At 47.7% G+C, this 57,671-nt stretch carries 51 protein-coding genes and 1 riboswitch (2 of these 52 only partly in view); of the genes, 15 read left to right on the forward strand and 36 right to left on the reverse strand.

All coding sequences use genetic code 11. The features are described from left to right. Both HP548_RS09050 and HP548_RS09055 read right to left on the reverse strand, forming a co-directional pair. Positions 1–423, reverse strand: the 5' end (the start) of a protein-coding gene (locus HP548_RS09050; RefSeq protein WP_076287516.1) for a tubulin-like doman-containing protein. The gene continues 2,967 nt to the left of window position 1, outside the view; only the first 423 of its 3,390 coding nucleotides appear in the window; it begins with the start codon at positions 421–423; the stop codon falls past the left edge of the window. Between the two features lie 18 nt (positions 424–441). Then, the gene (locus tag HP548_RS09055; RefSeq protein WP_175381456.1) at positions 442–2,235 is read right to left on the reverse strand and encodes a vWA domain-containing protein; all 1,794 of its coding nucleotides are present in this window, start codon (positions 2,233–2,235) and stop codon (positions 442–444) included. Positions 2,236–2,858: 623 nt separating this feature from the next. Here HP548_RS09055 and HP548_RS09060 point away from each other — a divergent pair. Continuing rightward, on the forward strand, positions 2,859–3,791 hold the full coding sequence (locus HP548_RS09060; protein ID WP_099857405.1) for a hypothetical protein: 933 nt from the start codon (positions 2,859–2,861) through the stop codon (positions 3,789–3,791). 236 nt (positions 3,792–4,027) lie between these two features. Here HP548_RS09060 and HP548_RS09065 read toward each other — a convergent pair whose 3' ends face one another. From HP548_RS09065 to HP548_RS09175, 23 genes are all read right to left on the reverse strand, one after another. Beyond that, positions 4,028–5,584 (reverse strand): DEAD/DEAH box helicase, encoded by a 1,557-nt coding sequence (locus HP548_RS09065; protein ID WP_163758185.1) that lies wholly within the window; start codon positions 5,582–5,584, stop codon positions 4,028–4,030. A 566-nt stretch (positions 5,585–6,150) separates the two neighbouring features. Continuing rightward, positions 6,151–7,602, reverse strand: a complete 1,452-nt coding sequence (locus HP548_RS09070; RefSeq protein WP_076287512.1) for a SulP family inorganic anion transporter — start codon at positions 7,600–7,602, stop codon at positions 6,151–6,153. 749 nt (positions 7,603–8,351) lie between these two features. Then, positions 8,352–10,022 (reverse strand): ABC1 kinase family protein, encoded by a 1,671-nt coding sequence (locus HP548_RS09075; protein WP_076287511.1) that lies wholly within the window; start codon positions 10,020–10,022, stop codon positions 8,352–8,354. Continuing rightward, positions 10,023–10,400, reverse strand: a complete 378-nt coding sequence (locus HP548_RS09080; protein WP_053782782.1) for a phasin family protein — start codon at positions 10,398–10,400, stop codon at positions 10,023–10,025. Positions 10,401–10,472: 72 nt separating this feature from the next. Continuing rightward, positions 10,473–11,111, reverse strand: a complete 639-nt coding sequence (locus HP548_RS09085; RefSeq protein ID WP_076287510.1) for a ThuA domain-containing protein — start codon at positions 11,109–11,111, stop codon at positions 10,473–10,475. A 35-nt stretch (positions 11,112–11,146) separates the two neighbouring features. Continuing rightward, positions 11,147–11,866 carry an SDR family oxidoreductase gene (locus HP548_RS09090; protein ID WP_175381457.1) on the reverse strand — a complete coding sequence of 240 codons (720 nt, stop codon included), beginning with the start codon at positions 11,864–11,866 and terminating at the stop codon, positions 11,147–11,149. A gap of 277 nt (positions 11,867–12,143) precedes the next feature. Next, positions 12,144–12,980, reverse strand: a complete 837-nt coding sequence (locus HP548_RS09095; protein ID WP_175381458.1) for a uroporphyrinogen-III synthase — start codon at positions 12,978–12,980, stop codon at positions 12,144–12,146. A gap of 129 nt (positions 12,981–13,109) precedes the next feature. Beyond that, positions 13,110–14,315: a GerAB/ArcD/ProY family transporter gene (locus tag HP548_RS09100; RefSeq protein ID WP_076287508.1), complete on the reverse strand. Its 1,206-nt coding sequence runs from the start codon at positions 14,313–14,315 to the stop codon at positions 13,110–13,112. 45 nt (positions 14,316–14,360) lie between these two features. Next, on the reverse strand, positions 14,361–14,582 hold the full coding sequence (locus HP548_RS09105) for a hypothetical protein (protein WP_076287507.1): 222 nt from the start codon (positions 14,580–14,582) through the stop codon (positions 14,361–14,363). Further along, positions 14,575–15,822 (reverse strand): Ger(x)C family spore germination protein, encoded by a 1,248-nt coding sequence (locus tag HP548_RS09110; protein ID WP_083678742.1) that lies wholly within the window; start codon positions 15,820–15,822, stop codon positions 14,575–14,577. Before HP548_RS09110 ends, HP548_RS09105 begins: the two co-directional genes overlap by 8 nt. Then, positions 15,779–17,239: a spore germination protein gene (locus HP548_RS09115; protein WP_409347648.1), complete on the reverse strand. Its 1,461-nt coding sequence runs from the start codon at positions 17,237–17,239 to the stop codon at positions 15,779–15,781. Before HP548_RS09115 ends, HP548_RS09110 begins: the two co-directional genes overlap by 44 nt. A gap of 302 nt (positions 17,240–17,541) precedes the next feature. Beyond that, positions 17,542–18,528: a siderophore ABC transporter substrate-binding protein gene (locus tag HP548_RS09120; protein ID WP_175381460.1), complete on the reverse strand. Its 987-nt coding sequence runs from the start codon at positions 18,526–18,528 to the stop codon at positions 17,542–17,544. Positions 18,529–18,566: 38 nt separating this feature from the next. Beyond that, positions 18,567–19,325: an ATP-binding cassette domain-containing protein gene (locus HP548_RS09125; protein WP_175381461.1), complete on the reverse strand. Its 759-nt coding sequence runs from the start codon at positions 19,323–19,325 to the stop codon at positions 18,567–18,569. Beyond that, positions 19,319–20,281 carry an iron chelate uptake ABC transporter family permease subunit gene (locus HP548_RS09130; RefSeq protein ID WP_175381530.1) on the reverse strand — a complete coding sequence of 321 codons (963 nt, stop codon included), beginning with the start codon at positions 20,279–20,281 and terminating at the stop codon, positions 19,319–19,321. Before HP548_RS09130 ends, HP548_RS09125 begins: the two co-directional genes overlap by 7 nt. Before the next feature lie 2 nt (positions 20,282–20,283). Next, complete coding sequence (locus tag HP548_RS09135; RefSeq protein ID WP_175381462.1) at positions 20,284–21,237, reverse strand: ABC transporter permease; 954 nt, start codon at positions 21,235–21,237, stop codon at positions 20,284–20,286. Between the two features lie 241 nt (positions 21,238–21,478). After that, positions 21,479–21,814: a hypothetical protein gene (locus HP548_RS09140; RefSeq protein WP_076287501.1), complete on the reverse strand. Its 336-nt coding sequence runs from the start codon at positions 21,812–21,814 to the stop codon at positions 21,479–21,481. 48 nt (positions 21,815–21,862) lie between these two features. Continuing rightward, the gene (locus HP548_RS09145; protein ID WP_175381463.1) at positions 21,863–22,564 is read right to left on the reverse strand and encodes a pirin family protein; all 702 of its coding nucleotides are present in this window, start codon (positions 22,562–22,564) and stop codon (positions 21,863–21,865) included. Between the two features lie 225 nt (positions 22,565–22,789). Further along, a complete protein-coding gene (locus HP548_RS09150; RefSeq protein ID WP_099857390.1) occupies positions 22,790–23,200 on the reverse strand; it encodes a DoxX family protein in 411 nt (136 codons plus the stop codon). A 40-nt stretch (positions 23,201–23,240) separates the two neighbouring features. After that, on the reverse strand, positions 23,241–24,101 hold the full coding sequence (locus HP548_RS09155; RefSeq protein ID WP_175381464.1) for a M56 family metallopeptidase: 861 nt from the start codon (positions 24,099–24,101) through the stop codon (positions 23,241–23,243). 1 nt (position 24,102) lies between these two features. Then, the gene (locus tag HP548_RS09160) at positions 24,103–24,519 is read right to left on the reverse strand and encodes a BlaI/MecI/CopY family transcriptional regulator (RefSeq protein WP_076287498.1); all 417 of its coding nucleotides are present in this window, start codon (positions 24,517–24,519) and stop codon (positions 24,103–24,105) included. Positions 24,520–24,762: 243 nt separating this feature from the next. Then, positions 24,763–26,226, reverse strand: coding sequence for a catalase (locus HP548_RS09165; protein WP_113052987.1), 1,464 nt, complete (start codon positions 26,224–26,226; stop codon positions 24,763–24,765). A 314-nt stretch (positions 26,227–26,540) separates the two neighbouring features. Then, the gene (locus HP548_RS09170) at positions 26,541–27,347 is read right to left on the reverse strand and encodes a winged helix-turn-helix transcriptional regulator (protein WP_099857384.1); all 807 of its coding nucleotides are present in this window, start codon (positions 27,345–27,347) and stop codon (positions 26,541–26,543) included. Then, on the reverse strand, positions 27,323–27,718 hold the full coding sequence (locus HP548_RS09175; protein WP_076287495.1) for a Fur family transcriptional regulator: 396 nt from the start codon (positions 27,716–27,718) through the stop codon (positions 27,323–27,325). The genes HP548_RS09170 and HP548_RS09175 overlap by 25 nt, the downstream gene beginning before the upstream one ends. 276 nt (positions 27,719–27,994) lie before the next feature. On the opposite strand from HP548_RS09175, the gene HP548_RS09180 reads away from it, so the two are divergent. Further along, positions 27,995–29,122: a GGDEF domain-containing protein gene (locus tag HP548_RS09180; RefSeq protein WP_076287494.1), complete on the forward strand. Its 1,128-nt coding sequence runs from the start codon at positions 27,995–27,997 to the stop codon at positions 29,120–29,122. A 131-nt stretch (positions 29,123–29,253) separates the two neighbouring features. Here the strand turns inward: HP548_RS09180 and HP548_RS09185 are convergent, their stop codons facing one another. Beyond that, the gene (locus tag HP548_RS09185) at positions 29,254–30,192 is read right to left on the reverse strand and encodes an aldo/keto reductase family protein (protein ID WP_063567219.1); all 939 of its coding nucleotides are present in this window, start codon (positions 30,190–30,192) and stop codon (positions 29,254–29,256) included. A 205-nt stretch (positions 30,193–30,397) separates the two neighbouring features. Continuing rightward, positions 30,398–32,044 (reverse strand): cellulase family glycosylhydrolase, encoded by a 1,647-nt coding sequence (locus HP548_RS09190; RefSeq protein WP_175381465.1) that lies wholly within the window; start codon positions 32,042–32,044, stop codon positions 30,398–30,400. Positions 32,045–32,347: 303 nt separating this feature from the next. Between HP548_RS09190 and HP548_RS09195 the strand changes: the two genes are divergently transcribed. Next, entirely contained in the window at positions 32,348–33,361 is a 1,014-nt protein-coding gene (locus HP548_RS09195; protein WP_076287493.1) for a LacI family DNA-binding transcriptional regulator, read from the forward strand. Positions 33,362–33,410: 49 nt separating this feature from the next. Here the strand turns inward: HP548_RS09195 and HP548_RS09200 are convergent, their stop codons facing one another. Continuing rightward, a complete protein-coding gene (locus HP548_RS09200) occupies positions 33,411–35,051 on the reverse strand; it encodes a hybrid sensor histidine kinase/response regulator (protein WP_175381466.1) in 1,641 nt (546 codons plus the stop codon). A gap of 373 nt (positions 35,052–35,424) precedes the next feature. Between HP548_RS09200 and HP548_RS09205 the strand changes: the two genes are divergently transcribed. From HP548_RS09205 to metE, 3 genes are all read left to right on the forward strand, one after another. Next, entirely contained in the window at positions 35,425–37,386 is a 1,962-nt protein-coding gene (locus tag HP548_RS09205; protein ID WP_099857379.1) for an anaerobic ribonucleoside triphosphate reductase, read from the forward strand. Next, positions 37,383–37,892: an anaerobic ribonucleoside-triphosphate reductase activating protein gene (nrdG, locus tag HP548_RS09210; RefSeq protein ID WP_099857377.1), complete on the forward strand. Its 510-nt coding sequence runs from the start codon at positions 37,383–37,385 to the stop codon at positions 37,890–37,892. The genes HP548_RS09205 and nrdG overlap by 4 nt, the downstream gene beginning before the upstream one ends. A gap of 254 nt (positions 37,893–38,146) precedes the next feature. Then, a riboswitch (cobalamin riboswitch) is annotated at positions 38,147–38,344 on the forward strand. Positions 38,345–38,564: 220 nt separating this feature from the next. Beyond that, a complete protein-coding gene (gene metE, locus HP548_RS09215; protein WP_175381467.1) occupies positions 38,565–40,913 on the forward strand; it encodes a 5-methyltetrahydropteroyltriglutamate--homocysteine S-methyltransferase in 2,349 nt (782 codons plus the stop codon). 102 nt (positions 40,914–41,015) lie between these two features. Here the strand turns inward: metE and HP548_RS09220 are convergent, their stop codons facing one another. Beyond that, entirely contained in the window at positions 41,016–43,835 is a 2,820-nt protein-coding gene (locus tag HP548_RS09220; protein WP_175381468.1) for a glycoside hydrolase family 3 C-terminal domain-containing protein, read from the reverse strand. A gap of 381 nt (positions 43,836–44,216) precedes the next feature. On the opposite strand from HP548_RS09220, the gene HP548_RS09225 reads away from it, so the two are divergent. From HP548_RS09225 to HP548_RS09245, 5 genes are all read left to right on the forward strand, one after another. Further along, positions 44,217–45,761: an FAD-dependent oxidoreductase gene (locus HP548_RS09225; protein ID WP_175381469.1), complete on the forward strand. Its 1,545-nt coding sequence runs from the start codon at positions 44,217–44,219 to the stop codon at positions 45,759–45,761. A gap of 274 nt (positions 45,762–46,035) precedes the next feature. After that, positions 46,036–46,365, forward strand: coding sequence for a PadR family transcriptional regulator (locus HP548_RS09230; protein WP_076287486.1), 330 nt, complete (start codon positions 46,036–46,038; stop codon positions 46,363–46,365). Beyond that, complete coding sequence (locus HP548_RS09235) at positions 46,358–46,948, forward strand: HAAS signaling domain-containing protein (RefSeq protein ID WP_076287485.1); 591 nt, start codon at positions 46,358–46,360, stop codon at positions 46,946–46,948. The genes HP548_RS09230 and HP548_RS09235 overlap by 8 nt, the downstream gene beginning before the upstream one ends. A 2-nt stretch (positions 46,949–46,950) precedes the next feature. After that, complete coding sequence (locus HP548_RS09240; protein ID WP_175381470.1) at positions 46,951–47,856, forward strand: DUF4097 family beta strand repeat-containing protein; 906 nt, start codon at positions 46,951–46,953, stop codon at positions 47,854–47,856. An 81-nt stretch (positions 47,857–47,937) separates the two neighbouring features. Beyond that, a complete protein-coding gene (locus HP548_RS09245) occupies positions 47,938–48,657 on the forward strand; it encodes a 3-ketoacyl-ACP reductase (protein ID WP_064641804.1) in 720 nt (239 codons plus the stop codon). A gap of 69 nt (positions 48,658–48,726) precedes the next feature. Here HP548_RS09245 and HP548_RS33705 read toward each other — a convergent pair whose 3' ends face one another. The 3 genes from HP548_RS33705 to HP548_RS09255 are packed head-to-tail and all read right to left on the reverse strand — an operon-like array spanning position 48,727 to position 49,847. Further along, positions 48,727–48,861, reverse strand: coding sequence for a hypothetical protein (locus tag HP548_RS33705; RefSeq protein WP_281364824.1), 135 nt, complete (start codon positions 48,859–48,861; stop codon positions 48,727–48,729). Positions 48,862–48,876: 15 nt separating this feature from the next. Next, positions 48,877–49,425: a helix-turn-helix domain-containing protein gene (locus HP548_RS09250; RefSeq protein ID WP_064641803.1), complete on the reverse strand. Its 549-nt coding sequence runs from the start codon at positions 49,423–49,425 to the stop codon at positions 48,877–48,879. A 56-nt stretch (positions 49,426–49,481) separates the two neighbouring features. Beyond that, positions 49,482–49,847, reverse strand: coding sequence for a glyoxalase superfamily protein (locus HP548_RS09255; RefSeq protein WP_175381471.1), 366 nt, complete (start codon positions 49,845–49,847; stop codon positions 49,482–49,484). 224 nt (positions 49,848–50,071) lie between these two features. Here HP548_RS09255 and HP548_RS09260 point away from each other — a divergent pair, with 224 nt between their 5' ends. The 4 genes from HP548_RS09260 to HP548_RS09275 all read left to right on the forward strand — a co-directional run bounded on the left by HP548_RS09260 (position 50,072) and on the right by HP548_RS09275 (position 53,622). Then, on the forward strand, positions 50,072–50,746 hold the full coding sequence (locus HP548_RS09260) for an alpha/beta hydrolase (protein WP_175381472.1): 675 nt from the start codon (positions 50,072–50,074) through the stop codon (positions 50,744–50,746). Continuing rightward, positions 50,746–51,516 (forward strand): DODA-type extradiol aromatic ring-opening family dioxygenase, encoded by a 771-nt coding sequence (locus HP548_RS09265; protein WP_175381473.1) that lies wholly within the window; start codon positions 50,746–50,748, stop codon positions 51,514–51,516. Before HP548_RS09260 ends, HP548_RS09265 begins: the two co-directional genes overlap by 1 nt. A 199-nt stretch (positions 51,517–51,715) precedes the next feature. Next, positions 51,716–52,717 (forward strand): cation diffusion facilitator family transporter, encoded by a 1,002-nt coding sequence (locus tag HP548_RS09270; RefSeq protein ID WP_175381474.1) that lies wholly within the window; start codon positions 51,716–51,718, stop codon positions 52,715–52,717. A gap of 404 nt (positions 52,718–53,121) precedes the next feature. Then, positions 53,122–53,622, forward strand: a complete 501-nt coding sequence (locus HP548_RS09275) for an NfeD family protein (protein ID WP_076287481.1) — start codon at positions 53,122–53,124, stop codon at positions 53,620–53,622. Between the two features lie 397 nt (positions 53,623–54,019). On the opposite strand, the gene HP548_RS09280 is transcribed toward HP548_RS09275, so the two are convergent. The 4 genes in view from HP548_RS09280 to HP548_RS09295 are tightly spaced (each overlapping or abutting the next) and all read right to left on the reverse strand, a layout consistent with a single transcriptional unit that may run on beyond the window. Then, positions 54,020–55,093, reverse strand: coding sequence for an ABC transporter substrate-binding protein (locus tag HP548_RS09280; protein ID WP_175381475.1), 1,074 nt, complete (start codon positions 55,091–55,093; stop codon positions 54,020–54,022). Further along, positions 55,090–55,896, reverse strand: coding sequence for an ABC transporter permease (locus HP548_RS09285; protein WP_064641797.1), 807 nt, complete (start codon positions 55,894–55,896; stop codon positions 55,090–55,092). Before HP548_RS09285 ends, HP548_RS09280 begins: the two co-directional genes overlap by 4 nt. Then, a complete protein-coding gene (locus HP548_RS09290) occupies positions 55,871–56,704 on the reverse strand; it encodes an ABC transporter permease (RefSeq protein WP_024632841.1) in 834 nt (277 codons plus the stop codon). The genes HP548_RS09285 and HP548_RS09290 overlap by 26 nt, the downstream gene beginning before the upstream one ends. Beyond that, a protein-coding gene (locus HP548_RS09295) for an ABC transporter ATP-binding protein (protein ID WP_079695543.1) crosses the window boundary here: on the reverse strand, positions 56,694–57,671 show its 3' portion. 132 nt of this gene lie beyond the right edge of the window; only the last 978 of its 1,110 coding nucleotides appear in the window; the start codon falls outside the window, past its right edge — the gene reads right to left on this strand; the stop codon is at positions 56,694–56,696. Before HP548_RS09295 ends, HP548_RS09290 begins: the two co-directional genes overlap by 11 nt.

Here is a 57,671-nt window from a genome sequence, read left to right on the forward strand (position 1 = left end):
GCCGTTCATGCCATCGGTGATGCTCAGCTCCGGAGACAGCCAGTCCGTAATATACGGCTCCAATACGCTGCGGTTCTGAAGCAATCCACCAATCTCGGCATTGGACAGAAGTACGAATTCATTAATTGGATCGAGTCCGATGCCTTTATACTTTTTGGCGCGATCCTGTTCGTTCGTTTCAAAAGCAAGAAACTCCACGTTGGACGGTTTGTCCATTTTCTTCTTGGATACCGGGTCCTGTGGCAACTTGAAACGTCGGTTAATCTGGTATTTAAGACGCAAAAGCGCATCAATACCTGTTCCTCCAAGACCGATAATCAGAATCGGGTTATCAATCGTATCGACTCTGATCTTCTCACTGACAATACCTCCGCCAAGCGATACATCCAGTTGCTGAATATGTTCTCTAACAATCGGTTTCATTCGTTGTCCTCCTTTGGATTACACCAAATACTCGATCAAAATCGTTTTGTCCGCCTGTTGCAGCGGGATGCTCAGTCGGTCACCGTTCTTCAGTTCAACGCCTGAGCTTGCATCAACAGCACGGCCGGATTTCTCCAGCGTTCCGCCTGCGGTGTTGCGGATTATAATTCGATCCCCATTGCTGGGCGTAAATACATACTTCTCGGTTTCCTTCAATTCAGGGTCCAGCTGTAACAGCTGGTGCAGATGGAATCTGCCCCGGAAAGATGCCAACTTTTTATATTGCGGGTACGACTTGTCCCCGGTATTTTCATCGCGAATTTCGACAACCATCTGTCCGACAAATCCACGGTTTTTGCGTTTCAACCAGCCTAGCAGGAACCATACACCCACAGCTACCACGATCAAGGCGATCACGCCCAAAATAACAGGCATCCATGGAAACGGCTTGTCCTGATCGCCCGCAGGAGTCGTTGGCTGAGTTCCGCTACCGGCTGCTCCGCCCGCATTGATCGTAATTGGAGCACTTTCCCGGTAGAAGCTGTCTTCTTCTGCACGGATAACAAGCTCGTAGTTATGGTTGTCCGGCACTTCGAACGTTCCGGCGAACCCGGAGCCCGTGTTTTCGAGCGGCTGCTCCGTGCTTTTGCCTGTATCCTGATCGTTTACGACCAATGTCGCCTTCATATCGGCATACAGATCATTATCCTGTAGAGGCTGTCCTCCATTCTCTAGCTTGGCGGTCAGATCCACTTTGTCGCCCTTCGTATAGGACTTGGTCTTAATTGGGTCCACAACGAGCTGGAGATCATAGTTGAACAACAGGTTGATATCGATGCTGTCTTTCGGAGCCCCTTTTACCCGAAGTTTCCAGTCGCCTTCCTGAGGCTTGAGCAGCTTCACCAAGGAATAACTCTTCGAAGTCGAGAGCTTGGCTGCGTCAGAGTTGAGATCTACGGCCTTGCCAGAAGGATCGGTCAATTCAATCTGGACTTGTTTTGAAGACATAATTGAGATGTTGGCTTCAAGTACACTGTCGTTCGGTACGTTCACGGTAACTTCCTGATAACTGCCGTTTCCTGTAATGGAGGGCAGCTTCACGACATTCAGTTTGGCATGATCAGCGAAAATCTCACTCAGAATCTGGGGTAGATCATCCGGTGTATCTGTGATAAAAGACTTGCCTCCGGTCTGCTGAGCCAGATCTGCAAGTGCGTCCTTGTTCAGTTTGCCGTCTGCGTTCAGTCCAATCGTATAGACGGGAATCCCCTGATCCTGTGCTTCCTTGACGGCTTTTGCCAGATCCGCATCGGATTGAGACTGGGTGCGACCTTTCGTTTTGTTAAAATCGTTGTTGCCGTCAGCCAGCAGCACGATCATTGGTGAGTGAGATGCGTCTGCCCCATGGTTCAGCACATTCACTGCTTCAGCCACTCCGACAGAGATATCGGTATATGGCCCTCGGCCGAGCTGATCAATAAAATCTTTCAGGCTGCTCTTGTCCGCATCGGACTGAATCTCCAGCAATGCCTTTTCCCGCTCCACCTGATCGGTGTAAGCGACAATCCCTACCTTGTCCCCCTGGACCGGCAGCATATCAATAAACATTTTCATGGCTTCATTGCTGATCTTGTCACGGTCACTTGTATTCATTGAATTACTTACATCGGCTACAAGTACCGCATCGATTCCGCTTGTCTGTGCCTGAGCCGCTGCAGCATGTGGCAGCAACGCTTGAGGTAGCAGCAGCGTTAGAAATGCCAGCAGAACCAGAGTTCCGCTGAGCCAGCGTATTTTGCTTGTCCGCAGCATTGGGTGTACTCCTTCACGTTTGAGATTAAAATGGGAATAGTTTATTATAGGCGTCAAGCCTTAAGGAAATCTTAACAGTCTACTAATAAATTCTGAAAAGCACCCCTATCTTCAGTTACAGTTTTGTAATGACTGACAAAAATCGACGAATTCACGTCATTAACTGGCATGAAAGTTCCAACTATGGAAATATGATATAGTTATTGCCAGCAAACTGCAATATAACGACGCTTGATCAGATTATCGTTTATAAGATGAATATAAGAATCACACGCTAACGGAGAGGGCAGAAAGAACCTGAAGAAGCGAAGCGGTCGCCTTTATCACCGGATTTCTCCCTTTAGCAAAAGGGAATCAAGGAAATCTGGGGATAACAGCGATCGGAAGGTTGTTCTGCCATCGAAGTGACTTGGGTGTGCAAACAATAGTTCATCTTATAATAAAGCAAAATGATCAAGCCATAGAAAGGAACGGATTATGGTTACATACGGATGCCTCGCCATATTGTTTCTTTTTGTCATTATAAAGGTGATTGCGTTCCTGCTTCATCGGCGCAAACCCGTTTCCCGGGAAGATGCCGATCGAACCCTCTACACTATTCTGAATGGCGAGCGTGATTGAGCATGAGCACTAAACAAGTTGTATCCATCAGACCTTTTATAAGAACAACGCATGCGTTTCAAAAGTTGCGTGTCTGCAAGCGGTGCGGCCAGTATACCTGCCTGTGGGAGGATCACTGTACTGCCTGTGGGCGCGGCACCCTTGCTACAGTGGAAGAACGCGCCTCTTCCCGCGTGAAACGCCGGATCGCACGCGACCTGTTCATCACAGTAATTCTTGGTGCGGTTGCTACCTATTTTGGTGAAACCATAGACCAAACGATGGCGGCGGCCAGCGTCTCCCTGCTGCTTCTGGCTGGATTGATCTTCATGCAAAAGCGATCCTTCCAAGTCGAACAGCAGCGTGAACTTAAACGCATGCTGCGTCAGGATGAGGAAGCGATTCGCCAAGGCATTAACCGGAATTGGGCTCTTGTCGCAGAAGCGCGCAAGCAGGATGAAGCGCTCGCCTATGAAATGCTCAGGGAAATCGGTTCACTCGTCTATAACGACCGGATTCGTCTGCAGCAGGTTGCGCTGCTGCAATCCTTTGTACTGCGCAGTGATATGGATCTGCAGCTCAAACCTCTGCTGCTGCGCAGCTTCGAGCGGCTGCTCGCTGAATATATCGGTGAAATCGCACGGCTGAAGCCCGAATTGGTCCGTGAAGATGCGATCAGGTATATCGCCACGTACGAAGTGAATATTTTGCAGTTGCACAACGGGATTCAGATTCTGACAGCTGTAGCTGCCGCTGCTGTACGGAAAAGTAAATATATTGAGTTGTTCCCAAGTCTTATTACCCGCTACGCGCGCTTTATGCCCAAAGATCGGTTTATGCGGCTCTATCGAACTCTGGAGCTGTATCCTGGTAAGGCACGCGGTGGTCTGGCGGAGTCGGTTGGTCGGGTCTATAACGAGAAATATCGGGATTCGTACGCAGATGTTCGTGTGTAGAACTGTAGTAAATGGTCTCGAAATGTAAATTAGTGCAAACTCAATCCCTGTTATATAGACGAACCAAAATTCATTTACCCCTGCATGCGTATTGGATTCACGCGTGACATTGTATAGTTTTTATCATATAAGCTTCGACGAAAAAACACCCCATCCTTAGGTCTAGGATGAGGTGTTTTGATATTTGGAAAATATATGGCGTCCTTCCAGACTACTTGCCATGGGTTTTATCGTTTTTACCGCCCGCGACGAGAATCGCGGCGGTCACTCTTGGCCGGCCCGCGCCCTGCGGAGTCCGGTCGGCGTGAACCTTCACTGCGCCCGGAGCTGCGCTTGTCGGCGCTACGGCCGCCCCAGCCGCTGCTGCGCTCATCGCCGCTGCGACCTGCACCACGTCCGCCTTGACCCGCTGCACCGCGACTGCTGTCGCTGCTGCGCGCGGAACCACGGCCTGCGCTGCGCTCGTCGCCACTGCGGCCGCCACTACGACCACCGCTGCGTCCACCTTCGCCGCCACGGGAACCACCACGACCACCACGTCCGCCTTCGCTGCGGCCGGTACGACCTGCGCCGCGACGGGCACTGCCTGTCCCAGCGGAGCGTCCGCCAGAACGTTCTTCATCACCCTGACTGTTGATGGAACGTCTATTGGCTCCAGTTGATGCTACCGGACCTTCACTTGTCCATTGGATACGGGACAGCTTCTGGTTGGTGCCTTCCTCAATACGAGCAAGCTCCGGTCTGTCGTGTTGTGTTGCAAATGTCACGGCAAGGCCCGTGCCGCCTGCACGACCCGTACGGCCGATCCGGTGGATATAGCTTTCCGCATCATGCGGCATATCGTAGTTAAATACATGCGTTACGCCTTCAACATCCAGTCCGCGTGCAGCAACATCCGTAGCAACGAGGATCTGCAATTTCGCGTCACGGAATGCTTTCATTACATTCTCACGCTTGGATTGGGACAGGTCCCCATGAAGTTCATCGCTCGCATAACCTGCTTCACGCAAATCTTCATTCAGCTTGGAGGCACGGCGTTTGGTCCGACAGAAAACAATCGCCAGGTACGGGCGATACGTATCAATCATGCCGCGAAGTGCCTCAAGTTTGCCACGATCCGTGCACTCCAGCACCTGCTGGCGAATCTGATTGATCGGAATTACGGACTTGGAGGATACCTTCACATCTTCCGGGTCTTTCATATAGTTCTTCGCCAGGATGCGAATGCCTTTTGGCATCGTTGCCGAGAACAGCATTGTCTGACGTTTATGTGGCAGTTCACGAAGAATGGTCTCCACATCATCCAGGAAGCCCATGTGCAGCATTTGGTCGGCTTCATCCAACACCAGTTTTTTCACATTATCCAGCTTCAACGTGCCACGACGCAGATGGTCCAGGAGACGTCCCGGCGTACCAATCACGATCTGTGTACCGTTTTGCAGTTTGCGGAGCTGTTTGTCCACATCTTGTCCGCCGTATACTGCGAGAACATGTAGCTTATCGTCGTTTGCAGTCAGCTTCTTCGCTTCTTCCGTAATTTGCAGCGCCAGTTCCCGCGTAGGGGCAATAATCAGTGCTTGCGGCGAGCGGTCGGATACATTAATTTTCTGTATAATCGGCAGCAAAAAAGCCAGCGTTTTCCCTGTTCCCGTCTGCGCCTCAGCAATAATATCGCGCCCACCCAGCAATACCGGAATCGAACGCTCCTGTACCGGAGTCGGCACGGCGATACCCTGATGTTTCAGGATCTCGCACCATTCCGGGCGAATGCCCAGTTGTTCAAAGTTTGCCAATCGTTACACCTCTGTATATTCATTTAGATAAGTCCATTTCATAATTGCTTTCACTTGGCTTCAATCAAGACTAGTTTTCCGTATATCAATCATGATTATGAAATGAATTTTTTAAAAAGCAATCGGTCCGTTGCTCTTCTTCTCCATACCCTGTAGTTTACACGTTAGTCAAGCAAAACAAAAGGGGATCGGGCGTTACTTTCCTGCATTTGTCCACAAATGTCCCGGATCGTTGTGTTTAAAGCGTTAACGAATCATACAGACCTTATACCGCAATCATGACACTCTAAGGAATTGTAACGAACTTCAGCCCTGCTATTCCGGCTAGATTTAGCGAAAAAATACAGATAGCGGGCATATAAATCGCCTACGGTTCGTTAGAATATCGGAAGCTTGAAATTACAGGCAATAGGACTTGTAGGGGTCCTTAGACCTCAACTAATTAAGCATTTTGCTACCCTATAACAAAAAAGGGCCATCCCTGTCATGATCCATCATGACTTGCAGGACAGCACCTTTTATCATCTATCAATGTTACTCATTTGGATTCAGCTATAGCTATTAAATTACGAACTGTGCCCTTGCACCGTGGCAAATCCACTTTTTTCAAGCAAACGAGAGCTTTCCTCGTTCAGTCCGCGCAGATGTACCGTTTTGCCTAGCTTGGCATATTTGAATTTAACTTTACCAATGGCAACAACCGCCGTGTTATCCCAAATATGTGAGCCACCAAAATCAATTGTGATTTCCTGCGGATCAGCCTCAGCATTGAACTCATCGACGAAGCGGGAAGATGAACCAAAGAAGAATGGTCCGTGGACACGGTACACCTTCTGCCCCTGCTCCTCATTTGCCTGCACACGAATCTTGGTCTGTTTCCAACCAAAATGAAGCACACTAAGCACAACGCCGACCATTACACCAATAGACAGATCGTGGGTATACACTACAATAGCAACTGTGACTACCATAACAAAGGCTTCCGCACGTGGCACACGCGCAATGTTCTTGATGGAACTCCAGTCAAACGTACCGATGCACACCATAAACATCACACCTACGAGCGCGCCCATTGGCACCTCTTTCACCACACCGCTAAGCAATAACAACAATATGGCCAGAAAAGCGCCAGCCGTAAATGTGGATAATCGACCTCGACCACCAGATTTCACATTAATAACCGACTGTCCAATCATCGCGCAGCCACCCATGCCGCCGAAAAGGCCATTAACAAAGTTGGCAATCCCCTGACCACGTACTTCACGGTTTTTGCTGCTCTTGGTCTCGGTCATTTCATCCACAATCGTTGCAGTCAGCAAAGATTCCAGCAAACCTACCAGAGCCATCGTGAACGAATAAGGCAGAAGGATCATTAGCGTATTGAGAGACCAGTCGATATTCGGCAGATGGAACATAGGCAGGGTACTCGTGAGATTCCCCATATCCCCTACCGTTTTGACATCCAGATGTAATAGCGCCGTAATGATCGTCATGATTACAATAGCAATCAGTGGAGCCGGAACGCTTTTGAAAAAACGTGGCAAAATATAAATGATCGCCAGCGTACCCGCTACCATCGCATACATAATCCAGTTCGCGCCCGTAAAATGGGTAAGCTGAGCCATAAAGATGAGAATCGCCAGTGCGTTCACAAACCCGGTCAATACGGAATGAGGCACAAATGTAATAAACCGACCCACCTTGAAAATCCCCAGAATAAACTGAATAATACCTGTCAGAATTGTAGCGGCAAACAGATATTCCACGCCATAATCCTTGACGAGTCCCACCATCAGTACCGCCATAGCACCCGTTGCTGCCGAAATCATGCCCGGTCTTCCGCCTGCAATCGAGATCACGATGGCAATCGTAATTGAAGCGTACAATCCGACCATCGGATCGACACCTGCAATGATCGAGAAGGCAATGGCTTCCGGAATAAGCGCCAGCGCTACCGTAATACCTGCCAGCACATCTCCGCGAATGTTACCAAACCATTGTTGTTTTAAAGTATTCATATCGTCCTTTGCCGGTCCTCCTACGTATTTAAACTCAAATTTGTCTTATCACCTGAACGGCAATGGAATGGTTCGTCACTGACCAACTACAACAGACAACACAAAACAGCGGAATACCCTCCGCAAAAATTCGTCTATATAAGTTAAATTACATGTTGGATTAACCATGATATTGGATAAGGCATCCGATATCATGTCCGTACATGTCTCGTCCGTTCCAGTGTGTACCTCTTATTTCCACTCCAACATTCAGGTATCTTGCTTTTGAGAAATCGTGAATCAATCATGATGTCTCTAGGTTTTCCCCTCTCAGAAAAACCGGGTCCGTTAATGTACTGACCTATTATTATAGTCATAGTAAGCGATATGTACTAATACAAATAAACTGAAAAAACAGAAGCATATCTCGTATTATCTTAATATTGCGTTATTTTCCTCCAACATACTCTCTTCTTAAACAAACTATACTCATAAAAATCTGTTGCGACTCTATCCTTTAGCCCGACCGTTTTTATTTAATAAATATCTTACCAGATAAAACATAGCCAAAATTCCTGTAATTGCTAGACAAACAAATATGGCATTCATGGTTATGGTCCGAGCAATTACGTAATATGTAAAAATTCCAGTTAAAAACGATGAAATCAAGTTACTGATCATCTTTTTCAAACAAGCCTCTCCCTTTCACAAATAAAAATAACCCGCAAAGATCCTTTTAAAAAAGTCTCTTTACGGGTCTTGTTGTTATACTAAAATCTCCCCGATTTAAATATCGAATAGAGTAGGAAGGCCACCATCAGAATAGCTACCAGAAAACCGATCTCAATGACCGGAATATCCCACAGCATGGTTGACTGGTGACTAATCGAAGAACCGATGATCAATCCAACCATAATGATACAAAATGCGAGCAGTACAATACTGAAAGACAGCCGATTACTGATCTGGTCCATTCTGCGCATGAGCGCGTCCAGTTCAGGGACACTGATCTCCAGTCTCAGCTTACCTTTGCTAATAATGGAAGACAATTGCCTTAACTGCCCAGGCAGACCCATGACACTTTCGGCCATATCCGCAGCACTGCGGAACAGACGATTCTTAATCCTCCCAGGATTGAAACGTTCCTTGATCAGCTTTCGACCAAAGGGTTCTGCCATATCCACGATACTCAAGGAAGGATCAAGATGTTCGATAACACCTTCCATCGTGAGCAGTGATTTCCCTAACAGCAGAATATCGGCAGGCATCACAACCCGATGACGCTGAGCCACGCCGAACAGATCATTCAATGCTTGACCCACGCTGATTTTGGAAAAGGGAATATCGTAGTATTTGCTGCGCAGCTTGTCCAGATCGCTATGAAGCCCTCGCAGATCCATATCATCCGGCATCATGCCCAGCTTCTCAATCGCCCGGATCATGCTATCCGTATCTTTGCGCATCAAACCAATAATCAGCGAAGCCAGATGCTGTTTCATCTCATCACTCAGACTGCCTACCATGCCAAAATCGATAAAGGCAAGCCTGCCATCCTTCAGAACCATCAGATTGCCCGGGTGTGGATCGGCATGAAAGAACCCATGAATGAAAATCTGATTCAACAACGAATCTACCAGTCGCTGTGCGATGTTATTTAGATCATGCCCACGTTTAATCAACTCGTCACGGTCATTGAGCTTGATGCCTTCGATGTACTCCATCGTGAGCACACGAGAAGAAGTTTGATCCCAATAGATCACTGGTATTTTCACTTTGTTTTCCTGCTGATATTGCTGTGCAATCTTTTCCGTATTACGGCCCTCGACGGTATAATCCAGCTCGGCCATCAGTGCCTGTGCGTACTCTTCTACCATTTGCGGGATCTGATATTGCTTCACCCAATCCCAGCGTTTCTCCGCCATCGCTGTCAATTCTCGTAAAATATCCAGATCACGCTGAACGATACGCGATATGCCGGGCCGCTGAATCTTAATAGCTACGGCCTCACCGCTTCGGAGTTTACCCAGATGCACCTGTCCAATACTAGCCGCAGCCACAGGGGTATCCTCGAACCGGGAAAAGATCTCCTCCAGCGGTGTATCCAATTCCTGTTCCAAAATACCCCGTGCCGTCTCCGAGGAAAACGGCGGGACCTGATCCTGCAGCTTCACCAATTCCCGGATCACAGACTCAGGCAACAAGTCTGCCCTTGTGCTTGCCAATTGCCCCAGCTTAACGAAAGCCGGCCCCAGCTCCTGCAGCACGAGTCGAATGCGTTCACTTAATGTCTTGGTGGTGTGGGCTTCACGCGACATCCACCGCCGGGGTATGGCCAGCAACTGGAACAAACCCAGCTCCTCGACCATATAACCGAAGCCATGACGCACCAGCGCCATGGCAATTTCCCGGTATCTGCCGACATGTTTGATTCGCACAGCCATCTACTCGATCTCGTTTCCTTTGAGAGGAGGAACTTCAAGTGGAGCTGGGGATACATCAGGTTGAAGCTGTGGTGTGTGACCCAGTTCCGCAAGCTTTTTCTCAAGCACGGCAACACGCTGTTCCAAACTGGTTACATCACTCTCGGATGGAACGCCCACTTCCTGAAGGACGCGCTTGACCTGTTCGTGAATCATTCTTTTGAACTGGCCCTGCTCTTCATCGCCCCGTTCCATCAGGCGTTCAACCAATGCTTTGGATTCACCAGGCGCCAGTTCCCCGCGCTTGACCAGATCATCCACGGTTTTCTCAATTTTCTCCTTGCTTACAACAGTAAGACCGAGCCCTAACGAGATTGCCTTTTTGAACAAATCGCTCATTCTTGTCATCCTCCTCTTCGTTGATCTCTATAGTATAACCCTAATCAGCTGCTCACAAAAGAAACGGTCCGGCTATACGTAACGCGCAGCCCATTTTCCTGCCTGCAGAATCAACTGACGATAGGTTTCATGGGCAAAAGATGGTACATGATGTCCTGGCATAAGGTAAACAATGCGTCCAAGACCATATCTATGCGCCCATGCTGCAGGTTTCGGTCCTTCTTCGGATTGATACTCCAGCAGAACTTTCGTTTCTGCAAATGAACCGAACTCGAACTGATAAGGCTCTTCCTCCATTGTAAATCCCGAAATGCCTTCCGTCACTGGATGGCTCTCTGCCGTTACTGTGAACTCCAACGGGGCATAAGGTGGATGATGCAGGAATTTGGCACCGATCATCTGCTTCAGCTCATAACGATTTTGGAGCGAAATTCCGTTATGTATAATGACCAGTCCACCTCCATTACTAACATAGGACAATAAGCCTGCTGTCTGCTGTGGAGAGACTTTTCCCTTCCAATCATCCATGTAACAGATACACACATCAAATCCGGTTATATTTTCTTGCAGCAGCATGTTGCGATTCTCACTGCACTGCACAGTCATAGTATCGTGAAAAATCCGACTAATTTCCGCATCCACACCTTGCAGCGGATGCCAGTCCGGATGAGTATAATCACCAAGTAACAACGCTTTTTTACGATGATCCATCAATAAAAACTCCTTTCAAATTACCCATAACAGAATTACCAAGGAAGGGTATCCCCCTTGTAATCTACATACGCAGGCTGATCTCCCATGAACTCCTTATGGCGATCGATGAGTGCTGTGATATATTGAGCCGATTGATCTGGTGTGAGGTCTGCATCGGTATTCAATTCCCCGCTCATATAACTCTGTACCCAGCCGGGATGTATCAGCATCACTTGCCCACCCTCATTTCTCAGACCATTGTGCACAAGGCGAGCCTGCATGTTTAACGCAGATTTGGACATACAATAGGCAAACCATCCATCCCGGCTGCACTGTTCAATACTGCCTGCCTCCGAAGATATATCGACAATCAGCTTGTTAGTCCCTTGCAGAAGGAGGGGCAACAGGGCATGAGTCACACGCAATGTCCCCAAGGTATTTACGTTGAATACTTCTGCCATCTCCGCCATATTTAACGGTCCGCGGATATGATCCGTAATACTTCCTAGTATAGCCGCATTATTGATAAGCATATCCAAATGCTCAGTATCCAGCTTAAGTGTCTCCGTGAACAAAGCTACGGACAGATCATCCGCAATATCCAGTTCAATGACGCGTAAATGTTTTGGATAGGCATCCGTCAAAGTACGAATCCCTTGGGACTCTTCCATGTCCAACCCTGCCGCATAAACGATATAACCTCTCTTCAGCATTTGTGCCGTCAGAGCCAACCCCAGTCCCCGGGCCGCCCCGGTTACACATACGGTTTTCATCATGCTGTCCCTCCCTCACAAGCTTAATCTGTCTTTAATTCATTCCACATTATTATCCAAAAACCTTTAATTATGAATGGGTACAACTAACTTCACGACCAAAGTCTCAGGTGGATTCCCTTGAATCAGAGTCGTTCAGCTTATAGAAAGTGAACCGGTCACAGAGACAAAAACAAAAAAAGTTCTGACCCGTATAGCGGATCAGAACCGGGAACAACGAGGCATCGTAAATACGTTTTATTCAACGCATCCATATGAGTCCAGACGGGATCACATGTTACTGCAGAAGCTGAGCCTTGTCCGCAGATTGGGCAGCGTAATAACGCCCCAACTCAACGATTAGTGCTCCCATCTTCTCATCCTCCGGAACTACGAGCGCCTCAATACCTTCTTCACGCATCGCGTTTGCCGTAACCCTGCCCACCGAAGCAGGCACCACGCCTTGGCGGAAGGCTTCCTGCATGGATTCGAGTTTGCCCTTTGATGCCGCATACTCAACCAAAAAACGTACTTGCGGTCCACTTGTAAACGCGACAGCATCAACCTCATGCCGCAAAATCTCATTCAACAACTGTTCCAGTTCACCCTCTTCGGGTGGGACGTGACGATAAGGAAGCACCTGACGTACTTGAGCCCCTTGTTCCTCCAGCCAACCGACCAACTTGGGCGCAGTTTCCCCGTGCAGTTGCAACATGACCTTCTGTTCCTTAAGTTCATGCGGCGCAAATTCACGAATCAGCCCGTCTGTGCTACCATCATCATCCCGCACGAGCGGGGTCAGTTTACGTTTTCGGAGTGCATTGACTGTTTTGTACCCTCTTGCTGCAATCAAAGATTCCGATAAAACGTCCAGCAATTGATCAGCAATCTCCATATCCTCAGCCATATCAAAAATAGCGTCCAATCCCATACCCGTGGTTAATACCGTCCAGTCTGGCGGGTCGGATATCCAGGATACGAGACCATCCCGAATATTACGATCGTCCAGAAAAACAGTTCCCTGTGCAGGTCGAACTAGTGGAATCCCGCCCATTTTCTCAACCAGCAAGGACATCTCTTTGGATTTTCGTGGTCCTGTCAATGCTACGCGTATACCTGCCAAATGTTGAGCCATCCATGTTCCCCCCGTTAATTCAGCCGAATGTCATCAGTCTGACTACAGTATACAGGGTACTTCTATGGAGGGAAACCGAGTTTCCCCTCTTTTCAGTGGTTCATCTATAACGATTTTTGATGGGATATATCAGGAAGGCTGTAGTTCTCCACCCTGAAGTCCTTCATGTTTGTCCCCGTCGGAATTCTCTCTGTCCTGTGATGTTTTCCCTTGTTTGTCCTCTTTTGGTTGCTGCTTTTGTTTCTGGTTATCTGTTGTCCGTCGATCATTCGCACCTTTTTTGCGAGGACGAAGAAACACGAAGAGTATGATGGGAAATAGCACCTCGAACACAATCCCGATCCATGTCCATTCACGTGTAAAGCGGAAGAGCTGAACAGCGTTTTTGAAAAACCAGAAGGCACAGACAAATCCGATCAAAGCAACTGGCCCTGTCATGACTTTTCCCGAGACCTTCGGAATCATTCGTTTCAGTCCCCAACAGACAAAATACAGATCAAATGCGATCTTTGTAATTAACGTAGGCAGCGTTACGGCTGCTAGCGCAAGGTCAAATCGATCAAGGAAATCACTAATTTGCAGTTGCCTTGCAAGCTCATAGGAAGGATAAACCAGTCTGGATGCAATGGGTACTCCCACCGCCAAGATGGTTTCGATGACAATCAGCATCATGATCAGTGCTGTGATCGTAATCCCCCACATAACCGACTTGAATCGAAAATCACTGCCTTTAATTACAAAGGGGATGGCAATCATCTCACCAAAAAAAGAAAATATGTACCAGCTTCCCCTGCCAACACCAGTAACATCGATGTCAAAATAGGGCATAAGATTATCCATGTTTATTTGCTGAATGAGCATAAACGGCAAAATCAATGAATTCAGCACAAACAACGTAACATAGAGCTCGGACATCCCTATTAAGGACCCCAACCCTCCCCTCACGATAAAAACAACCATAACCAAGAGGCTCAATACAATGATGGAAATCGGGGTCGTCTCCAGCAAGGTAATACTTACATAGTCACCGATTAGTCGGATATCACGGGCAAATATAAAGAGAAAAAACAGGATATACAACAGACCTGTCACACGACCCAAAAAGGGGAAACGCTCCACTAGAGATTCAAACAGATCACGATCGGGGAACCGTCGCTGAACACGGCTTAACATCCATAGTGATGCCACCATGACAAGAAACACAGGGATATAAGATAAATAGGCGTGCTGTTCAGCATAAAAAATGGCTTGTGCATGGGGTTGCATCAACGTGCCTGTAGTTCCGAGCAGCATGATGAGCAGCACCAACTGACGACTGGTCACTTTTTGATTCATGGAATACCTCCTTTCTGTCTTATGCTTCAAAATTCGTTGAAAAGCCTAAGGTAACGGTAGCCAACGTTGAATTAACTGGGTTAGCCAAGCCGAAATAAAGACGGTTTTGCTCAAATTAGTCACATAGAACCAAATCCCGGCGCTGATGGCGATTATTCCGTAGGATAACCACCGATTAATGGCCGCTGCCTGCCTCACATGTTTGAAGTCCATGATGATTACGGCAATAACCATACCCAAATAAGTGAACAACAGCGGCTTAATCATGGACAATATCCTCCTCTTGTAATCCAATCGGTTTATTGATAACCCCTACATTTTCAATTATGATGTGTGGTTCAATAATTACCTTTACATCCGGATAGATATCATCCCACCGATCCCTCATTTTTTTCCATTCCCGAGGAAGTTGCTGATGAATGGAACGACCCAGACCCAAGATATCCGCAGGATATTGTTTTTGAATCAGCCTGATCCCTTCCTTAATGTCATCTTCAATTTTCTGGTGAAGGGCCTGAGTAAGGCTCTGCATCTCCTGGTCTCGCAAATCACCATAATTGGATTCGTTATCTACCATGACTCCCTTGGCATACAACTCGATCGTCACCGTGACTTTCCCGTTTTCAACATGAGGATGCAAGGATGAGTTATTCTCGTTTAATTTAATGAACACATCACCTTTTCCACGCGGAGCCTTTACCATCACTTCCGGCTCATTGGCTTCACCCATGGCTAAAATAAGCGCATCAGCGGGAGCTTTCTCTATCATGCCTACCAGTTTGTCCTTCTTGAAAATAGCGATTCCATCTAACTTGATGTTCGTCTTAACGTCCTTCCAGTTACTCGGCACATTGTCAGCAGTCGAAGCAACTGGTAGAAATGGATCTACTCCTTCGGAAAGAATCGCATCCGTAAATGTCTTGAGTGAACGTGGTCTGCGCATATTCAGGAAACACAGTTCGCGTACCATTTCAGAAGGAAATTTTTCAATTGGCGCATCGGTATCCAGCACTTTGTACGCAGATCCTTTGGTAACAATCGGTAGCGCAGAGAGTCGGTTAAGCGGGTAACGTGTAAGTAAGTCCAGCATGGGAGCAACACCTTCACGTGCAAGCTCTTCTCCGATCAGCATGGTACGTCGATGTGCATAATAAAGCTCACGGGAAAGTGCCTTTTGGCCTTCAATTGAAGTCCCGCGCAAGGTTTTGGCTGTAGTGGATAACATGAACCACGATTTGTCGCCACTTGTGCCCCCACCACCGCCTTCACTTCCAGAGGAACCGGACTGGCCGGGAAGGGCAATTTGCAGACTGGTTCTGAAATTATCCTCTTCCTTGTCGATAGCGAGACCAATGACAAAAGCGATATCATTAATCTCCTTCCGATCCCAGCAACCTGATATGAAAATAGTACATAGGAGCAGTATGGCTACCGCCCGTCGTTTACGGATGAGAACCATGTGCTCACCACCCTTCTTCTGCTTCAGGCGAACCGTTGATCTTTTCATTCATCCGCTGCTGGTCACGATGAACCGTTGAAGGACGATTGATCATCTTCCACCATGGTGTACGAATAACAATATCCTTGGTATCCGTCTTGCTATAGGGGCTGAGACCTGACAGATAAGGTACCCCAAAAGAGGTCATTTGTGTTAGATGTACCGAGATCAGCACCAGTCCGATTACAATGCCATATAAGCCAAGCGCACCGGCAAGTAACATGATGGGAAAACGCAGCAACCGAACCGTAATGGCAAAGTTAAAACGTGGGATGGTGAACGACGCAATCCCTGTCATCGATACAATGATAACCATGGGCGCCGACACGATCCCCGCCTGAACGGCTGCTTGTCCAATCACAAGTGCCCCCAAAATGCTGACGGCTTGACCTACCGTTTTCGGTAACCTGACCCCCGCTTCTCGCAAAGCCTCGAATGATAGCTCCATAATGAGGGCTTCAACCAGTGCAGGGAATGGAATGGCCTCCCTTGCCCCGGCAATACTCAGAATCAGCGTGGTAGGCAACATATCCTGATGGAAGGTTGTAATGGCGATATAGAGTGCAGGCAGAAATAAAGCGATAGCTACAAACAAAAACCGAATCCACCGCACCAGATTGCTGATAAAGAACCGTTCGTAATAATCCTCACTCGCCTGAAGCATCTGCCACATGGTTACTGGGGCAATAAGGACAAACGGACTACCATCCACAAAAATGGCAAATCGTCCTTCCAGCAAGTTTCCCGCCACTGTATCCGGACGTTCGGTATAATGCATCTGCGGAAAAGGGGAATACGGATGATCTTCTATCAATTCCTCAATATAACCGGACTCAAGAATCCCATCGATTTTGATCTTGTTGAGGCGTTTTTTGACATCCTTAATCAGCTTGGGATCAGCGATATCGCTGATGTAGGTCAGTACGACATTGGTTTTGGTCTCAGTTCCAATCGTCATGCTTAACATCTTAAGTGCAGGTGTTTTCAGCTTGAAACGAAGCAAAGCTGTGTTCACCCGCAATGTCTCGGTGAAGCCTTCGCGTGGTCCTCGGATAACCGACTCGGTCTGGGGTTCCTCGACACCACGCCTCACACCGCCCTTGACGTTAAATAGCCAAGCCTCTTTGCTTCCGTTGATCAACAGCAGTGCGGAGGATTCCAGCACACCCTCTGCTGCGTCTGCCCAGGTATCCACTTTCTTCACCTGCGTCAGAGCAATTCGTGTATCATCCAGAGGAGCCGCAGGTTCATCAGTACGTTGCTCGATCAGACCCCGAATGAGAGGCCGAAGCATATGATCCTGAATATCTGCCGAATTCACGATGCCTTCGATGTATACAAGCAGTCCTTCCACTTCAGATGAAATCTTGACATTGCGGAAAACCACATCCGAGCAATCCGAGAAAATGTCTTCCAGTGCCAACATATGGCTTTCATGTGAAAGGCTTATCGGTTGCCTCAAAATAGGGGGAGACGGCAGCCCCAAAGGGATGTGTTTCTTCTTTTCTGAATCCCCGGAACCATTTTTCCCTGATGTTTTGTCCGCCATATGCCGCCCTCCGTTCCTGTTTTTTTATACAAGGTAGCTTGTGCCAGAGCGCGCAGAATTATGTGATCTTTTTATAAAAATCCAGATACCTTCTTCAACTAGGGCAACAAAAAAAGGCCTCTGTATGGATAACAGAGACCTTCGAGCCTAATTAAACTAATGCGTCAATCTTCATTCACTTAATTGATACTCTCGTCCACTTCTTTAATCATTTCTTGAATGGATTCCAAACCACCACCGGACAAGTACCAGTAATCCGGGTCAAGATAAACAATGTGTCCATCTTTATAAGCATTCGTATTTTTGACCAAATCGTTCTCAATAACCTGTTTGGCTGGAGTTGCCTCACCACTGCCTGCAACCACCGCACTCCGATCTACCACGAACAGATAATCTGGATTTTTCTCCATAACATATTCAAATGAAACGCTCTGCCCATGAGTGGACACTTCAATATTTGCATCTGCGGGAGTAAAACCGAACACATCATGTATGATACCAAATCGGGAACCTGCACCATAAGCGCTCAATTTACCTTCGTTCGTCAGAACAACCAGTGCATTCTTTCCAGCAGCCGTTACTTTATCTTTCAAAGCTTTAACAGAGGTATCAATTGATGCCAGTGCCTCTTCTGCTTCTTTTTCTTTACCAAAGATCTCTCCAAGTGTCTTCACATTCGAAGTCAGGGAGTTCATATAATCTTCTGTATCTACCGCCATATAAATAGTTGGTGCGATCTCGCTCAACTCTTCATATGAGTCTTGCAGTCGTCCTGAGATGATAATCAGGTCAGGCTTCAGGGCATTTACTTTCTCAAAATCAGCCTCTTTCAAACCGCCAACATTGGCGTACTTTGCATCGTTATACTTTTCCAGATAAGAAGGAACTCCCTCCTGAGGTACACCGGCAACCTCTACCCCGAGCTGATCCAATGTATCCAGCACCCCATAGTCGAACACAACCACTTTCTCCGGATTCTTCTTCACTGTTGTATTGCCAAGTTTATGTTTAATGACGATTTCATCGTTGGACTGATCTGCTGCTGCATTCGCTTCTGATCCTGTGCCACTGCTGGAACCTGTATTTTCTGCTGTTTTATTTCCACCGCAAGCTGCCAGAACAACCGACAACACGACAAGCAACGTAAACAACCAACCCTTTTTCATAAATAGACACCTCTCGCTCTCTCTATATTGGTTTAACTTTAAGCAAAATACACACAAATCTTACGCCCATCAATCCATTGCACAGGGATGTGCATGTCATATACTTTCTGCAATACGTCCGTATTAATGATTTCCTCCGTTTTACCTTCCTGCACGACACGCCCATCTTTGAGTGCCACGATATAGTCTGAGTAACAGGAGGCAAAATTGATGTCATGAATGACAATAACAATCGTCTTGCCCAATTCATCCACCATTTTACGAAGCACCTTCATAATCTGCACGGAATGTTTCATGTCCAAATTATTCAAGGGTTCATCTAGGAGAATATACTCGGTGTTCTGCGCGATAACCATGGCAATGTAAGCCCGCTGTCGCTGTCCACCGCTTAGCTCATCCAAATACTTTTTGCGGAATGGAGCCAGTTCCATATAATCGATGGCTTCCTGAATCCACTGCCGATCCTCTGCCGTGAGTCTTCCTTGTGAATATGGAAAACGTCCAAAAGCAACCAGATCCTCCACCGTCAACCTGATATTTATGTGATTAGATTGCTTAAGTACTGATATTTTTTTTGACAGATCCTTGTTCTTCCAGCCTTCGATCTCTTGCCCTTCGATCAGGACTTGTCCTGCATCCTTGCTAATTAGCCTGGTGATCATGGATAACAGTGTACTTTTGCCTGCACCATTGGGGCCAATAAATGAAGTGATTTTCCCTTTGGCAATATTCAGTGATACGTCATCCACTACCCGGACGCCGCCGTATTGTTTGGTTACATTTCTGACTTCTACCACGACTTATTCTCCTTTAGCAGTAAATAGATGAAGTACACACCGCCTACAAAATTGATAATGACACTTACTGTAGTAGCAAAAGTAAATACCCGCTCCACAATGAGCTGTCCACCGACCAATGAAACCACAGCTATAATGACTGAACCCCAGATCAGCACTTTATGACGATGTGATCGGAATATCTGATGCGCCAGATTCACGACCAGCAGTCCCAGGAACATGATTGGTCCAACAAGCGCTGTGGAGATTGACACCAGAACCATCACAACCAGCAGCAACCTTTTCACAATGTATTGGTAGTCCACCCCAAGATTAACCGCGTGATCTTTACCAAGAGACAGTACGTCGAGATACTTAGTAAACTTCTGTGCATACAGCAGGATCAAAATAATAGCCACCATAGAGATGATCAGCAGATCCGTATTCACATTGTTAAAACTTGCAAACATCTTGCCCTGCAGTACAAGGAACTCATTTGGATCAATCAGTACCTCCATGAAGGAGGACATGCTCTGAAACAGCGTACCCAGAATAAGGCCAACGAGCAGCAGTAAATAGATATTGCGCCCCCGTTCTCTACGGAACATGAGCTGATGCAGGAGTAAGGCAAACAAGGTCATTAACAGGACAGATACCGCAAAGTTAAGGTTTTTGTTCACAAAGCTGATATGCGTGCTCCCAAACACAAACACGGCAAAGGTCTGAAACAACATATACAGGGAGTCAAGTCCCATAATGCCAGGCGTAAGAATTCGATTGTTGGTTATCGTTTGGAAAATGGCAGTGGAGTACGCGATGCAAGCACCCGTGAGCACAATAGCAAGAATCTTTTTTCCTCTGCGAGGCAGAATATAATCCCAATTGCCCCCGGATTGAATGACCAGAAATACACCAATCAACAGCACTGCCGCTGTAATCAAAATGCCAAATTTCCAGGTATTCGCCGTATACTTCATTCTCATGATTCATAAGCCTTTCTTCGAAGCAGTAAATACAGGAACAACACACTGCCCACAACGCCCACAGTCAAACTGATGGAGAGCTGATAAGGATAAATAATCAATTGACCCAAAATATCGCAGACCAGAACAAAAATTGCACCGAGCACTGCCGTATGAGGCAATGTATCCCGCAAGTTGTCACCCTTATACAACGTCACAATATTCGGTACTACAAGACCCAGAAACGGGATTGTACCTACCGTAATAATGACGACGGCTGAAACCAGTGCAACCAGAATCAGTCCGAGATTAACCACTTTGCGATAAGCCAGTCCAAGGTTGGTTGAGAAATCTTCACCCATGCCTGCAAGTGTAAAGCGATTAGCGAACAGATATACGATAATGAGCAGCGGAATACTGATATAGATCAGTTCATAACGTCCCTTCATAATCGTGGAGAAGTCACCTTGCAGCCAGGATGACATGTTCTGGATCAAATCGTTCTTGTAAGCAAAAAAAGTCGTGACTGAGCTTACAATATTGCCAAACATCAAACCGAGGAGAGCGATGTATATCGTATCCTTGAATTTGACTTTCTCCAGTATCCGCATAAAGATTAGCGTTCCAGCCAGTGCGAAGGTAAAAGCAACCAGCATTTTCTGCAGTGGAGAAGCTCCAGGGAACCACATCAAAGTAACAAGGATACCCAACCGGGCTGAGTCCATTGTTCCGGCCGTTGTCGGAGACACAAAACGGTTGCGAGTCAGCTGCTGCATGATTAGTCCAATCACACTCATACTGATACCTGCGACAAGGATGCTGATTAGGCGGGGAAAACGACTGACTTGTAACACCTGAAGCTGGACTGGGGTCAAATGAAATATATCCATGGGTGAAATGTCTGAATTGCCAATAAACAGGTATACGATAGACAAAAAAGCCAGTACGATCAACATATAGCCTAACTTCATCTCTCTACTAATCCCCTCACCAATAGCCGTAAAACACTTCTAGTTGTTCTACTTCGTGTCATTTGATATTGATACTCATTATCAATTAGGCTAATTATATCGATATTAATTTCGTTATGTCAACCTTCCTTTGCTTCTCTTTTGCTAAATTTCATGAAACAACCTGAAACACATATAATTCAAAATTAATTGTATATAAGGAAAAAGACCTTCCAATTGGAAGGTCTTTTTAATCATTCGGTTAGTCGGCAAAATAATCTTCAGGAATATAGCGGATCTCAGATTCCGCATATATAGTCAATGTATGGCGTTCTCCATCATACTGCACCTGGTCTCCCTGAACGTAATACCAGTGCTTCACCAAGGGCTGATCTTTACGCTGTACAAAGCGAAACACATTGAGCTCCTGTCTAAGCTCCATAATGCTATCCACCACCTGTTGTTCCAGACCCGTAACGGTAAAAACAAAACCAGTGCCTTCTTTTTGATAACGATAGGACATCGAGTCTGTTTTGCTGTTAACCAGCCCTCGCCCAGTCACTGCATGCTTAACCATGAACCATTCCTGCTGCGTCATAAAAGTACATCCTCCTTTGATCTTGGAGTTTCAATCTATTTCGGTAATCTAGGGCAGATCGATCAACATATAGAAAGAGTCCTCGCTTGCATCCAGGTTCATGGATGTCGTCTGTTCCACACGAGCCGTATCCCCTTCATTTAACTGATACTCTCCGTTCAAGCTAAGCTTGCCTTCTATAGCAAAAATGTACATGCGGCGATCTTCCGCCTGTTCATATGTTAATGCCTTGCCTGCGGCCAATCGGCCAAGATAGATGGTCATATCCTGATGAATGGATGCAATACGCGCCCCACCTTCAGGGGATACCACGGGTACGAGTGCTCCCACAAGTACATCTGGATCAAAAGAAGTTGTCTCATAAGACGGCTCAAGCCCTTTCGTATGTGGCATGAACCAAAGCTGTAATATACGCACTTCTTCAGAATCCGAGGCATTGTGTTCGGTATGGATCATGCCACTGCCTGCTGACATGCGCTGAATCCCACCAAATGATGTTACAGCCACATTGCCCAGGTTATCTTCATGACGCAGTTTCCCGTTCAACACGATGGACACAATCTCCATATCACTATGCGGGTGTGCACCGAAACCACGACCAGGAGCAATTACATCGTCGTTAGCTACCCGCATGGGTCCAAACGAAGTATTCTCCGGGTCCTGATATTCACCGAAGGAAAAGCTGTGATTGCCGCGCAGCCAGCCCCGGTCGAAGCTGGAGCGGGAATCGGATGGAATGACGTTAATCATAAAGCGCACCCTCCTTTATATCCTCTTATTTTTTCTTAGTTGCATACTTATTCTCATTGTACCAAATCGATGGGCTTGTCGTCCAAAACAAAAAGCCATTTCCCGCTTCGAACGGATCACACGTATAATTACGCGTAATCCGAACTAGCGAGAAAAGGCCACTATGCAGGATATACCTGCTTGAATGAACTTGTTATCTATCCCTATTGGATGGATATAAACCCGTTATGCACGCACATTCTGACGAGCGTTCCCTTGTCTGGAGAAGAAATGATCCACCGCCAGGAAACGGCTGCCTGTGAAGAGCAGTGTCAACGAACCCGCCAGCAGCAGGTAATCAAACTCGGTACCACTCATGAACGGCTGTCCCACTTTGGCAGTGAGCAGAACCCCACCCATCACTACGATGAACAATGCAGCAAATACACGTGTTCCCAAGCCCAGAATCATGGCTGCACCACCCACAAGCTCAATGATCGCTACAACAGATGCCAGAAAACCAGGAATGCCGATACTTTCAAAGAAACCGACTGTACCACTAATTCCACCTTCGAATTTGCTCCAACCATGTAATACAAAGATGAGACCAATCATGATCCTTGAGAAAAACAAACCAATCTCCACACTTCTATTCATATTCATCTTCCTCCTTGGAGTTTAAGTTCAACGTTACCTTTCACCCAATTGACCAAACAAACAAGACAGACAGCAGCAGGATCACTGTGGCAGAAATGAATACCGCATAGCGGGGAAGCGACAGTGAAACATCCTGTTCCGGGTCTAATAAACGGGAAATACGTACATTCACCGAAGTATCGGCAAAAGACGATTGAATAGCTGTCTCTCTAATTCTCCAAGGTTCAGGGCAAGCCCGGATCAGTTTGAGCAGTGCACTACCAATGCCCGCAGCGTTCCCTGTACGTTCAATTGCTTCATTGTCAGCCAGTATTTCTCTAATGATCTTGTAATGTTTTGAAGTATGCTTCAACACCGGAATATAAGGCATCATCACGGCAAATACCGACAATAATGTCGTCTTGAGTGGATCACGATGCCACAGATGGTGCACTTCATGATACACAACCGCTCTTTCTTCTTCAGCATCCAGCATCGTGAGCAGCCCTGTGGAAAGTACAATACAAGGTTTCCAGAGACCAATCGTAAATGCCACCGGTGACGGCTTGTCCACCACAATGAATCCAGGTTGTTTCAGATGACGGTACCGCGCCTGAAGATCCTGAGACATGGCTCTATCTTCCATTGACCGAAGCTTCAGTACCGCTGCACGTGTCTTCATCATCCGATCGAACAGCAACCAGCCTGTTCCTGCAAAAGTCAGGAGAACCAGTGCCATAAGAACATGCCCCATGGATAACCAGCCCAGCCTGCTCATCCAGTGATTACATAGCCAGAGCAGATTAAACGGAATGTCCCAACCGAAAATTTTGTACATCGCGTACATGAACATCTGCATGAACACGAATAACGGAATGCCAAACCCGACGGTAAACAACAGCTTCGAGCGGGCCTTCCACATGTCAATCGCTATCCTTTTTCCATTGCTTAATCTTCTGCTCCAGACGCTCAATCAACCCTGCATCTGCTTCATCCAGCGCATCCAGCATGTGATTCACAGCAAGTACCCCGAATTCATCCACCAACTCATGTGACAATTCCTTGGATTGGTCGTTCATAAACTCCTCCCTGCTCTGTACCGGATGGTACAGTGACGTTCGGCCCTTCTGCGACTTGTGGAGCAGTTCCTTGTCCACGAGGCGATTCATCACCGTCATGACAGTATTGAAATTAACGTCTTTATCTTTTTCTAATGCGGTTTGCACTTCGCGAATGCTACTGCCTGGACGCGCCCATAAAATGTCCATAATCTTCGCCTCAAGCGGACCGAAAAACCGGTTCAGTCCACGCTCACCCACTTTAAAATTGTGTATTCTCATGTTCAGACACCCCTCACACTACTCATTGTAGTGCCAACAAACGAGAAGTCAACCTCTATGTCAGCTATTTATTGTAAATGATTTGTAAATATGTTTTCCATTTCAGAATATTATTTGGATGCACAAGATCAGCTTAGCGTTAAAAAAAACCTAAAGACCGGGCAGGTCTGCTATTCTGCAGACCTGCCCGGTCTAATTCATAAATCGAATATTCATTTCTGAAATAATGATGAGATCAGTGCTTTATTTACGATCCTGTGAGGGCATAAATGCGGAAATATCCACACCCAGTCCATGAGCCAAACGACCACCGAGCTGTCCATCTGCCTGGAAGAAATGGCACAAGGCACGTAGCTGGGTCTGTTCCGGTACTGCCTTCAAGTCATTGATCAGGTTATCAAGCAGATGTTGCTGCTCCACCGCCGTGAATGAACGGAACAACTCCCCTGACTGCGTATAGTTATCGGTTTTCTCAATTTTCTCACGCGTAACATGGCCCTGTAACGGAGCTTGACTGTCACGATATTCAGGTGCTTCCTCCGGGCTATTGCCTGAGCTATTCGGTTCATAGTTTACCGGGGACGGGTCCTGATTCACATTCATCAATCCATCACGCTGATGATTGCGAACCGGAGCATAAGGGCAGTTCACCGGAATCTGCAAATAGTTTGGTCCGAGCCGATGGCGCTGTGTATCCGGATAGGAGAACAGGCGGCCTTGCAGCAATTTATCTTCGGAAGGCTCGATTCCAGGCACCAAAGCGCTTGGTGAAAAGGCTGCTTGCTCTACTTCTGCGAAGAAGTTTTGTGGATTTCGGTTCAATGTCATGGTTCCGATCGTCTGGAACGGCAGTACATCTTCCGGCCAAGTCTTGGTTGGGTCGAGCGGATCGAAGGCGAAATCATCCATCTGCTCCGGTTTCAGCAACTGTACCTGTAGCTTCCACTGCGGGTATTGCCCGTTTTTGATATGATCGTGTAAATCCCGGGTGGCATGGTTGAAATCCTGTCCTTGCACCTCAGCTGCCTCTTGACGTGAGAAACCTCGTACGCCTTGGGCCGATTCCCACTTGTATTTCACATAATGGACTTGCCCTTGAGCATTAATCCATTTGAAGGCGTGTACGCCGAATCCATCCATTTCACGGTAACTTGCTGGTGTACCCAGATCGGAGAACAACCAGGTCATCATATGAGTCGACTCGGGTGATAGTGTCATGAAGTCCCAGTAGCGTGCAGGGTCCTGGATATTCGTATCCGGCGCAGGCTTCAGGGAATGAACCATATCCGGGAACTTCATGGCATCACGGATGAAAAAGACGGGCAAGTGGTTACCCACAATATCGTAGTTCCCTTCACGGGTGTAGAACTTCACGGCAAATCCACGTGGATCACGCGCTGTCTCCGGCGAACCCGTGCCGTGAATTACAGTCGAGAACCGCACCAGTACATCCGTCTCTGTTCCCGGGTCTTGTAAGAAATCGGCTGTCGTATAAGCCTTCATGCTCTTCTCCAGCGTAAACACGCCATGTGCACCGGCACCTCTAGCATGAACGACCCGTTCCGGAATACGCTCACGGTCAAAGTGTGCGATCTTCTCAAGCAGATGATAATCCTCAAGTAATGTGGGGCCTCTTCTTCCTGCGGTACGGGAGTTTTGGTTATCACCTACGGGTGCGCCCTGATTGGTTGTCATGCGTTCTGTCATATCGTTATCCTCCTCATGTTGGTCTCATGCCTGCTGTATATACTCTATTAAAATCATATTCGCCATCGGATTAAATATACATTTAGACTTGATCTAACTGTTAAATTGATTCTAACATGTCCCACTCGCCCCTTGCATGAGGTTCGTATGAGATTAAGATGAGTTTCTTGCTCATTTCATGAATGAAATATGAATATCCACTTGGAGTAAGATGAGCATTGAGCCATTCCGATTGGCTTGATCTACTCCATCTAGTGGATATACCCGCATACGAGTGACATGAACAGCATTTTGTGTGCACAAAAAAAAGCGGACTAATCCGCCAGGCGGTAGCCCACTCCTCTTACCGTTACTATATATTGAGGCGAAGCCGCGTTATCGCCAAGTTTTTTGCGTAAGCTTTTGATATGAACATCCACCACATTACTTCCACCTGTAAAATCAGTCTCCCAAATATCGCTGAGCATCTCCTCACGGGAAATCACTGCACCTTTGGCATCAATCAGTTTTAGCAGCAGATCATATTCTGTCTTGGTCAAATGAATACGGTCATTATTGCGATGCACACTCATCCGCTCACGATCCAGCCATAGATCCTTGAAAGCGATGCGTTGGCCTTCCTGAGGGAGAAATCCGCGTTTCGGTGCTGCAGGGCTATTGCCAATCATGCGTTGCACACGATACAACGCTTCCTGAGGACGGGCCGGCCAGACCAGCAATTCCTCCTGAAGCATCGGTCCACTGGCACTGCCAATCATCTTCTCCCCCACCAGATACAGACACGGTGTTGCATGTTCTGCTTCACGATTCAATCGGCTGCTGATTCCCGCAAAAGCATCAATGGTTCCAGCAACAGACAGGTCATAGATTAAAAGATCAAATACAAGCCGTTCATGCAAATCAGGCTCCCAGCGGTGGAACACCAGCACATCGAAGCAGCTGTCCGTCAAAGCCTTGACCAGTTCATGTACCTGCCCGGGCATCGGACTGATCAGAATGACCCGTCTCGTGACCGGGCAATTATCCACAAGGGGAGTTGAATCCGCAAGGGCAGGCTTGACCCGGAGCGGCAGACGACGGCCGGACAGGTTGATTTTTACTTGACCCGTTTGTTTCTGCATTCCGCGCAGACACCTCCAAAGACCACATGAGCGTGATCAATCGCATACCCGGTCTCCTCCGCAACTTGCTTCATCCATTGGGGAGGAACTTCCGTCATGACTTCATCTACCTTGCCGCACACTTCACACATAATATGTTGATGTTCGTCCATGCGGGCATCATAACGACTAGCCGTTTCGCCCAACTTGAGCTCCCGAATCAATTCTTTATCTGTTAAATATCGGAGTGAATTATATACCGTACCATAAGCCAAATTATAACCTTGCTCCACCAGACGGTTCATCACTTCTGCTGCCGTTGGATGGTCTTCGGAATGACGGACTACATCGTAAACGGCTTGACGCTGTATCGTCAGATTTAGAGTTCTCACCAGCAATTCTCCTTTATTAACCCATTCAATAGTATATAAGATGACACAGCAATCTACTGATTGCTATGATTCCCTGAAACATCAAAATCAATTTTGATTTAGATTAAGTATAAATCTCATTGTATAATGAAGTCAATATCCGACTATTTTATTCATGAATAGTGATATCCAAACCATCTTCTACGTAGCCATCACCCCTACTTGGGATAATATGGTTCGCTACTATACTGCTTTTCAGCTAAAATATAGTAATGTGCGCTAAAGGAGGGATGCTTGTTGCTAAGCACGTTTTTCGTCAATCTCTGTGTCATGATCACGTTCATGTATGTGTCCGGAATCATAGCCAAATTCTATCGTATCCGCGTTCCCTTTCCCTCGATGCGTGTTCAGATGATCGGTGGTCTGCTGTTCGGGATCTATGGAACGGTACTGATGAACTATTCCTTTCCTTTAAATGAAACTACCATTGTAGATTTACGTCATTTGGCTATTGTCACAGCCGCCGTATATTTAGGAGGACTGGCTTCGGTCATCTCGGGACTTGTCATTTCCATCCTTCGTATTATCATGTTTGGAATGTCTTCCGCTGCCATCGATGCAGCATTCGTCATGACGATCATCGGACTGTCCGGTGTATATTTTGCCTATGCTCCCTGGTCCCGATTAACCAAAATTATTACCATGAACCTGCTGGGTATGACGCTGATCTTTGTGATCCTAATGCTGAATACAACCAGCATGAACTCACTATTGAAAGTATATCCTTTACAGATGACCATTTCTTTTGTCGGTGGAATCTTTATTTATTTCATCGCAGAATTCATTAATAAATCGAATGAGATGTTGTTTCTGCTCGAACGCAAAGCGACCACCGATCATCTTACCAACCTCAGTAATCGCAGACAATTTGAGAAATCACTTGAGTTTGAACTAGAACGGGCACGTGAGTACAAACAAAAACTATCGCTACTAGTCATCGACATCGACCGGTTCAAAAAAGTAAATGACACTTTCGGTCATACTTCAGGTGATGCGGTTCTAAAACAACTCGGACAATTGCTCATTGAGCATGCCCGCTCAGCAGATATCGTCTCTCGGAACGGAGGCGAGGAATTCGCTATACTATTGCTCGATTGTGGTCATCACCAAGCCATGGCCATTGCCGAGTCCATCAGACAATCGGTTGAGAAGTACCATTTTGCGCTGCCTGATGGCAATACGATCCGGCTGACTATCTCTATCGGGGTCGCTGTTTTTCCAGATCACTGTGACGACCGGGATGATAACGATTTCTTTGAACAGGCAGACCGTGCATTATATGAAGCCAAGAATACGGGCCGGAACCGGGTATGTGCTATTCCGTTGCGTTCCAGGTCGCTCTCCAGCGGCCAAAGCTCATTCTAATCTCATACTCAAAAAGGGATGTCCCCATAGCCTACAGGCTAGCCAGGACATCCCTTTCTTATCTCACATTTTGCATCCTTCGAATCAACTCGCTTATGGGTACAAGAACAACCTGTGGAGTTGAGTTTGCCTTAAGCTAAGATTTGTTCGATTTCTTCAACGATGGCAGCATCCAGCTTCACTCCGGAAGCGGCTGCGTTCTCTTTCACCTGTTCAGGACGGCTTGCTCCAACAAGCGCACTGGACACGTTATTCTGGCGCAGAATCCACGCCAGAGCCAATTGGCCGACTTTCAGGTCCAGTTTGTCTGCCACTTCAATTAACTGGCGAACCTTGCCAATCCGGTCAGCGTTAATCTTCCCTTCATCCCATCCCAGCTTCGCTGCCCGGCTGTTCTCGGGAATATCGGACACCGAAGTGTATTTCCCGGTCAACAATCCTTGTGCCAGCGGGGAGTAGACAACTTGTCCAATTCCTTTGCGCTCACCCAACGGGATGATTTCACTTTCGATGTAGCGGTCAAACATGTTGTACACCGGCTGGTTCACCACGATATGATCAAGCAACAGGCGATCAGCGGTACCCAACGCAGCTTCCATTTGTGCCGCGGTCCATTGACTAACACCTACGTAGAGCACCTTGCCTTGGCGCACCAGATCATCAAGTGCTCGCAGTGTCTCTTCAATCGGTGTTTCGGTATGATAGCGATGGCAATAATATATGTCTACATAATCAACACCCAGCCGTTGCAAGCTGGCTTCGCATTGTTCCTTAATATGTTTACGGGATAACCCTTGGTCATTTGGACCGTCACCCATTTTACCAAATACCTTGGTTGCAAGGACATAGGAGTCGCGGGAATACGCTTTCAACGTCTGCCCCAGCAGTTCTTCTGCTGCACCCCGCTCGTAGACATTGGCTGTATCAAAAAAGTTGATGCCTTCATCGAATGCGGCTTCAATTGATTTCACCGCGTTTTCACGTTCCACATATCCTCCATATGTCAGCCAGCTTCCCAGGCTAATCTCGCTTACTTTCAGTCCGCTTCCACCTAATCTACGGTATTCCATTGAATGCACATCCTCCTCTAAACTGATTAATGATGAAGTTCCCTTTCTATTGTATCGTATTCGGCTCGGATTAAAAGGGCTTTGGAGCAGAATTTGGGAAATAGATAGGGGTGAATATGAAAAGCTCCGCTAAATAGCGGAGCCACGATACAAGTCACTATGTTACGGTTACTTCATATTATTTATGACTGGGCGCTAGTTTGTCTTAGTTAGCTGTTACGATAAATTGTTCCCATGCTCCGCCCACAGCGTTACGATTGGCATACAGCACGCCTCCGTTATTCAGATCCGCACTGACATATTTACCGTTCGCCACGGATTTGAAGGCAACCAGTCCTCCGCCCAATTCTTCTCGGGTAAACTTCTCCCATGTGGATGGGTATGTGGCCGAGGCGATCAAACGCCCGCCATTATTCAGATCGGCTTGCACATATTTAATATTGCTCATCGACAGCAAAGATACCGTACCATCCGAATTCTGGATGATTTTGAACCTTTCCCAATGTCCGGCAGTATCCCGATTGGCCACCAGCGCATCTGCACCGCCATTCTCTGCGCTGACAAAAGTGCCATTGGCGTTGGCTTTCAGATTGGACCATGTCTCTGTAAAGGAAGCCGTTCCCGTATGTTTCTTGACCACATTCTGGAACGAGGTATTAGAGGCAAAGTTCGCCGTAGTGAACTTGCTCCATTTTGAAGCAATTGTTGCCGCGCTGTCGGTATTCAGGTTCGGCGCCGGGTTGTTGTTATTATTGTAATAGCCCCAAGTTCCACCCCCTTTGACCTTATAACTCCAGTTCGTCCATGAAGCATTCAGTGAATTCAGACCGGATAGCCACTTCTCGGTCAGATCATCCTGACCAAACGAGAACTCGCCCGCTAACACTGGAACGTTCCAATTCTTCTGATAGGACGCCATATCTTTCAGCCAGCGATCCATCTCCGAATTGGTCAAATCCCAGTTGTTATAATCCGTGAATTGATAATGGTGCGTCTGATACATCACATTCGTCCACCCATAAGTCGTTGGTGGAGAAGCTGCCCACCAGTCGAAGAATGCCGCGATGATGATCATGTGATCGGCATCCTTGGCACGGACGGCTTTGTACATCCGGTCATAGAAATCCATCTTTTGCTTGATTTGAGCAGCATTCTCACCCGTTCCCATGGTCACAAGAGGTTCATTGAGCAAGTCGTACGCAGCAACGGTTGGATTGCCTTTGTAACGTGTTGCCATCCGTTCCCAGATCTGAATAGTCCAGTTCTGGTATGTAGAATTGGTCCACAGTTGGTTGGAATTTTCCTGACCGCAGGAATGCCATGGACAAGCTGCTCCCGGTGCACCGTGCAGATCGAGAATGACATACAGGTTTCGTTTGCCCGCTTCATCAATCAGCCAATCCAGTTTGCGGAACGTAACCGAATCAGGCTTCATGACACCGCTGGTGTTCATAAAATCCTCCCAATAGATCGGCACACGCACAACGTTCATGCCCCAGTTCTTGATGTTATCCAGATCACCAGCCTGAATCCAGGTGTCCTGATATCCATTGATCAGACTCTGTGCACCCGATTCCCCAAAACGATTCGTCAACGTGCGACGCAGCGTGTACTCATCTACCGCTCCAGAGGGCGTCATCCATTCTTCCTGCAGCAGCCAGCCACCCAAATTTGTTCCACGCAGATTTACCACATTGCCTGTTCCCGAATTATTGCGGACAACCGTCCCATTAGCCTTCAGGAAATCCCCTGATCCAAAAGCCGCACTGGCCTTCGGTGAACCTACGGCCGAAGCCAGCAGGCCCAGCAGCAGACAGCTGCACAACAGCATGATAGTGCTCTTCTTCAACATGTTGACGCCTCCCTTAAATGGTCATATCTTGAGGTATGACTGAACCAGGATGCAGCACTCACGGCGGGTAACGATAATGCTATATAAACAGCGGGTATACGGAGGGTACGATCCATGGATGTCCGCTATTTATCACAAGTGAAGGGATGGTGAAATCGATTACATTTTATTTAATATTAAACCCTTTATCTCTCCACTATCCCCAATTATTGTTTCAAACGGTTATAACTTGTAATCGTTTTCAATTGGAATTATAATGAATTTGAATTAATTGTCAATCACTTATTTGGAGTTGTGAAGAATATGGATGTCAAAATCATTGATGTAGCTGCCATTGCAGGTGTGTCCCCGGCAACCGTATCGCGGGTCATTAATCAGCACAGCAAAGTAAGCACCAAGACCAAAGATAAGGTGATGCGCGCCATAGAGCAACTGGGGTATCACCCCAACGCAGCAGCCAAGAATCTTCGTTCACAGAGAACCATGACGATTGGCGTCATCGTTCCGGATATTAACAACTCCTATTATGCCGAAATTATTAAAGGAATTGAGAACATCGCCTACGCTCGCCATTACAAGGTCATTATATGTGATGCTCATAACCTGAAAGAGCGAGAAGTCGATTATCTTAATTTGCTACTCGATCGGACCATTGACGGTGTCATCATTATCACGCCCATGCTGGCGGATGAGGAATTATTCCAGCTTGCAGATAAGGGATATCGTATTGGCATCGTTGGTAAATACATCGAACATGATCAGATCCCGTGTATATATACAGACAACGTGAAATTTTCCCAGGAAGTTGTTCAGCATCTCGTTGAGGCCGGACATCGGAATATCGTTTTCCTAAACGGTTATCCTGAAGCGATCGACAGCTATGAACGGCTAGAAGGCTACTTGAAGGCCCTGCGCAATCATCAGATTCCGTTCCGTCCCGAACTGATTGAGAATGGGAACTTCAATGAGGAAGGTGGGTACGAGGCCATCAAAAGATTGTTTAACAAAGGCCTGTCCTTCTCCGCTGTATATGCGGCAAATGATGAGATGGCGCTAGGTGTATACAAAGCATGTACGGAATACGGAATACGCATTCCCGAGCAATTGGCTATCGTAGGTGTAGATAACAATCGAATCAGCAAATACATCCATCCTACGCTAAGTTCGGTGAACCAGCCCAAGTATACGATGGGGGCTATTCTTATGGAGAAGATGATTGATACGATGAATACGAATGAATTTCAGGATAAACGTGTATTTAAAGTCGACTCGGAGCTGCTTGTTCGAGCTTCATCTTCCTTCAAAATAACAACATAAAAGCGCACCTGTGACAGGTGCGCCTAGTTTAATATATTTTCTCATGTTCTTAATGCACAATGATGCTTAACGCATTCAACAAATCAGCCTGCTTCACCGGCTTGGTCAGGACCGCATCGAAGACTTCCGCTTCATGCGGATCGATATGCATACCATACGGAATCAGAACGATGACCGGTGAATCTGTAACCAGGCGCTTCAGCTTGTGTACAAAATCCACAGCACCGCCCTCCAGCAGTCCCATATCCACAACGGCCACGTCAGGCTTAAAGCCATCCTGTATCCAGTCGTACGCTTCAGTCGTAACCGAGGTCATATGCACATCCATCTCCCATCTGCGCATCAGGGACGAAGCCCCTTGCAGAATGTCAGGGTCCTTGGCAAGCAGCACCTTTTTGCCCTTCAGTCGATGCTGTATATTGGCAAGCTGAGGCAGTTCCCAATGTCTGCGGAGCGGTAGGCAGATCTCGAATTCTGTCTCCTTGTCTCCCATGCCATGCACCTGAATACGGCCATTCATAAGGATGGCGAGGTTTTGGCTGACCGCCAGTCCGAGATTGGTTCCAACCAGCTTCTGTGTACTTATATTTCCGTCCAAATTGTTAATTGCTCTAAGCTTATTGTCCGAAGACAACATGCGTCCGGTGTATTTCACTTGGAGTTGAAGGATACCCTCATCCTCTGCATCTCCACCATCTACGGTTGCCGTAATCAATACCGAGCCTGTCCGTGTTGAATCTATAGCATACTGAATGACATGGGCCAATAGTTGCCCGATCTTGATTTCATCCCCAACAAAAACCTGGGACACATTCAAATCAAGGTTCAATCCCAGCTCAATGTTCTTGCTCAGCGCCAGTCCCGCATAGAGATAAACGGTATTCTCAATCGTCGCTACCAGATCAAATGGATCATCATGTACGACCGTTTTGCCTGCGTCATTGACGTTATTAAAACTCATCATGTTATTCAACAGGGAAAGCAGAATGTTACCGCTGGTTTCAATCATATTCACATATTCTGTCTGCTCGTCCGACATATCCGGTGTACGCATCAGGTCGGTTAATCCCAGAATGCCGTTCAGGGGATTACGAATCTCGTGGCTCATCAGCGACAGCATCTGCGTCTTGGTCATCGCCTCAGACTCCGCACGTTCCTTCTCTGCCTGCAATTGCTCTTGTAATTGCTCCGAATCATTCAGCTTCTGTTCCTGAACTTGAAGCGTATCTTCCAGATCCACCACATACCCGAGAAAAACGGCCATGGCTTGCAGTGTTTTCATATCCGTTTCACTGATCACATAATCAGGATCATCCATCAGACAGATCGTACCGAACGTTTCCCCGGACCTCCGCATGATGGGAATCCCCACAAAGAAACGATTGCCCAGTCCGCTTGTTACGTCCATTGATTTCGTTAGAGGATGTTCACATGTATCCGTGATGATCAGACTGCTGCCCTTATCTCTTAAAACCAGGCTGCAATATGAAGCTTCAAATGGAAGTTCACTACCTTTGGCGATCAACTCTTCCTCACGGTTAAAAGCCTCGATAATAACATTGGTCACGCCATCATTCGTGGCAACGAAGATGGTGTTCACCTTTAAGATTCCGCTTAATACGTCAACAATATGGGACGCGGCTTCCTGTATATTTTCATAGAAGCCCCTTGTAATGCTTACCGTTCCCATGACTCACCCCTCTTGTCTTAGCTGCATTTCAAATCCGTATTCCACAGTATGATTCAATCGATTAACGAGGGTTCAAATATTCCGAAACAGCTGTCACAAACTATTCATATATGAAGTTTTCTATCCTTTTTTTCAAGCATCGTCAACTGAACTTGCACAGTAAATAGAAATTATACGCTTACCCTCCAGCTTTGAAAACCTTTATCACTCAGGGCTATAAATCATGACAGTCGACCAGCCTCTCCCATGTGATCATTATCACACCTAAATAACAATATATAGTTTATAAATGGATAAAGAAACTCTACATGTAGTGTTCAATGAATGGACATTATCCCATACATTTCAATTTTATTATTTAGGAGGAACTGATATGAACATGCTTGAGTATGCCTCTCCACCGGCATCCGATCTGCTATCTGACCTGGGAAGACGAATTATTGGTGCTGAAGATGCCGATACGCTGAGGGAGAATGCCAATCTGAACGGAGACTCATTCAGCGGCAAGATGAGCAGGCTCGGTTCGGAGACCGCCAAGTGGCATGCTTTGCGTCATGTGCTGCCTAAGGGCCTCGCTACAGCTGTGGAGAACGGCGATCTGTATGTACACGATCTGGATCAGTATGCCCTTGGTACGACCAACTGTATCTTTATTCCGTTTGACCGGCTGCTGGCCTCCGGATTCAATACCGGCAACGGTTCGGTTCGTACACCACAGACAATCATGTCTGCCATGGCACTGGTGGCCATTATTTTTCAATCCCAACAGAACAGCCAGTACGGCGGGGTATCCGCCAATAAAATCGACTGGGATCTTGCACCTTATGTGAAGCGTTCGTTCCGTAAGCATTACCGGAAGGGACAACGGCTGTTTGGGGAAATCACCCCAATTGAGGATGAGCAACTTCATCTGGATAGCGATGAAGCAAAGGAGAAGTGTCCTCGAGCCTTTGCCTTTGCCTGTGAAGAAACGGAACTGGAGACCGAACAGGCCGCCGAATCCCTGATCCATAATCTGAACACCATGAGCAGTCGTGCTGGGGGACAGATTCCGTTCACTTCGCTGAACTACGGACTGTGCACTTCAGCCGAAGGTCGACTCGTGTCTCGATCTTTGCTGGAAGCGACCATTCGGGGACTGGGTAACGGAGAAACTCCCGTGTTCCCACAACATATTTTCCAGTGCAAGCATGGAATTAACCAATCTGAAGGAGAGCCGAATTATGATTTGTTCCGGCTTGCTGTGACCTGCTCCTCACGGCGCATGTATCCGAACTTTGTCAATGTGGATGCTTCCTTCAACCTGCCCTATTATCAACCGGAAGATCCCGATACGATCATTGCGACGATGGGATGCCGGACACGTACACTGGCTGATCGCTTCGGACGCAATCGTCAGAGCGGCAAAGGGAACCTGTCTTTTAATACCATCAATCTGGTCAAGCTCGGCATTCGATACGGGATCTGCCAGGGAGCAAGAGCCATTGCTGACCGGGCTGGCTTCTATACTGCGCTGGAATCGGTCATGCACAATGCTACGGACGGTCTGCTACACAGGTATCGAATTCAGATGAACCAACCTGCCAAAGCATCGGACTTCATGATGCGGGAAGGAGTATGGGAAGGCGGTGAACATTTGGCTCCGAATGAACCGGTGGCCGATCTGTTGAAACATGGTACGTTATCCCTTGGTTTTATCGGACTTGCAGAATGTATGACCGCTCTATATGGCCGTCACCATGGACAAGACCTCCATGTACATCGAGAAGCCTTGAATATCATTCGTACGATGAGAGAGTTCTGCGACCGGGTGAGTGAGCAGCATAACCTGAATATCACCTTGTTCGCTACGCCCGCTGAGGGCCTATCCGGCAAATTCACCAAGATTGATCGAGAGCGATACGGCAGCATAGCAGGGGTCAACGACAGGGAATACTACACCAATTCATTTCACATTCCGGTCTATCATTCGCTTCATGCCTATCGCAAGATTGAACTGGAAGCTCCCTTCCACTCCCTATGTAATGCCGGAGCGATCTCATATGTCGAACTCGACGGGAATGTACGGGCCAATACCGCCGCTTTCCAACGAATCGTTCAATACGCGCTTGCCCAGGACATCGGGTATTTCTCCATTAATCACCCGATTGACCGTTGTCCGTCCTGTGGCTATGAGGGCGTTATTGGAGATGTATGTCCCGGATGTGAGGCTCATGAAAACCATGTGCATTTCCAGCGACTGCGCCGGGTTACGGGATATCTGACCGGTGACTATAAAGTCCGTTTCAATGGCGCGAAGCAGGCCGAAGTGAGAGACCGGGTGAAACATCGGTGAATCTGTATGGTTACATCCCGGAATCAGTGAATGAGGGGCCTGGCCTGCGTGCCGTGTTGTTCATCAGCGGATGCCGCCACGCTTGTCCGGGCTGTTTCAGTCCCGGCTCATGGAGCTTCCGGGCAGGCGAACCCTTTACGGAGAAGAGGCAGCAGCAGATTTTGCATGAAGTGACCTCACATCCCTTGCTGGAAGGGGTAACGTTATGCGGAGGTGATCCTTTTTTCTCTGCCGCAGAATGCGCCTCCTGGGTTCGGCAGCTTCGGGCTGCTCGACCTGATCTGACTGTATGGGCCTACACGGGGTTTGTGTATGAGGAACTGATTACAGACCCGTCGCGGGCGGAGTTATCCCGGCTATGCGACGTCATTATCGATGGGCCTTATATCGCAGCTGAGCGTGATGTTTCTCTTCCTTTTCGCGGCAGTCGTAATCAGCGCATCGTTAATGTGGGTGCAACAATGGCAGACCAGACAATCGTTACCATGCAGTTAGATGCATGGTAACGTTTTTTTATTTAGTGGAATCAAGCACAGCGTGGGCGATGATTTGCTTCATTTTAAGGAGCCAAATCTACCAATAAATCAAGGTTTAATAGAACATTATTTTATTTCCGATCGGATTAATGATATATGTTGCAAGCCCGTTGGTTATCGTCTATGATTGGTAGCAGAAGAGCAAGTATACGACGATTGCATCATGATACAATCTATCATCTATGCTTGGTCGCCAATTTCATAGCCGGAGATGTGTACGCACATTTCTGCACACGGAAACAGGTGCCGACCGCGCTACATGCGTGGTCAGGCTTAAAAGGGAAGCACGGTTTAAGTCCGTCGCGGTCCCGCCACTGTATACGGGGAGTCTATGCATATAATCCACTGGTGCAACCACCGGGAAGGAATGCATATGGCCATGATCCGCAAGCCAGGAGACCTGCCTGTTTCGACAGCATCGCATGACCTACGGAAGATAGGGAGGTGTTAGAGCAGCCGCTACAACTACTTATAGCAGGTGTTCTTTCCCATTCTATCTTTGTGCACAGTCGTCATTCATGATGCCTGTTTCTCGGGGTATGGAATCGGAAGGAATGCCTTTTTTTGATGCTTTCAAAAGAAGCACACCACAATAGCTTCAACTTGATGAGTTCACTTATTATAAATGAGGAGGAATTTTACATGTCGCAATCACAGCAACAACAGCCACAAGTACTGACAGCCAACCTCGGTTACCCCCGCATCGGTGCGGGACGCGAATGGAAAAAAGCACTGGAGTCCTTCTGGGCTGGCCGAAACGATGAATCTACGCTTCATCAGGAGCTAACCACGCTTCGGTTGCAGGATCTGAAGAAACAGCAGGCACAGCAGCTCGATCTGATTCCTGTGGGCGACTTCTCCTACTATGATCATATTCTTGACGTATCGGCGATGTTTGGCGTCGTTCCTGAGCGCTTTAACCATTCAGGCGGACCCGTATCCGTATCTACCTACTTCGCCATGGCCCGGGGTAATGATCAGGCAACAGCCTGTGAGATGACCAAGTGGCTGAACACGAACTATCACTACATCGTACCTGAGATTCATAATGATACTGCATTTGCATTGCTTGAAAATAAACCCCTTGCCGCCTATCGCGAAGCGAAGCAGGAGCTTGGGCTGGAAGGTAAACCAGTCGTTGTCGGTCCGTACTCGTATGTACGATTCGCCAAAGGCTATGACGCGGAACGCTTCGCAGAAATCGTCACTCGCCTCGTTCCCGTATACGCCCAGCTTCTGTCTGAGCTTCAAGCAGAAGGCGTACAGTGGGTACAGATCGACGAGCCTGCTCTGACGCTGGCCGTCTCTTCCGAAGATGAGGCTTTGCTGCAACAGGTGTATGCTGCCTTGGCACAAGCTGCACCGGAGTTGAAGCTGCTGCTTCAAACGTATTTCGAATCGGTGGAAGCTTATCCGGTCGTGACAGCTCTGCCTGTTGCCGGAATCGGCCTGGACCTGGTCCACGGCTATGAAGGCAACTTCGCCAGCCTGCGGGAGCATGGCTTCCCGCAGGATAAATGGTTGGGCGCCGGTGTCATCGACGGGCGCAACATCTGGCGCGCCGATCTCGCAGAGACGGCGAAGCTGCTGGAGCAGGTAGCTGAATTTGCAGCCGAAGGCAAGCTGATCATTCAGCCTTCCTGCAGCCTGTTGCATGTACCGGTTACCGCCGCTCAAGAGAGCGCGCTTGATCCGGTACTGCGCAATGCCCTGGCCTTTGCCGACGAGAAGCTGGAGGAAATAGCGACGCTCGGCACGTTGTTGTCCGGCGGTGCGAAGCAGGCGGACCAGGCAGCGGCTTTGGCGGAAGCCAGCCGCCGCGCCCAGGCGAGCACCGAAGCGGTGCGCCTGCTGAGCGAGTCCGAATCACGGACACGCCTGAGTGGCGCGCCTGGAGGGGTGCACGCTGATGAGCAGCTGCTTCGTAACGCGTCATTCCAAGAGCGACGCGAATTGCAGCAGCAAAAATGGTCGCTCCCACTGCTGCCAACAACAACCATTGGCAGCTTCCCGCAAACGGCGGATGTGCGCAAAGCACGTGCACTCTTCCGTAAAGGGGAGTGGAATGCGGAGCAATATGATGCCTATGTTCGTGAACAGATCCAGGAGTGGATTACCATCCAGGAGGAAATTGGTCTGGATGTGCTGGTACACGGTGAGTTCGAACGTACCGATATGGTCGAGTTTTTCGGTGAGAAGCTGACCGGATTTGCCTTCACCAAAAATGGCTGGGTACAATCCTACGGCTCACGCTGCGTGAAGCCACCTGTAATCTATGGAGATGTGCTGTTCAATGAACCGATGACGGTAAAAGAAACAGCCTATGCCCAGACACTGACCAGCAAACCGGTAAAAGGCATGCTCACAGGTCCGGTAACGATCCTGAACTGGTCCTTTGTCCGCTCGGATATACCACGCAGTGAAGTATCCTACCAGATTGCTCGCGCCATTCGGGACGAGGTTGAAGCGCTAGAGCAAGCAGGCATTGAGATGATTCAGGTCGATGAGCCAGCTCTGCGTGAAGGACTTCCTCTCAAACGAAGCAAGTGGGATGAGTACCTGCAATGGGCCGTGGAATCCTTCCGTTTGGCTACTGCAACCGTAAAACCAACAACGCAGGTGCATACCCATATGTGCTACTGCGAGTTCGATGATATTATTGAAGCCATCAGCGACCTGGATGCAGATGTGATCTCGATCGAGACATCCCGTAGCCATGGGGAACTGGTAGGCAGCTTCGAGCAGAATACGTATGACAAAGGCATCGGACTCGGTGTATACGATATCCACAGTCCGCGTGTTCCAGGCAAGGACGAGATGTTGAATATGATCGAGCGTGCACTTCAGGTGCTGCCAGCAGATCTGTTCTGGGTGAACCCTGACTGCGGACTGAAAACACGTGGTAAAGCCGAAGTTGTAGATGCATTGAGCATCATGGTGGATGCTGCTCGTACAGCAAGAGAACGAGTAACCGCTGATTCCTCAATCTAAACGAAGCTTATGAATGCAAATAAAAGCCTCCAAATTTCTTCGGAGGCTTTTTTCATTTACCATCATTCTATTTGTTTATCTTGAAAGGTCTTTTTATCCGACTTAATGAATCTCGAAATGACTGACACGTACTCCTGCGGACAACACAAGGTATACATCCTGTTGACCTGATACACCTTTCAGGTCTGCCTTAACCGTGGACCACTGCTGTGCCTCGCCATGTGCCAGTTCCACGCGTCCTGCCAGTGTACCGTCAGGTGCACCCAGTCGAACTTCCAATACCGCATCTGCCTGCTCTGATGATACACGAGCTTCAAGCGCTGCTGCATTGCTGCCCAGATCTGCATCTTTGAAGGCAATCCAGCCTTGTTCACCAATCACACGGACAGAAGTTCCGCCTTCCTTGCTCTCATCCAGATCTACACCGAAGTATGCATCGTAATTCTCGGCACGCGTAGCCACACCCAGATTACGTGCAGGAATGGTCTCCCCTTGTACTGTCAGGTCAGCAACAAGCTGAACATCGGCAGAAGATTTACCCACCATAATGGAGTAGGTGCCGCTTTCGACCACATAACGATCACGGGTTACATCCCAGATCGCCAGTTCCTGAACTGGCAGTATGAAGCTGACTTTTACTGTAGCTCCAGCTTCAATATGAAGACGACGGAAACCTTTTAACGTTTTGAGTGGACGCTTCACACGGGACTGTCCGGCACGCACATACAACTGTACAACCTCATCACTGGCGATCGTACCTGTATTTGTCACGTCCACATGCACAGTAATGATCTCTTCGACTCCAGCTTGGGCCGGGTTCAGCTCCAAATTACTGTATTTAAACGATGCATACGTTAATCCATGTCCGAATGGATACAGTACATCACCTTCAAAATACTGATACGTACGTCCGGATTGAATGATATCGTAGTCTCTGATATCGGCCAGCTGATCTGCGGATTGTACCCACGTCATATTCAGGCGGCCTGCTGGTGCATAATCGCCATATAATACGTCAGCTATAGCGTTCCCCAACTCTTGTCCTGCATGGGATGTATACAATACAGCCGGAATGTTCTCCTGCACCCAGTTGGACGTGAACGGGTAACTTCCCACGATAACTACAACGGTATTTGGATTCGCTGCATACACAGCTTCAACCAGACGCTGCTGGGATTCAGCCAGGTCCAGACTTGGGCGGTCGATCTCTTCTTTACCATTTACAAGCGGATTGTTGCCGACAAATACAATCGCCGTCTCCGCTTCCTTCGCGGCCGCAACCGCTTCTTCCAATCCATTCACCACAATATCCTTTTTGAACGTTTCCGTAGCACCGAAAGATTTCAACTCTTCGGATACCGCAAACGCATCGTTTCCATTATTGGGTGCCGTTACTGTTTTACCGTTCCAAGTCGTCAGCCCCACGCTTCCGTCCTGTTGTGGCAACAGATGGAATACTTCCTTCACAAACCAGCCATATACTTCATCCGCCGATGCCGTAACCGTTTCTTCATCCGTCGTCAGGTATTTCCCATTACTGTCTGCCTTCAACGTGTAACTGCCAAAGCCCCAGTCACTCACTGTAAATGTCTCAGCATTCCCTGAAGCAATGATGGATGATTTCTCATCCTCAGCCAATCCGACAGCCTTACCGCTTGCCACTGAAGTCAATGTAATGCGGTCATTGCCATCCTTGAATGCAACCTTGTCGCCGCCTACTTTGCCACTGATCGCTTCAAGCGGGGATACGCTATATGGCATGGTGCCTGCATACCAGTCACGATAGACTGTTCCGCCTAGTTGGCCAATCACAGCCACTTTGCCGGATTTTGTTTTATCCAGCGGCAGTGTGCCTTTATCATTTTTAAGCAGTACCACTTGTTCTCTTGCTGCTCTCAGTGACAGGGCCTTCGCTTTCTCCGTCATCATTGCTTCTTCACCAATCGAAGCATATGGATTGCCCTCAGCCGGATCGAATTCACCCAGACGGAAACGCACACGGAACGTATTGAACAACGCCAGATCGATGTCTTCCATTGTGAGTGTGCCTTGCTCCAGCCCTTCACGCAGTGCCTGTTTCGAAAGATCCGCATCATCGGTAATGCTGTCAATTCCGGCTTTGACGGACTCTACTGTTCCTGGTGTGTGGGAATCATAGTATTTATGATCGTTCTTGATCCCCATGACATCCCCTGCATCACTCACGATGAAGCCATCCATGCCCCATTCGCCCTTCACAATCTCGTTTACAAACGGATGCAGCAATGCTGGTGTACCGTTAATTGAGTTGTACGCGGTCATCATTGACTGTGCGCCGCCCTCTTTAAACGGTTTCTCGAATGCCTTCAGATAATATTCACGCATGTTGCGTGGATCAATGCTCGATGAACCACTGCCACGGTCCACTTCATTATTGTTAGCAAGGAAATGCTTCAACGTGGCAACTGCCTTGTAATACTTCGGATGATCGCCCTGAATTCCCTTAACCAAGGCCGTTGTCAGCTCAGCAGTCAGTTCCGGGTCTTCACCATAAGCCTCTTCGTTCCGACCCCAACGTGGATCACGCTCCATATCAACCGTAGGTGCCCACAGAGTCAGACCGTTTACTGCTGGATTGCGTTTGTAAAATACACGTGCCTCGTCTCCGATCACGGAGCCGATCTCTTTCATCAGATCCGCATCCCATGTGCATGCTAGCCCTACCGGCTGCGGGAAGGAAGTCGCTTCGCCAAGCCAGGCAAGACCATGAGCTGCCTCTGTACCGTGTTTATATGCTGCGATACCCAAGCGTTCTACTGCGGGTTGATATTGCAGCATCGATTCGATTTTCTCATCTTCCGACAGACGGGACACGAGGTCCTTTACACGTGTATCCAGTTCGAGCGTTGTATCCTGGAAAGGATATTTCGTTTGGTTGGTCATAATATGGAATCTCCTTTGGTAATTCATTGATTTATTTAGAATGATAGCGGATACATAACCGATAAATTAATACGAGGTAATTCTTGATGTATCCGACCTCAAAATTCGAAGATTTAACCTTTTAGAATAAGCACTTTATGAGTCATCGTTAACTCTTAATTCCGTTTACTAAAACGGTTTCGGTAAATCTATCATATAGCATGTTTAGTAAAAAAAACAGGGGGGCTTCACAGGAAAATGTGAACTTTCCTCAGGAAAGTATGCGGACAATCGTTTTATTCTGGCACAGTATGGTAATCATGGATAGGAGTATAGATATGACGTACTTATTGAGCTAGGCGTAGTCCTCAATGAAGAAGAATATTGAAGGAGGAAAATCGAGTGAGTGACCATCAACAACCCCCGTCAGGTTTGCCCTCCATCCCGGAATCGCTGTGGAGAGCAACAAACCCATTCAATGAATATCCGAAACTGACAGAAGATACAACCGCCGATGTAGCCATTATTGGTGCAGGAATTGCAGGTATTACAACAGCCTATTTGCTGGCCCAGAAGGGCATGCGTGTGGTCGTGCTTGAAGCCGGAAAAGTACTGGATGGCACAACAGGCCATACAACGGCCAAGGTATCGGCACAGCATGGCGTGATATTTGATGAATTGCTTCATCATTTTGGAGAAGAACAGGCCCGCATGTATTATGAAGGCAATGCAACAGCTGCCAAGTGGATGCGTGATCTGGTAAAAGAGAAACAGATTGATTGCCAGTGGGCTGAGGAAGATGCCTATGTCTACATTCAATCCGAGGAAAATCTCAAGAAGCTGGAGATTGAGCTGACAGCCTATGGCAAGCTGAATATTCCTGGTCAATGGGTTGATCCCCTTCCCATCCCTGTTCCGTCCAGGGCAGGGATTAAGATGCCGGGACAAGCTCGCTTTGACCCGCTCCGTTATTTGCATTACTTACTGGAATCCGCAGTCAAGCAAGGTGTACGCATCTACGAACATACAACGGTAACCGATGTAGAAGAAGATGCCTCGCTACATGTGCGTACATATGAGAATGGTCCATCCGTAACAGCCGAACATGTCGTTGTTGCCTCCCATTTTCCGGTCTATGACCCCGGATTTTATTTTTCACGGCTGCACGCTGAACGTTCCTATGCTGTCGTTGTAGAACCTCAGAAACCTTTCACCGGTGGCATGTATATCTCTGACGATGAACCCTATCGATCCCTGCGTGCTGTCATTCATAAAGGGAAGGAACACATCCTCTTTGGCGGGGAAAATCACAAAACCGGACAGGGCATCTGTACCGTCGGTCATTATGAAAATTTGGAGCGCTATGCAGCAGAAACATTTGGCATTCGCAACATCCCTTTCCGCTGGTCAGCCCAGGATCTGATCTCCATCGATAAGGTCCCTTACATTGGGCCAATTACAGGACGACATGAACGTGTCTATGTGGCTACCGGCTTTGCCAAATGGGGAATGACCACAGGAACGATGGCTGGGCATATCCTTACGGACCGGATTACCGGACGCGACAACGCTTACGCTGCTGTATTCGATCCTGCAAGATTCAAGGTAGACCCTGGTGTGAAAAACTTCCTTGTAGAGAATGTCAATGTAGCCGCGGAGCTGATCTCTGGCAAAGTCGGCATTATTCACAAGAACACGGGAGAACTCGGCAACGATGAAGGGGCTGTGGTTCGCCATGACGGTAAACGTGCTGGCGCCTACAAGGACCCGACCGGCAAACTCTTTCTGGTGGATACTACCTGCACCCATTTGGGTTGTGAAGTCGAATGGAATGCTGGGGAACGTTCCTGGGATTGCCCATGCCACGGCTCACGCTTCGATTACGCAGGCAAAGTCATTGAAGGCCCTGCTGTTAAAGACCTTAAGATGCTGGAAGCACAAGAATAAACTAAGCTGATACCCCCATCGTTGTATACCTTCATCCCATAGACCCGGATCGGAATCCGTCTTCAGACGGAAGTAACCGATTCGGGTTTTGCGTATGCTGATCTATAGATTAATTAGCGAGAAAACGAAGTTAGTCCAACTCAGCGGGACATCGTGATACGGAACTATTTTAAAATCACTATCTTGCATTAAACAGTACCGGGTGCTATGATGAATTCACGACTACTGAACAATACACACTAGTGATTGGATAGAGCAACAAGGAGGAACCCAAGTGAATGTTAATATTCAATTCAAAAAAGGGGTGCTGGAACTATGCGTCCTCGTGCTGATCAACCGCCAGGATCGTTACGGCTACGAACTGGCTCAGGCTGTATCCCAGCATATTGAAGTGGCGGAAGGTGCGCTGTATCCCCTTTTGCGGAGATTGGTCAATGACGGCTATTGTACGACTTACCTGCAGGAATCCAGTGAAGGCCCACCACGTAAGTACTACAAACTGTCTGATACCGGCCGTGACTATATGAAGACTCTCACGAATGAATGGAATAGTTTTGTGCGCAATGTCGCAAATCTTATAGAGGAAGGTACCCCAAATGAATAGACAACAATTCATGCAGGCAATGGAGATTCATCTAAGACCGATGGACCCGCTGGAACGGGCCGAATTGCTCGCTGATTATGAACAGCATTTTGAGATGGGATTAAGAGAAGGAAGACTAGAAGAAGAGATTGCGCGGGAACTGGGGCATCCGATCGAGATTGCCAAAGAAGCGTTAGGTGACCGATATGATGCACACACGCCAGGATCTGATCCGTTTTATGCGCCAACATTCGAAGAAATGCGTTCACAGCAAAAGAAGGGGAATCGGGCTGCACGCAACTTCTTCACGGCCATCGGACTTTTTTTCTTGAACATCATACTCGCGATTCCGCTAGGACTGACTCTGTGGTCGGTATGGCTCACCATTGCCAGTTTGTCGCTGCTGGTAGTAGCTCCGGTCGCTGCTGCTGTGGATTTCTTATATCTCGGCCATTTTGAGTATTCTGAATTGTTCGTTTCGATTGGAGTATTCGGTGTAGGCATTCTATTCGCCATTGCAACAAAATCGGTGTTTAAAGCCTTTAAGTCAATCACTCTTCAGTATATAAGATGGAATCAAAAGACGATGAAAGGGGATGTCTAGTCATGAGCACCAAAAAATGGATTGCTTTAGCCATACTATGTATCGGTATCGGTTTGCTCGGAACCTCCATTTACGGAGTTCAGTTCGGAGACAAGAGAGAACCCTACTCCAAACGTTGGGAATTCAAAAATGATGAGCTGCACAATATCATGATGAATGCCAACTTAAGCGCAGATATTGAATTCGTTGTCAGTCCGGATTCCAATGGCTACATTGAAGTCGACGGAAAGTGGGACCCGGCCGTAATTGAAGGTTTTAAACAGGCTTCGATCAAGGATGGAACCTTTACGTTAAATCAGGAAGAGCGTTTGCGTTTGCAATTTTTCACCCTTTATTGGAATAATCAGCAGCAAACGATCACAGTAGCGTTACCTGAAGGACATCAGCTGGATGAAGTTAACATCGTCTCTTCTTCCAGTGACCTGGATCTGAAGGGTCTGCATGCCAATACTTTGGACCTTAACACTACGTCTGGAAGCATTCACCTTCAGGACATTACCGCACCAAGCATTCAACTCGATCTAACTTCAGGAGACATTAAAGCTGCAGCAATTGCAGGAGATATGGAAGTCAAACAAACTTCCGGAAGTTTCACGCTGAATGGCATTGATGGCGATGTGACCCGAAGTGTACAGTCGGGAGATACCAAAATTACGCAATTGAACGGTGCAGCAAATGTTAAGTTCACTTCCGGTAGTGTGAAAATTGAGCAAGAAGTTTCCGGTCCAATTGATGTATCGGGACAGTCAGGAGATATCTCCATACAGGCAGCGCCTGATTTTGACGGCATTTACGATGCACAGGCCACATCCGGTGATGTGAATATACCTGATTCACCCATGGTAAGCCGCGAAGTCATCAAAGCTCGCACTACCTCAGGTAGCATCAAAATCAAACAATCATCATAAATCATGATGAAGCAAATATTCGAACTGTGGGTAATATAGTATAATTAAATGCTAGTCCAATTCTAAGGAGGAGTTACCCACATGGAACTTAAAAATAAAACGGCTGTCATCACTGGCGCCGGTAAAGGTATTGGCCGTGCCATTGCTGAAGCACTTGCCAAGGAAGGTGTACATCTTGGACTTATCGCTCGGACGGCCTCCGATCTGGAGGCTCTCCAGCAATCGCTAAGCCAGGAATATGGTGTAAAAGTAACCAGTGCCATTGCGGATATTTCCGATCGTACTCAGGCTGAAGCAGCCGTAGCTGCGATTGAGATGGAGCTTGGCGCAGTCGACATTCTGATCAACAATGCAGGCATTGCAAGCTTCGGCACACTACTGGACATGGACCCGGAAGAGTGGGAACGTATCCTGCATGTTAATGTCATGGGTACATACTATGTAACTCGTGCTGTACTGCCAAGCATGATTAAGGAAAGCAGCGGCAGCATTATCAACATCGCCTCCACCGCAGGCGAGCGTGGATTTGCTACAGGCTCAGCTTACTGTGCTTCCAAATTCGCATTGCTCGGCATGACCGAATCCCTGATGCAGGAAGTGCGCAAATCCAATATCCGGGTTACTGCGTTAACACCAAGTACAGTGAACACGGAGCTGGCAACGAATGCCGGACTCAAAATTGGAGACGAAGACCGCATGATGCAAGCGGAAGACGTAGCTGAACTGGCTTTGGCGACACTCAAACTGTCGGACCGTGTATTTGTTAAAGCCGCAGGCATCTGGACAACCAATCCACAGTAAGCAAGAGTAGTCAGACCATTTATAAAGAACAATGAATGACGAAGCAACCATTTCTAATGATGCACTCCGTCACCATCCGGCCGCCAGAGAAACCTCTGGGCGGCCTTTTACATATTCAGTAGCCGCCAAAGTGTCCGAATACGATTCATCACGCTGATTCTCTATCCTTATGATTAATGCAGCGTTACTTCTCTCCTTCTCCATTCCAAGATCCTCTGCTTATGCGTTCCACAAATGATCCAAATCCAACTCCTTGGACACGGCGATCAGTACTACCGCGGGCTCCTCCCCAATATTGGTTACTTCGTGGGGAACGATGGCATTCCAGCTGAATGAATCCCCCGCTTCCAGAATCTCTACATCCTCACACTGCTCTGCGCGAATTCGGCCTTGCAGAACCAGATGGCTTTCTTCTCCGGCGTGCTTATTAACTCCAGTCGATGCACCTGCTGGCAGCTCCACAATGGACATACGCATGGCGCCCTTGGCTGTTAGATGTTGTACTTTGATCTGCCCACTTCCGGCAGTCGTCTCCTTGCGCTCATCCTTGCGCACCACGTTCATCCGCTGTTCCGGTGACAGCAGCAAGTATGGCAGTGGCACTTCCAGATAATCCGCGATACTTTCGAGCGTCGCGATGGACGGTGATGTCTTATTATTTTCCACGTTGCTGATAAATCCCTTGGATAGCCCCGTACCTTCGCACATTTGCATGATGGTGATCTGTTTTTGTTTGCGGATCGTACGAATGGCTAGACCAATATCCATGCTGCAATCCTCCCCCTTTGATCTGTATATCCGATCTGTATATTCATTACTCCATCTTATTCTGCGTTTGGTTCATAAAAAACAATCCGGTTGCCAAACGGATCAATCACTGTCATTTCCCTTAGATTCCACGGCGTGTCGGTAATGCCAGGTCTGGAATGCTTGTACTTTTTCCGATTGAGCGCCTCACATAATGCATCAAGCGCATCCGTTTCTATTCGTAAAGCCGCTCCAGGCGTACAATCGCCATGATGTCCGGATAGATGCAATTGAATGGAATCCAAAGATACCTGCATATATAACGGCAAATCTGGCTCAAACCGATGTTCCCATTCCAATCGAAAACCCAGATATTCCAGGTAGAACTCTTTCGCCTTGTCTTCATCAAATATCCTCAGAATAGGTACGATTCCGTTGAGCATTATTATCACGTCCTTGGGAGTAATATATGGATTACTTTGCCGATCCGCCTGCTACATCGTTATAGATCATTATAGATTTCTTATACGGAACATATTTTCATAATACAAAAAAAATATTGACCCTACAATGGAATCATGATAAATTTTGTTCATCAATAAGAATATTAATTTCATATTAGTGAACTTTATTTTGATTACTTATTTCTTATCAGGTGGTGGTTGCATTGAATTATTCATTGACTTACGAGGTTCGGCTTCCTTCCAATTACAATACAGAACAACAATATCCCGTTATCTTTGCCCTGCATGGCATGGGTTCGGATGAACAGGATATGCTTCGCTTAATGGAGCCTCTTCAGTCCGATTTTATTATCGTCGCCGTACGTGGGCCTATTGGTCAGGGGAGCGGCTACGCCTATTTTCAAATTAAAAGCATTGGCAATCCCGTCCGTGAATTGTTCGACGCCTCTGTTCAGGGACTGCAACAGCTAATCGTTGACTTGTCTGCCAAATATGCCATTGATCCCGCACGGCGTTATATCGCTGGGTTCAGTCAGGGAGCCATTATGGCGATGACGCTCTCGCTGATTATGGGAGATGCAATTAAGGGAATTGTAGCTATGAGTGGTTACATTCCGCAATTTGTGAAAGACGAATACAAGATAAAGCCCAACTCGGAGTTATCTGTATTTATATCGCATGGCGATCAGGATCATCTCTTCCCGCTGCAACTTGGTGAAGATAACGCCAGCTTCTTCCGTGAACAGACCAATAACGTTACGTACGTTCCATATCACGGTGGACATCAAGTCACCCCCGACTTATATCAACAATTTCAACAATGGCTTCGGACGGATGCCAAGCTGACTGCCGAAGACCCGAAAGGACTGAATTCATAATGATGCCATCCCTGTTTATTGCTCACGGTGCGCCATCACTTGCACTGGAGGAAAATGCATACACTGAATTTCTGCAAAAACTTGGACAGGAACTGCCGAAACCCAAAGCGATCGTATTGTTCTCTGCTCACTGGGAATCTACAACTCAGTTGGTTTCTTCAGTAGCCAATTACGAAACCATCTATGATTTCGGCGGCTTCCAGCCCGAGCTGTATCAGATCAAATATCCTGCTCAAGGACATGAAGAGACAACAGCGGAAATCAAGCGCCTGTTCGCGAATGCTGGGATTCCTGTAGAAAGTGACTCCGTTCGCGGTCTGGACCACGGTGCATGGGTCGTCCTTCGTCTGCTCTATCCGAATGCGAACATTCCGGTCGTTGCTTTATCCGTGAATCGATATCTGTCCAATGAACAGCAATATCAGGTAGGACAAGCGCTGGCTACATTGCGTGAGCAGGACGTTCTAGTGATTGGCAGTGGAGGAACGGTACACAACCTGCGTCAGTTAAACTGGGAAAGCGCAGGCGTTGACCCTTGGGCCATGGCGTTTGACAACTGGCTGCAAGACAAACTGGTGAGTTGGGATACAGAGTCCCTCTTCGCCTATGACAAACTGGCGCCATCAGCCCAAGCAGCCGTGCCAACGCCAGAGCATTTTGTACCATTGCTGCTCGCCATGGGTGCGGGAGATCAGAACAAGCAGGCATCACTCCTGTTCAAAGCCTATCAGTATGGCAACCTGAGCCTGTCTTGCTGGAAATTTGATTGATTCATTGATATAACACCTTATATAAAAATAACCAGACACTCGTGCGAACTCGCACGGGTGTTTTTAGTGATATGACCTTTTTTGCATAATGCTGGGATTTGTAAAGCAAGCTATAATAACATTTAGTGGAAATGACCAAGCTGTAATTAAGGAATACTCTTTCTACACCTATCACATCTTTCTGGGAGGAACATTCGAAGTGGCTGAACAACCAAAGTCTGAGAGCTTAATGTCTCTCGTCAAAAAGGGGAACACATCCTCGGCTGTAGCTATGGCAGGAAATGCTGTACTTGCACTGTGCAAAGGAGGAGCCTTTCTATTCAGTGGCAGTGGCGCCATGTTCGCCTCGGCGATGCACTCTCTAGCCGATGCCATCAACCAAGGGTTTGTCTTTGTCGGAAGTGTGTTGTCCGAGAAAAAACCTACACGCCGCTTTCCGACCGGATTCGGGCGGGTCATCAACATTTTCTGTATGATTGCCGTTATCGTTGTTACCATTATGGCGTATGAAACGATCCATGAAGGGATTCACTTGTTACTGCATCCGGCTGCTCATTCCGGCGGTATCTGGATTAACATCGGTGTGCTGGTGCTTAACATTGTGATCGATGGAGCCATTTTGATTAAAGCGATGAAAGAAATTCTACACGAAGCACGCGCGCCCAAAGCGACAGGCCTCGCCCTGTTCCCTGCTGCGATCAAAAATGTAGGACGCGCCGCACCGCCAACACGGCTTGTATTTTACGAAGATATTGTAGCGGTACTCGGTGCGACACTCGCACTGATCTCTGTCGTCGTCATTGCACTGACCAATTTTGCATTGCTGGATGGAATCGTGACGACCATTATTGGATGCTTGATGATTGCTGTCGCTTTCCGTGTCGGTTATGACAATATGATCGGACTGATTGGTGTAGCCGCTCCACAGGATGTTGAGGATAAAGTATCCCAGACCATTCTGGCAGACTCTCATGTTGCAGATATCCAGATGATGCGCATTATTCAGGAAGGTCGTTATTATCACGTAGAAGGTCTAATTGAACTGACCAAAGGATTGAGTCTTGCCGATGCCGATGATATCAAGTTCCGTATCCAAGAGAAGTTAATGACAGATCCGGACATCGCTGATGCGGCCATTTCAATTATCGAAGATGATGGCGTGAACAGCTGGGGCAAGAAGCATTCTGATGTATTGAAATAACGGATTGTCCTGTTTTAATAATAGAAAAGGGCCCACACTTCGCGGAGTGGGCTTCTTTACATAGCAAACAACGTGACATAGCTAATATAACTCCATGGCTGCTAAAGTTGAGCTAAACTTGTTGGTTAGCATTCGTTGAGTGACAGGCATGAGGTTTACTTCTGCCACCTTGCTTCATGCCCATCTTTATCAATTTATCCAGCCATTTCAGACGGAACGTTTCAGTGGAGCCTTTGATTGGACTAATCTCGATTGCATGTTTTTAACCTAGACTTTAGTCTAGGTTCAGTTTAACTCCAAAGACCGAGGATACCCTTTTGCGGTTCATGGTATGCTGTGAATAACGAGAAAACATACTCCATGACCGTTCGGGAATTGATCTTGTATTGAAAAGGAGAGATATTATGGCTAAACGCACCATCCTTGCGCCTGTGCTTATTTTGCTCGGCGTATACCTGATTTTGAACCAGGGAGGTTCACTCGGTCCGGGTACGATCTTCGCCACGTTCTGGCCCACCCTATTTGTGATTCCACTGGGGCTATTCTTCCACTGGCTGTACTTCTCCATGATTGGACGAGGGATCGGATTGCTGGTTCCCGGGGGCATCTTGCTTACGGCAGGTATTGTCAGCCAGATCGCCATGCTCTTCGGTAACTGGAGCACGATGTGGCCTGGCTTCATTCTTGCGGTAGCGGTAGGTTTGTTTGAATTGTATTGGTTCGGTGGCCGTAACAAATGGTTGCTGATTCCAATCAACATTCTGACAGTTATCTCACTGTTATTCTTCTCCGTCATGTCGATTGGCACGATGCTGAACAGCCTGTCCTTTGTCCAGCCGTTCGTGGCCATTGTGCTGATTATGGGCGGGGCATGGATCATTGTGGGTCGCAAAAAGCGCATGTAAATCTTATGTCGTTTACACTTGACCACTGCGGTGACAGAACAACTTCGGATCGCTGTTATCCCCAGATTTTTTTGAATCCCATCTAGAATGGGAAAATCCGGGGATAAGCGTATGCTTTCGAAGTAGCTTTCTTTCAGAAAGCTTTTAGGCGCACGCTTCGCTTCCTTCGTTTGTTCTGTCCCCTCCGTTAACGTGTAAACAAAGATAAGACAACCTACCTGAGCTATTTGCTCTGAGGCAGGGTAAAAAAATAAAGGGGTGCAGCTCGTCATTTAATTGAAATGACGAGCTGCACCCCTATTTATTCTAACGAACTTTACACGGCTATTGGTGATCATTTATTCCCATTTGAGTTTTAACGAATCAGAGAGACGCTGTACATCTCACTCGAATACCTTTACTTGCTATGCATTTTAAATTCAAGGAACAAATCGTTATAATGCGAGAGCATTTTTTTGCCCAGATTATTGTATACTTCCAGCTTACCCGTCAGCGTCTCATCTGGATAGAATCGCTCATCCTCCGAAATATCCTCTGGCAGCAGCTTCAATGCCTCGGCGTTCGGTGTAGAGTACCCGACATATTCAGCATTACGAGCCGCATGATCCGGGTCCAGCATGAAGTTAATAAACTGATGAGCGCCTTCAATATTACTCGCAGTCTTCGGAATGACCATGTTATCGAACCAAAGGTTCGAGCCTTCCTCCGGAACCACGTAATCCAGCTTGTCGTTCTCATCCATAATTTCTGACGCATCACCGGACCATACGAGTCCAACCGCCGCTTCCTCGTTTGCCAGCAGCATTTTGATCTCGTCTCCGACAATCGCTCTGACGTTAGGCGTCAGGGTGGACAGTTTCTTCAAAGCTTCCTGCAGATGATCTTCGTTCGTATCGTTCAACGAATACCCGAGGCTGTTCAGCCCCATACCGATGACTTCACGGGCACCGTCGAGCAGCAAGATTTGATTTTTCAAACGTGGGTCCCACAGGTCGTTCCAGCTCTCAAATGTTAACCCATCAACCAGTTCAGGATTGTATACAATACCTACCGTACCCCAGAAGTAAGGGATGGAGTACTTGTTGTCCTCATCAAAGGATAGGTCCATGAACCGAGAGTCGATGTTGCTCAGATTGGGCAGCTTGCTGTGATCCAGCGGAATGAGCAGGTTTTCCTCTTTCATTTTGCTAATCGCATACTCGGAAGGAATCGCCACATCAAACGTCGTTCCGCCCTGCTCAATCTTGGTTAACATCGCTTCGTTCGAATCAAACGTCTGGTAGATCACCTTGATGCCAGTCTCTTGCTCAAATTCCTTCAGCAAATCGGGGTCGATATAATCGCCCCAGTTGTAAATCGTCAACGTGTTGCCGCCGGAATATCCCTGACTCTTGTTCAGATATGAAGCGAGAATCATCAAGGCAAAGGCAGCCACAAATACAATTGCAAATGTCCGTACCAGTTGATTCATGGACGCAGCCCCCTTCCGGCAGGCGTACGCGCGGCACGGCGGTTAATGAAGTAATACCCAACCACCAGCAGCACCGTCAGCAGGAACAGCAGCGTGGACAGCGCATTGATGGACAATGATACACCCTGCCTTGCTCTTGAATAAATCTCCACAGAGAGTGTGGAGTATCCGTTCCCTGTAACAAAGAACGTTACTGCGAAGTCATCAAGCGAGTACGTCAAGGCCATGAAGAACCCGGCAAATATACCCGGTTTGACGTATGGCAGCACCACACGGGTCAGAATCTGCCACGATCCAGCACCCAGGTCGCGTGCCGCATCCATCAGCGTTGGACTCATCTCCTGAAGCTTTGGCAGCACCATAATCACGACAATCGGCACGCTGAATGCGATATGTGACAACAATACCGAAGTGAATCCAAGCTTGATGCCAATCATGGTGAACAGAATCAGAAAGGATGCACCAATGATGACATCCGGACTAACGATCAGCACATTATTGAGTGACAGCAACGTATTCTTGGTCCGTTTGCGCCGCACATGATAGATCGCCAGTGCTCCTGCCACACCGAGCATCGTAGAGATCGCCGAGGACAGGAGCGCAATAATAAACGTATTCAGTACAATGATCAGCAGCCGAGTATCGGCAAATACTTCCCTGTACCATTCCAATGTAAATCCTTCGAAGCCGCGCATATGCCCGCCACTGTTGAAGGAATAGAAGATCAGATACGCGATCGGTGCGTACAGTATGGCGAATACAACGGCCAGATAGACGTTAGACAGCTTTCCGTTTCTTCCCATTACGCACCTCCTTTTTGCCTGATCCGGTCAGGAACATAATGATCGCCATCGCAATAATCAAAAAGACGGCAATCGTCGAACCCATCCCCCAGTCCTGGGTGACGAGAAAATGCTGCTCAATCGCTGTTCCCAGCGTAATTACCCGGTTTCCCGCAATAAGGCGGGTAATCATGAACAAGGATAGCGCCGGAATAAATACGGCCTGGCAGCCGGATTTCACACCGCTGAGCGTCAGTGGGAAGATAACCCGGCGGAACGTCAGCCATGATGATGCCCCGAGATCCCGTGCTGCATAGATCAGCGATGGATTCATCTCTTCCAACGCGTTGAAGATCGGCAGGATCATGAATGGAATGAAGATGTACACTGAAACAAAGATAAAGCTGAAATCGGTGAACAGAATCTGTTGTGTGCCAATGCCCACTACTTCAAGTAGGGAATTGGTCAAGCCATACGTTCCGAAGAGGCCGATAAAGGCGTACGCTTTTAACAACAGATTGATCCAGCTTGGCAAAATAATAAGCAGCAGCCACAGCTGCTTGTGCTTTGTACGAGTTAGTAAATACGCCGTCGGATACGAGACCAACAGCGAGAACACCGTGATCAGAAATGCATACCAGAACGAGCTCAGGGTCATCTGCATGTACACAGGTGTAAAGAAGCGAGCGTAGTTACCCAGCGTGAAATTGCCCTCCACATCGAAGAACGAGTAATACACCACCAGCAGAACCGGAGCAACTACAAACAACACCATCCATAATACATATGGAATCAGATACGCATTGCGTGTACTCGCCTTAGTCTGCATGAACGGCCTCTTGATAGGCTTCCAGACGTTTATCGAACTCTTCTTCCGTCTCGTTAAAGCGCATGACGTGGATGGCTTCCGGGTCAAAATACAGTCCAATACGAGCACCTACAACGGCTTTCTTCGTGGAATGCACCAGCCACTCATTACCAGCATCATCGTATGTGGATATCTCGTAGTGCACCCCACGGAACAGCTGGGAGTCCACGTTGACCTGCATCTTGCCCTGTTCCTCGGTTGTAATCTCCATATCCTCTGGACGGATCACAATCTCCACAGGCTCGTCCCGCTGCAAACCCTGATCGACACACTCGTACTCTGCGCCAGCGAATTCCACCACAAAGTCCTGCTTCATTTTGCCGGATACAATGTTCGATTCACCAATAAAGTCCGCCACAAAACGGTTAATCGGCTCATCATAGATATCATTCGGCGTGCCGCTTTGTTGAATGACGCCACCGTTCAGGACAAAGATCTCATCTGACATCGCTAAGGCTTCTTCCTGATCATGCGTGACAAAAATAAACGTAATGCCCAATCGCTGTTGCAGCTCACGCAGTTCATACTGCATTTCGGTCCGCAGCTTCAGATCGAGCGCCGAAAGCGGCTCGTCCAGCAGCAAAATCTCGGGCTCATTCACAATCGCCCGCGCAATGGCGACACGTTGCCGCTGTCCGCCGGACATCTCGCCAATTTCACGGTTTTCATAACCGGAGAGATTGACGAACTTGAGTGCTTCCAGCACTTTGCCGCGAATTTCGGCGGTTTTCATTTTTTTGATCCGCAAACCAAAAGCTACGTTCTCAAATACGTTCAAATGTGGAAATAACGCGTAATCCTGAAATACGGTATTCACCTGCCGCTGGTGAGCCGGCACTTGGTTAATCAGTGCACCGTTAAAATAAATACTGCCCTGTGTCGGCTCCGCAAAGCCGGCGATCAGGCGCAATATCGTTGTTTTCCCGCA

Source organism: Paenibacillus taichungensis, from assembly GCF_013359905.1.
Lineage (GTDB): Bacteria > Bacillota > Bacilli > Paenibacillales > Paenibacillaceae > Paenibacillus > Paenibacillus taichungensis.

Coding starts and splice junctions, on each gene's coding strand:
- HP548_RS09055 (WP_175381456.1), bottom strand. CDS start 2,235: ATGCTGCGGACAAGCAAAATACGCTGGCTCAGCGGAACTCTGGTTCTG.
- HP548_RS09060 (WP_099857405.1), top strand. CDS start 2,859: ATGAGCACTAAACAAGTTGTATCCATCAGACCTTTTATAAGAACAACG.
- HP548_RS09070 (WP_076287512.1), bottom strand. CDS start 7,602: ATGAATACTTTAAAACAACAATGGTTTGGTAACATTCGCGGAGATGTG.
- HP548_RS09075 (WP_076287511.1), bottom strand. CDS start 10,022: ATGGCTGTGCGAATCAAACATGTCGGCAGATACCGGGAAATTGCCATG.
- HP548_RS09080 (WP_053782782.1), bottom strand. CDS start 10,400: ATGAGCGATTTGTTCAAAAAGGCAATCTCGTTAGGGCTCGGTCTTACT.
- HP548_RS09085 (WP_076287510.1), bottom strand. CDS start 11,111: ATGGATCATCGTAAAAAAGCGTTGTTACTTGGTGATTATACTCATCCG.
- HP548_RS09090 (WP_175381457.1), bottom strand. CDS start 11,866: ATGAAAACCGTATGTGTAACCGGGGCGGCCCGGGGACTGGGGTTGGCT.
- HP548_RS09095 (WP_175381458.1), bottom strand. CDS start 12,980: ATGGCTCAACATTTGGCAGGTATACGCGTAGCATTGACAGGACCACGA.
- HP548_RS09100 (WP_076287508.1), bottom strand. CDS start 14,315: ATGAATCAAAAAGTGACCAGTCGTCAGTTGGTGCTGCTCATCATGCTG.
- HP548_RS09105 (WP_076287507.1), bottom strand. CDS start 14,582: ATGATTAAGCCGCTGTTGTTCACTTATTTGGGTATGGTTATTGCCGTA.
- HP548_RS09110 (WP_083678742.1), bottom strand. CDS start 15,822: ATGAAAAGATCAACGGTTCGCCTGAAGCAGAAGAAGGGTGGTGAGCAC.
- HP548_RS09115 (WP_409347648.1), bottom strand. CDS start 17,239: ATGTTGGCACTGGAAGACATTTTCTCGGATTGCTCGGATGTGGTTTTC.
- HP548_RS09120 (WP_175381460.1), bottom strand. CDS start 18,528: ATGAAAAAGGGTTGGTTGTTTACGTTGCTTGTCGTGTTGTCGGTTGTT.
- HP548_RS09130 (WP_175381530.1), bottom strand. CDS start 20,281: ATGAAGTATACGGCGAATACCTGGAAATTTGGCATTTTGATTACAGCG.
- HP548_RS09135 (WP_175381462.1), bottom strand. CDS start 21,237: ATGAAGTTAGGCTATATGTTGATCGTACTGGCTTTTTTGTCTATCGTA.
- HP548_RS09140 (WP_076287501.1), bottom strand. CDS start 21,814: ATGACGCAGCAGGAATGGTTCATGGTTAAGCATGCAGTGACTGGGCGA.
- HP548_RS09145 (WP_175381463.1), bottom strand. CDS start 22,564: ATGATTAACGTCATTCCATCCGATTCCCGCTCCAGCTTCGACCGGGGC.
- HP548_RS09150 (WP_099857390.1), bottom strand. CDS start 23,200: ATGAATAGAAGTGTGGAGATTGGTTTGTTTTTCTCAAGGATCATGATT.
- HP548_RS09155 (WP_175381464.1), bottom strand. CDS start 24,101: ATGTGGAAGGCCCGCTCGAAGCTGTTGTTTACCGTCGGGTTTGGCATT.
- HP548_RS09160 (WP_076287498.1), bottom strand. CDS start 24,519: ATGAGAATACACAATTTTAAAGTGGGTGAGCGTGGACTGAACCGGTTT.
- HP548_RS09165 (WP_113052987.1), bottom strand. CDS start 26,226: ATGACAGAACGCATGACAACCAATCAGGGCGCACCCGTAGGTGATAAC.
- HP548_RS09170 (WP_099857384.1), bottom strand. CDS start 27,347: ATGCAGAAACAAACGGGTCAAGTAAAAATCAACCTGTCCGGCCGTCGT.
- HP548_RS09185 (WP_063567219.1), bottom strand. CDS start 30,192: ATGGAATACCGTAGATTAGGTGGAAGCGGACTGAAAGTAAGCGAGATT.
- HP548_RS09190 (WP_175381465.1), bottom strand. CDS start 32,044: ATGTTGAAGAAGAGCACTATCATGCTGTTGTGCAGCTGTCTGCTGCTG.
- HP548_RS09195 (WP_076287493.1), top strand. CDS start 32,348: ATGGATGTCAAAATCATTGATGTAGCTGCCATTGCAGGTGTGTCCCCG.
- HP548_RS09200 (WP_175381466.1), bottom strand. CDS start 35,051: ATGGGAACGGTAAGCATTACAAGGGGCTTCTATGAAAATATACAGGAA.
- HP548_RS09205 (WP_099857379.1), top strand. CDS start 35,425: ATGAACATGCTTGAGTATGCCTCTCCACCGGCATCCGATCTGCTATCT.
- metE (WP_175381467.1), top strand. CDS start 38,565: ATGTCGCAATCACAGCAACAACAGCCACAAGTACTGACAGCCAACCTC.
- HP548_RS09220 (WP_175381468.1), bottom strand. CDS start 43,835: ATGACCAACCAAACGAAATATCCTTTCCAGGATACAACGCTCGAACTG.
- HP548_RS09235 (WP_076287485.1), top strand. CDS start 46,358: ATGAATAGACAACAATTCATGCAGGCAATGGAGATTCATCTAAGACCG.
- HP548_RS09240 (WP_175381470.1), top strand. CDS start 46,951: ATGAGCACCAAAAAATGGATTGCTTTAGCCATACTATGTATCGGTATC.
- HP548_RS09245 (WP_064641804.1), top strand. CDS start 47,938: ATGGAACTTAAAAATAAAACGGCTGTCATCACTGGCGCCGGTAAAGGT.
- HP548_RS33705 (WP_281364824.1), bottom strand. CDS start 48,861: ATGGAGAAGGAGAGAAGTAACGCTGCATTAATCATAAGGATAGAGAAT.
- HP548_RS09250 (WP_064641803.1), bottom strand. CDS start 49,425: ATGGATATTGGTCTAGCCATTCGTACGATCCGCAAACAAAAACAGATC.
- HP548_RS09255 (WP_175381471.1), bottom strand. CDS start 49,847: ATGCTCAACGGAATCGTACCTATTCTGAGGATATTTGATGAAGACAAG.
- HP548_RS09265 (WP_175381473.1), top strand. CDS start 50,746: ATGATGCCATCCCTGTTTATTGCTCACGGTGCGCCATCACTTGCACTG.
- HP548_RS09275 (WP_076287481.1), top strand. CDS start 53,122: ATGGCTAAACGCACCATCCTTGCGCCTGTGCTTATTTTGCTCGGCGTA.
- HP548_RS09280 (WP_175381475.1), bottom strand. CDS start 55,093: ATGAATCAACTGGTACGGACATTTGCAATTGTATTTGTGGCTGCCTTT.
- HP548_RS09285 (WP_064641797.1), bottom strand. CDS start 55,896: ATGGGAAGAAACGGAAAGCTGTCTAACGTCTATCTGGCCGTTGTATTC.
- HP548_RS09290 (WP_024632841.1), bottom strand. CDS start 56,704: ATGCAGACTAAGGCGAGTACACGCAATGCGTATCTGATTCCATATGTA.